The following is a 55,015-nucleotide window of genomic DNA, read 5'->3' as shown; positions in this document are numbered from 1 at the left end:
ATCGCGGCTACCGCCGCCGCCGTCCTCGCCACCCTCGGGCTGTCCACCGGCGCCCAGGCCGCCCCGCCCGAAGCCGACATCCTCACGGTGCCGGGCGCCGAAGTCGTGAAGGACAGCTACATCGTCGTCCTCAAGTCCGGCACGATCGCCCGTACCGTGGCCGCCGAGCACCAGACGACGCCGCTCCGGACGTACTCCAAGGTCTTCAACGGTTTCTCGGCGACGATGACGGCGCGCAAGGCGCGGCAGGTCGCCGCCGACCCGGACGTCGCGTTCGTGCAGCCCAACGTGATCCACCGGATCTCCGACACGCAGAACAACCCGCCGTCCTACGGCCTGGACCGCATCGACCAGCGCAACCGGCCGGTGAACGCCGCCTACACCTACAACACGACGGCGTCGAATGTGCGCGCCTACATCATCGACACCGGCGTCCGCACCTCCCACCAGGACTTCGGCGGCCGGGCGAGCAGCGGATTCGACGCGATCGACGGCGGTACGGCCGACGACTGCAACGGCCACGGCACGCACGTCGCCGGAACCGTCGGCGGCGGTGCCTACGGTGTCGCCAAGGGTGTGCAACTCGTCGGCGTGCGGGTGCTCAACTGCGAGGGCAGCGGCACCACCGCCCAGGTGGTGGCCGGCATCGAATGGGTGACCGCGAACGCCGTCAAACCGGCGGTGGCCAACATGAGCCTCGGCGGGGGAGCCGACACCGCCCTGGACAACGCGGTCAGCGCGTCGATCACCTCCGGCGTCAGCTACTCGATCGCCGCCGGCAACGGGTTCCTCGGCCTGTTCGCCCTGGACGCCTGCACCCAGTCACCGGCCCGCGTCCCGGCCGCGATCACCGTGTCGGCGACCAACAGCAGCGACGCGAAGCCGTCCTGGGCCAATCGCGGCACCTGCGTGGACGTGTTCGCACCCGGCATCAGCATCCCGTCGACCTGGAACACCAACGACACCGCCACCAACACGATCAGCGGTACGTCGATGGCCACGCCGCACGTCGCCGGGGCGGCCGCCCTCTACCTGGCCACCCATCCGGCGGACACCCCCGCGCAGGTGCATGCGGCGATCGTCGGCAACGCCACCACCGGGGTGGTGACCAGTCCCGGCTCCGGCTCACCGAACCGGCTGCTCTACACGGCGGCCTTCTGACCGGCCCGCCGCACGACGGGCCCGGCGGCAGACTCCATCGCCGCCGGGCACCGCCGCGGGAATGTGCCCTCAGGACCGGTGCGCGGTGCCGTCCGGCTCTCCGGGGAAACTGATGCGATGATCAGATTCCGGTTCGAACTACGGGCGCTGGACGAGGTGGAGCCGTGGGGCGACCCGCCGAGTCTGCACTGGTTCGGACTCACCGACGGCTGGTACTGGATCGAGGGCGGCGGGCACGAGCTGCTGCGCCGGACCCGTTGCGACGATCCCCGGCCCTATGTCGACTACCAGGTGGTGCGGCTCTGGGAGGACGTCAACCTCCTCACGCCGTCGGTGCTGGAGCCGGTGCCCGACGATCTGGTCGCCTTCGTCGCGTCGGATGAAGATCAGTGGAAGGTCAACTGGTTGTCGTACGTGGGCGTACGGGAAGAAGGCGACGATCCGAACGCCCCGGACCATCCGGTGGTCGCGGCCGTTCTATGGCACGCGGAGCGCTCCCTGGACCTCGGCTACCTGCTGAACCCGCCTTACTTGCGGTTCTGGCGGACGATCCGTGGTGATCAGGACGAGGTGACCGTCGACTGGCGCCACGAGGACGACGGCCGGATCGGGTTCACCGCCGGCCCGGCGGTGCGATTCAGCGTTCCGACGGCCGAGTATCGCGACGCCGTGCAGACGCTCGACCGGCAGCTCATCACGGCCATGCGAGAGCGGGTCGAGGAGTTGGAGCGCCGCGGCGGGTTGCCCGGAGTCGACCTCGACCTCGCCGGGTTGCGGAAGGAGCAGCAGAACCGCGCGGGTTGGCTCCGCCATCACCTCGACCGGACCCCCGACACCGACTGGGCCGCCATCCGTCAGGGCGTCGCGACGTTGCTCGGTGGGTCGCGTTCGGGGCGGTGAGCGGCACCCCGAGGTGGCGTTCAGCGTTCGAGACCCCGGCCGGCGGGGTGGCCGCCGGCCGGGGCTGTCGGTGCCGGGTCAGTCGGCGGCCAGCGCGGCCACCGGGCTGACCCGGGCCGCGCGGCGGGCCGGCAGCAGGCCTGCCAGGACCGTGATCGTGGCCGTCACCAGCGCGATCGCGGCCAATCGCCCGGCCGGGAGGGTCATCGGCAGGTCCAGGCGCAGCGACTCCAGGGCCAGCCACGCCATCGGCACGCCCAGCAGGATGCCGAGCACCGCGCCGATCAGGCCGTACAGCCCTGCCTCCATGCCGATCATCAACCGCAGCCGGGCCCGGGTCAGGCCCAACGCACGGGCCAGGCCGAACTCCTGGGTGCGTTCCAGCACCGACAGGCCGGTCGTGGTGCCGACACCGACCGCCGCGATCAGCACGGTCAGGCCGAGCAGGCCGACCGCCGCCGCGAACAGTGACGACACCTCGCCGTCGGCCTTGTCGCGTGCGTCGGCCAGCACCGCCACCTCGGTCCCGGCCGGAGCGCCGGCACCGCGGAAGGCGGCCAGCGCCTCGTCCCGGCCGCCGGTGGCGATGTCGGCGAGCACCCCGGGCGACGCGCCACCGAGCGCATCCAGGTCGGCGGGTGTCAGGACCGCGCCCATCCGCAGCGGCCCGTCCCCGGTCAGGATCGCCACCACCTCGGCCCGCACCGTGCCGTCGGAGCGCAGCGTCACCACCTCACCAACACCGGCGCCCAGGTCGCTCGCCGCGGTCGCCGACAGGACGACCTTGCCCGGACCGAGCGCCGTGACCTGCCCGGCGGACGCCTCCAGGGTGCGCAGCATCGGCATCGCGGTCAGGTCGACCGCGATCGCGCCGTGCGAGAACCCGCCGTCGGTGGAGCTGAAGTCGGCCATCCGGAACGGTGTGACGTCCCGGAACCGCGAGTCGGCACGTAATCTCGCCACCACGTCGTCGAGCCCGCCCCGGCCCTCGGCGAACATGGCCAGGTCGGCGGGGGTACGGGAGGCCATCGTCCGGTCGGTCCACAGTTGCAGGCTGGAGATGCCCACGACCGTTCCGGCCAGCATCGTCACGCCGAGCGCGACCACCACCGACACCGCCGCCGCCCGCCGGGGCGTGCCGCCGATGCCGCTGACCGCGAGCCGCCCGGCGGGACCGAACCGCCGCAGCGGCCACCCGGCCACCGCGAGGATCGGGCGGATCAGCACCGGGCCGAGCAGGATGAGCGCACCGAACCCGAACGCGCCGGTCCCGACGAGGTAGAGCAGCGCCTCGGAGGAACCCATGCTGCGCACGGTCAGCCAGGCGATGCCGCCGGTCACCGCCACCAGCAGCAGGCCGCCCACCAGCCGCGGCACGGTGATGCCGCGTTCGGCGGCCAGGGTGCTCGCGCTGCGCAGCGCCTGCAACGGCGACACCCCGGCCGCCGCGAAGGCGGGGGCGAGCACGGCCCCGGCGGTCAGCAGCCCGGCGCCGAGCACCACGGCCACCGCGGCGCCCACCGGCACACCGGGCGCGGACACGGTGCGCCCGAACATCGCGGCCAGGGCCGGCGCGGCGAACCCGGCGGCCTGGGCGAGCAGCACCCCGACGGTGCCGGTGACCAGGCCGACCACCGCACCCTCGACGGCCAGGGCGACCACCAGCTGGTTGCGCTGGGCACCGATCGCGCGCAGCAGCGCCAGCTGCCGCATCCGCTGCGCGAACACGATCCGGAACGTGGAGGTGGCCACCAGCGCGGCGGCCACGACGGCGATCGCGACGAACATCGCCACCAGGGCGAACAGCTGATCGAACTGCTGCACCGCGGCGCGTGCCTCGCGGACCCGCATGCTGTCGCCGGTCGTGACGCTGACGTAGGCGGTCGGATCGCGCAGCAGCCGCTCGGACATCCCGTTGATCATCGCCGGGATGTCGGCGCCGGGCCCGGCCAGCACGTCGACCCGGGGGAAGCCGGGCTCGCCGCTGAGCGCGGCGACCATCTGATCCGGTGCCCAGGCGCGTTCGGCCGAGTCCCGCGGCCCGTCGACGATCCCGGTCACGGTGACCGTCACCGGCTTGCCGGCGCGGTTGGGGGTGTTGAGCCGCAGCGTGCCGCCGACGGTCACGCCGAGCCGTCCGGCGGCCCGCCGGTCCACCGCGATCTGCCGGGCCGCCGCCGGGTAGGCGCCGGAGACCAGGGTGATCCGGGACAGGGGACCGGTGCCCGGGTCGGCGAGCAGGTCGAGGTCGCTGCCGGCAGACGCGTCGCCGACCGTGAACGTCGCGGTCACCCGGCCCGCCACCTCGGCCACCCCGGCGGTGGTACGGATCGCGGCGACCTGCTCCGGGTCGAGCGGTGCACCGCCGGTGGTGTACGCGACGACGCTGACCGCCTCGGGTGTCGCACTGAACGTGTCCAGGGTGGTCCGGCTGACGATCGCGTACGCCAGCACCGTCCCGAACACCACGAACGCCGCCACCAGCACCGACAACCCGGTCATCAGCAGCCGCCCCGGCCGGCGCAGCACCCCGCTGAGCTGGGTGCGCAACACGATCGCGGTCATCGGGTGGTGTCCTCGACGATGCGGCCGTCGGCGAGCACGAGCACGCGGTCGGCGTACCCGGCGGCGTTCGGGTCGTGGGTGACCATGACGACGGTCTGGCCGAGCCGGTGCACCGAGTCGCGCAGGAAACCGAGGACCTCGGTCCCGGACCGGGAGTCGAGGTTGCCGGTCGGCTCGTCGGCGAAGATCACGTCGGGGCGGGTGCTCAGTGCCCGGGCCAGGGCGACGCGCTGCTGCTGGCCGCCGGACAGCTCGGACGGGCGATGCCCGAGCCGGTCGCCGATGCCGAGGACGTCGATGACGTGGTCGAACAGGTCCTGATCGACGGCCCGGCCGGCCAGTTCGGCGGGCAGGGTGATGTTCTGCCGGGCGGTCAGGGCCGGGAGCAGGTTGAACGCCTGGAACACGAAGCCGATCCGGTCGCGGCGTACCCCGGTCAGTGCCCGGTCGGTCAGGCCGGTCAGCTCGGTGTCGCCGATCGTGACGGTGCCGCTGGTGACGGTGTCCAGCCCGGCCAGACAGTGCATGAAGGTGGACTTGCCGGAGCCGGACGCGCCCATGATCGCGGTGAACCGGCCGCGGTCGAACGTGGCCGACACCCCGTCGAGTGCGCGGACCGCGCCGGGGCCGGTCCCGTAGATCTTGACCAGGTCGGTGGCGGTGACGGCGGACATCAGAAGACGATCTTCGGTACGCGCAGGTCGACGCCGCTGTCCTCGCAGTGCCCGATGGCCAGCTCGGTGATCTCGTCGAGCGTACCCGGGTCCGGTCGCGACGGGTCGCCGGTGGCCCGGATCCGGGACCAGTACACGTACCGGGCGACCTCGGTGCTGATCCCGTCGTTCTCCATCTGGGTGTAGCGGACCTGCCGGATCTGCTGCTCCCACTGTTCGGCCTGGGCGGCGTCGGTGGGCGGGGTCTGCGCCTTGTCGATCAGCTGCTGGGCCAGGGCGCAGTCGGCGGCCGACGCGGCGGTGGGCCCGAACCGTTTGTCCCACAGGTAGTTCACGCCGAACGCGACACCGGCCAGGATGATCGCGGTCAGGATTCCGAAGGTGATGTGCTTGCTGTTCACGACACTGATTCTTCGGTGTGGGGCGGGTCCGGCGCATTGCCGCCAGGGCAGATCACGGGCGCCGCCGTGTACGACTCAGGTCTTACACACCCGGTTTGACCAGGCCGATCTCGTAGGCGAACACGACGGCCTGGACCCGGTCACGGAGTCCCAGTTTAGTCAGGATCCGCCCGAAATGCGTCTTGACGGTGCCTTCGGCGACGAACAGCCGGGCGGCGATCTCGGTGTTCGACAGCCCGGCCGCGACCAGCTCCAGGACCTCACGCTCCCGGTCGGTGAGTGCGGCCAGCCGTTCGTCGGCCCGGCCGGGCAGGGTGAGCTGGCCGGCGAACCGGTCCAGCAGCGCCCGGGTGATCCGTGGTGCGACCACCGACTCGCCCGCCGCGACCACCCGGATCGCCGCGAGCAGCTGCTCCGGCGGTGCGTTCTTGAGCAGGAAGCCACTCGCGCCGGCCTGGAGTGCGGCGAACGCGTCCTCGTCGGTGTCGAAGGTGGTCAGCACCAGCACGCGCGGGCCGTCCGGGCCGGCACAGATCCGCCGGGTCGCCTCCACGCCGTCCATCACCGGCATCCGGATGTCCATCACCACCACGTCCGCCGGCGTGCGGGCCAGCAGTGCGACAGCCTCGGCACCGTCGCCGGCCTCACCGACCACCTCCATGTCGGGCTGCGCCGACAGCACCATGACGAACCCGGCCCGGACCAGTGCCTGATCGTCGACCAGCAGGACCCGAATGCTCACCGTGCCTCCTTCAGCGGGATGGTGGCCCGCACCCGCCAGCCGCCGTCCGGACCGGGACCGGCCGTGATGTCGCCGCCGTGCACCGCCACCCGCTCGCGCATCCCGAGCAGGCCGTTGCCGCCTCCGGTGCCGGCCGTCGCCGGCCGCTGCCCGCCGCCGTCGTCGGCGACCTCCAGCACCGCCCGCCCCCGCTCGACAGCGAGCGTGACCAGGACCTTCGCTCCGGTCCCGGCGTGCCGCAGCGTGTTGGTCAGCGACTCCTGCACGATCCGGAACACGGTCAGTTCATCGGCCGCCGCCAGCCGCCCGATCTCGCCGTCGATGCGCACGTCGACGCCGAGGCCGGCGGTCCGGGCCCGTTCCACGAGCGCGTCGAAGCGGGCGAGCCCGTGGCGCCGCCGGTCCTGCGGGTCGTCGTCGCCGGCGTCGCGCAGCACGGCGACGATCCGGTGCATGTCGTCCAGCGCCTCGCGGCCGGTGGCGGCGACCGTGCGCATCGCCTCTCTGGCCTGGCCGGTGTCGGTGTCGACCACGTACGTCGCGCCGTCGGCCTGGGCGATCATCACGGCCAGGCTGTGTGCCACCACGTCGTGCAGCTCGCGGGCGATGAAGGCGCGCTCGTCGGCGGCCGCGAGCCGGGCGAGATGATCCCGCTCCCGTTCGGCGGTCGCCGTCCGCTCCCGGTTGGTCCGGAACACGTAGCCGAACAGCCACAACGCGCCGCAGGCGGCGAGCGCGGCGGTCTGCTCGGCCAGGTACGGGTAGTGCAGCAGCGACCCGGACCACTCCTGCCGGGCCTGGAGCAGCGCGGACACCGCCACACCGAGCACGATAATAGCCCCGGATCCGAAGACTGCCGCCCGGGACCGGGAGTGGACCACCACCGCGGTCATCGCCACGGGCAGCGCCACGTCGTACGCCGCCGGAACCGCCGCCGCGACCGCCGTCTGCACCAGCGCGAGAACCGTGACCACCGCGAACACCCGGACCGGTGCGAAGCGCCGGGCGATCAGCGCGACCGCCATGGCGACACCGATCAGCACGTCCCACCAGGAGGCGTCGCGGTACTGCACGGCGATGGTGGCGACCGTCGTCGCGATGATCAGATCCCACAGCACGCGCAGCTGAGGGATCCACTGACCGGGCATCGGACCACCATAGACTCACACGTGCGTCCAGTGGTCCAGGGTGGCCCGCAGCTTGTCCGGGTCGATCGGTTTGGCCAGGAAGTCGTCCATGCCGGCCTGGAGCGCCCGCCGCCGGTCCTCGGCCAGGACGCCGGCGGTCATCGCGATGATCGGGGTGTGCCGGCCGGGGTCCTCGTTGGCGCGTAGCTGTTCGGTGGCCTGGTAACCGTCGAGGCGCGGCATCTGGCAGTCCATCAGGATGGCCACGTAGTCGCCGGTGGCGGCCAGTTCGACGGCCTCGGCGCCGTTGGCGGCGATGTCGGTGTCGTAGCCGAGCCCGGCCAGGGTGTCGACCGCGACCAGCTGGTTGATCTCGTTGTCCTCGGCGAGCAGGATCCGCCCGCGCCCGCCCGCCGGCGCGGGTGCCGGCCGGTCCGGGTCCTCGTGGGCGGTGGCGACCGGCCCGAACCGGGACATCAGATAGTCGAAGAGCACCGACGGGCCGATCGGCTTGGCCAGCACGTCGACGCCGGTGTGATCGGTGAGCCGGTGTTCGGCGGACGGGTCACGGCTCAGCAGCACACAGTACGGGCGCGGCTCGATCTCCGGCTGAGCGCCCATCACGGTGATCAGCTCGACGCCGTCCAGCCGGGTCAGGTGGTGATCGATGACGGCGATGTCGTGCGGCTCGCCGCGGCGGCACGCCAGGCCCAGCTGGTCGAGCGCGACGGGGGCGCTGTCGGCGACGGTGACCCGCATGCCCCAGGCCTGGACGTGCTCGCTCAGGAAGCTGCGGCTCGTCGGGTTGGAGTCGGCGATCAGCAACCGGCGACCGGCCAGACTCCGGTGCCGCCGGTGCGGATCCGCTGCCGTCGGCACGGTCCCGAGCGTCAGCGTGAAGTGGAACCGGCTGCCGTGGCCGGGCCGGCTGTCGACCTGGAGGGTGCCGCCCATCAGCTCGACGAGTTGCCGGCTGATGGTCAGGCCCAGGCCGGTGCCGCCGAACTCGCGGCTGTTGGTGTCGTCGGCCTGGGTGAACGGCTCGAACATCCGGGAGATCTGGCCGGCGTCGATGCCGATGCCGGTGTCGGACACGCTGAAGTCGTAGCTGCGCCGGCCGTCGTCGTCCGGGCCGCCCGGGTCGACCCGGATCACGACCTCGCCCCGGTGGGTGAACTTGACCGCGTTGCCGATCAGGTTCAGGAGCACCTGCCGCAGCCGGCCCTCGTCGCCGTGGACCGTGGCCGGCAGGTCGGGCGGGTAGTAGCCGACGATCTCGATGGCCTTGTCCCGGGCCGCGGCGGCCCCCGCGTGGGCGACCTGTTCGAGCAGGTCACCGAGGTCGAAGTCCTGCTCGATGAGGGTGACCTTGCCGGCCTCGATCTTGGAGAAGTCCAGGATGTCGTTGATGATCGCCAACAGCGCCTGTGCCGAGGCGCGGATCGACTCGCCGTACCGGCGCTGCACCGGCTGCAACGGGGTGTCCAGCAGCAGTTTGGTCAGCCCGATCACCCCGTTCATCGGGGTCCGGATCTCGTGACTGACCATGGCCACGAACTGCGACTTGGCCGCCGCCGCGGCCAGCGCCTCGTCCCGTGCGGCGGCCAGCGCCTGCTCGGTGCGCTGCCGTTCGGAGACGTCGCGGATCGCCGCCGACACCAGCAGCCCCTCCTCGGTGTCGAGCGGGGCGATGGTGATCTCGACCGGGAACTCGCTGCCGTCCCGGCGCAGCGCGCTGAGCTCCCGGCCGATCCCCATCCGGCGCGCGACCGGTTCCTCGAGGTAGTGGCTCATGTCCTCCGTGTGGCGAGCATGCAGCCGCGCCGGGATGAGGGTGTGCACCGGCCGGCCCACCAGGTCCGTGTCGGACCAGCCGAACAGCCGTTCGGTCTGGTCGTTGACCAGCCGGATGATCCCGTCGGCGCCGACGATCACCATGGCGTCCGGAGCGCTGAAGATCAGCTGCCGGAACCGCTGCTCGGCACGCTTGGCCTCGGTGACGTCCCGGGCCACGGCGTAGATGCAGGCGCCGTCCTCGGCGGGGGTGGCGTTCCAGGCCAGCCAGCGGTAGCCGCCGTCGCGGGTGCGGTAGCGGTTCTCGAACGAGACCGTCGGCATCAGCCCGTCGGTCAGGGTGATGTTCTGGGCCACGGTGCGATCGACGTCGTCGGGGTGGATGAACTCCAGATATGGCCGGCTGGTCAGCTCCTCGGTGGTCCAGCCGAGCACCTCGGTCCAGGTCGGGTTGATCCGGGTGAACACCCCGTCGCGGGACGCCATGCACATCAGGTCGCGCGACAGGGTGAAGAAGTGGTCGAGCTCCTCGGCCATCTGCCGGCGCTGGGCCTGTTCCCGGTCCCGTTCGGTGAGATCGCGGTAGGTGACGATGAGGATGCTGACGTGTCCTTCGGAGGCGATCGGGTGGATGCTCGCCAGCACCGGCAGGTCGGTGCCGTCCCGATGCCGCAGGTTCGCGCCGAAGTCCGTGCTGCGGCCCGATTCCAGTACGTGCTTCAGTTGCCGGGCGCAGTTGTCCGAGCCCTCGGGCGGCCACCACGGGTACGGCGGCCGCGAGCCGACGGCCTCGTCGGCGGAGAAGCCGGTGATCCGCGTCCAGCGCTCGTTGACCCGTACCACCGTCCCGTCCGGGGTGACGGCCATCACCCCCTCGATCAGTGCGGTCAGCACGGTGTCGCTGAAGTCGTGCTGTTCGCGCAGCTCGGCGATGAGCCGCAGTCGTCCGGCGTCGGCGTCGTTGAGCATGTGCCCGGCCCGGAGCAGCACCAGGTAGAGGGTCAGCAGCAGCACGCTGACGACGATGTTCGCGACCACCCCCTCCAGGTCGATGTTGTTGCGTTTCATCACCGCCAGCGACAGGCCGAGCAGGATCACGACCGCGGCCACCGCCGGCGCGAGCCGCCGTACGGTCCGGCTGCCGAGGCGTCTGCTGCCGAAGATCTGCACCGCCAGCGTGCCGGGACGGCTGATGGTCACGGCCAGGGCCAGCAGCAGCAGCGCCGCCTGGGTGCCCGGCGGAGTGATCCGCGCGGGGGTGTCCCAGTAGAGGGCGGCCAGCCCGAGCAGGGCGGCGAGCGCGGCGACCCCCATGACCAGTGCCGCGGCGGCGGCCAGCAGTTGCGCCAGGAGGTGACCGCGGCGCCGGCCGTGGTCCAGCAGCAGCAGCGCCAGGCCGATCAGCAGGAACGCGACCGGCGACCGCATCGGTGGCCGGCCCGTCCCGGCCGCGGCGAGATTGTCCACCAGCGTGTAGGTGGCCCTGCCCACCACGAACACCGCGAGCAGGCGGACGGCCCACTGCTGCCGGGCTCCGGCGCGCACCGGTCCGGCGAGCAGCAGGGCGATGCCCGCGGCGCACGTCATCTCCGCGCTGGCCCGCGACATCAGCGGGTCGCCCGGCAGCAGCTGGGACAGCTCCGGGCTCAGCAGGTTGTCGACCAGGCCCAGCACACCGAGCAGCAGCGCGGACGTCGTCGCGGCGCGCCACAGTCGAGCGCGGCGCGTCAGCCTGCTCAAAGAAACCGTCACGCCACCAGCGTCACCAATAAAATGCGAGGACAAGACGTGTTCACGGAACTATGCGCAGGGAAGCCAGCATGGGTGAGGTATCCGTCGTGATAGCCGATCCCGGCGATCCGTTCGCCGGCGACGCCCTGTCACGGCTGGGGCACGAGTTGCGTGGCCCGCTCGCCGGCATCGTCGGCCTCACCCGGATCATGGGGCGCAAGGTGGCCGAGGGGTCCACCGACGCGGCCCAGCAGGCCCGGCAGCTCGACATGATCCACAGCAGTGCCGCCGAGCTGCTCACCACCGTCGAACGGATCGTCACCCTGGCCCGGACCGGCGGCACCGGCCGGAGCCCGGAGCCGGTGGACTGCCGCGAGGTCTGCCGGCAGGCCATCACCGCGACGGCTGCCGCCGCCGGTCACCACCACCGGGAGGTACGGCTGGAGGCCCCGCCGGCACCGGTGACCGGGCTGGCGAACCGCGACGACATCCGCGACGCGGTGACCGAGCTGCTCGACAACGCCATCAAGTACACCGACGGCCCGTGCGTGCGTGTCACCGTCCGCGCCGACGGGCCGGCCATCGAGATCAGCGACGACGGCCCCGGCCTGGCCGCCGGTGAGCGTGAGCAGGTGTTCCTGCCGTTCGAGCGCGGTCAGGCCGCCCGTGAGCGGGACGTCAGCGGAGCCGGGCTCGGCCTGCCCCTCGCCGTCCGGCACGCCCGCCGGTGCGGGGCCGGGCTCGACGTCCGTACCGGCAGTGGCGGCACGACCTGCACGCTCACCCTGGCCGCGCTGACCCCCGGCCTGAAGGAGACCTGATGGCCACCGTCCTGATCGTCGACGACCGCGCCACCAACCGCGAGGTCGCGCGGATCACCCTCGACGACGGCGGCCACCACGTCATCGAGGCGACCGCCGGTGCGGAGGCTCTCGCCCTGGCCCGCAGCGAGCATCCGGACATCGTGCTCGCCGACGTGGTGATGCCCGGGATGGACGGCTACGAGTTCGTCCACCGGCTGCGTGCCGACGTGGACACCGCCGACATCCCGGTGCTGCTCTACACCGCCAGCTTCCGGCCCGACGAGGCCGCGCCGCTCGCCGCCGCGTACGGCGTCACCCAGGTCATCTCCAAGTCCGCCGACCCCGGCGACCTGCTCGTCGCGATCGATCAGGCCCTGCACAGCGAGCCGGGCACCGCCACCGCCACCACCGCCACCGCCGCCGGCTCCGGTTCCGGCGATCACCTGCGGGCCGTCAACGCGAAACTCGTCGAGAAGGCGCTGGCCCTGGACGAGAGCGAGGCCCGGTTCGCCGCCCTCGCCGACGTGTCACCGGTCGGCATCGTCTCCGGCCCGTACGGGCTGCACGCCACCTACACCAATCCGCGGCTCAGTGACATCACCGGCCTGTCCCACGCCGACCTGCACGGCGACGGCTGGCTGCGCTGCCTCACCGACAGCGACCGCGACGAACTGACCGGCATCGGGCTGCCCGGTGGCCAGGCCGGTTACTACGGCGAGATCCGGCTGGGCCCCGATCATCACCGCTGGCTGCACACCACCGTACGCCGCATCGACGACGGCGAGACCGATCCGGCCGGTTTCGTCGCCACCGTCGACGACGTCACCTCGGTCGTCGAGGCCGAGCAGCGCCGCCACGCCGAGGAGCGGCGCCGCATCGCCGAGCGTTTCGACAGCCTCGCCCGGCTGTCCGGGGCGGTCGCCCACGACTTCAACAACATGCTCAACATCGTCCTGTCGTTCACCGAGTTCACCGCCGACGCCGTGCGCGACGCCACCGGCGGGCCACTGACCGGCGACGACGCCGCGGCGATGCTCGCCGACCTGGAGCGGATCAGCACCGCCGGCCGCCGCGCCGCCTACCTGGCCCATCAACTGCTCACCTTCGGCGGGCGCGAGGTCGTCACCCTGACCGTGCTGGACCCCAACGCCGTCGTCACCGGGGTGGCCGGCATGCTCGGCTCGCTCGGGCCGCAGATCACCGTGGTCACCGACCTCCAGCCGGGTGCCCGCAACGTGACGGCCGACGGCGCCCGGCTCACCCAGGTGCTGCTCAACCTGGCCACCAACGCCCGCGACGCGATGCCCGACGGGGGAGTCCTCACTCTGACCAGCCGCGACACCGGCCGGGACGGATACGTGCACCTGACCCTCTCCGACACCGGCCACGGGATGACCGCCGATGTGCTCGACCGTGCGGTGGAGCCGTTCTTCAGCACCAAACCCAAGGCGCAGGGCACCGGCCTGGGGCTGGCCACCGCCTACGGCATCGTCCGGCAGTCCGGCGGCGACCTGATCCTCGAGTCCGAACCCGGGCGCGGCACCACCGTCCACCTCTATCTGCCGGCCACCGACGAGCCGGTCGCCCCCGTCGCGGCCCCGACCGCCGGGCCGGCCGGTACCGGCCACACCGTCCTGATCGCCGACGACGAGGACGGCGTCCGCGAGGCCGCCCGCCGCATCCTGGCCAGAGCGGGCTACACGGTGCTGACCGCCGCCGACGGCCGGCAGGCTCTCGAGATCGCCCGCCGGCACCCGGAGCGGATCGACGCGGTGCTGTCCGACGTGGTGATGCCGCACCTGAACGGGCCGGAACTCGCCGCCGTGCTGCGCGCCGAGTTCCCGGCCGTCCCGGTGCTCTACATGTCCGGCTACGCCGATCCGCTCATGTCCGAGCAGGGCCTGCTCGACCCGTCGGTCACCGTGGTCGGCAAACCGTTCACCGCCGAGCAGCTGCTGACCGCCCTGCACACGGTCCTGACCGTCGCCGTCAGGCGGTGAGGGCGGCCGCCGCCTCCCGGTAGATGACGCTCGGGTCCTCCGACAGCCACACCTTGACCTGCTTGCTCCACGCGTCGGCGAGCATCTCGGTACGGTCGGCCTCGATGCCGTCGAGCGCCGCCCCCACGATGACCTCGGGCGCGGTCTTGTCGCCGGTGTACCAGGCCATCATGTCGGTGTCGGCGGCGCCCAGATGCAGCCCCGTCACCAGGGTCTTCTGGGCGGCCAGCTCCAGGCGGGCACTGTTGGTCAGCGCCCACTCGGCCGCCTTCGCCGCGTGATAGGCACCGGCCCCGTCGACGGCGAGCCACGAGATCGCCGACAGCACGTTGAGGATCGCCCCACCGGCCAGCTGCGGCGCGAACGCCCGGATCACGCCGAGCGTGCCGTAGAAGTGGGTGTCCATCTCGCTGCGGATGGTGGCCAGGTCACCGGTGATCAGGTTGGCGCCGGTCGAGATGCCGGCGTTGTTGACGAGGATGTCGACGTCCGGGGCGGCCTCGGCGGCGGCCGCGATCGACGCGCTGTCGGTGATGTCGAGCCGGACCGGGATCACCCCCGGCACGTCGATGAGCTCGGGCCGGCGGGCGGTGGCGTACACCTTGGCGGCGCCACGGTCGGCGAGCGAGCGTACGAACTGTCGGCCGAGGCCCCGGTTTGCGCCGGTGACCAGGACGTTTGCTCCGTTGATCTGCATGCCGACTACGCTAGGACCTGACGTTGACGTCAGAGGCAAGTTCTATGGTGGGGGTCACGATGCCGCAAAGCACGATGCCGGAAACCACGATGCGGATCGGTGAGCTGGCGACGAGGTCCGGGGTGAGTGTCCGGGCTCTGCGCTACTACGAGGAGCAGGGCCTGCTCACCGCGGAGCGCAGCGACTCGGGTCAGCGGCACTATCCGGAGCGGGCCGTCGACCGGGTGCAGCTCATCCAGATGCTCTACGGCGCCGGCCTGTCCAGCCGGACCATCCTCGAGTTGCTGCCCTGTGTCGACGCCGGGGTCAACACACCGGAGTCGCGGGCCCGGCTCGCCGCCGAGCGCAAGCGTATCGACGAGCAGATCGCCGGCCTGATCAGGACCCGCGATCGGCTCGACGCGGTGATCGCGGTGTCGGAGAACCCGGCGAACGGTTGCACCCTGATCCACGACTGAGAAACGGTCAACCCCGCGCCGAACCGGCCGATAGGAGTCGAGGAGCAGCGGTCGGACGGCCGTGCCGTGGGACCGGGGGCGATCATGGCGAACGACAACGACCGGCGCAGGGTCGGTCAGGGCAGCAGTACCGCCGCCGACGCGGTGGCCGCGGCCCGGGAGTGCGTGAGCGCCGCGCTCGCCGGCCGGACACCCGAGCCGGCCGACCTGCTGATCGTGCACGTGACGGTCGAATACGAGCCACTGCGGTTCTTCGAGGCGGTCGCCGAGAGCGCGGCGCCCGCCCAGGTCGTCGGCTGCACGGCCTTCGCCGGGTTCACCGGGGCCGCGAACGTGACCGCCGGGGCCGTCGCGCTCTACGTGCCCGCCGCTGAACTGACCTTCGGCATCGCCACCGCCGACTCGGTCAGCGCCGACCTGCGCGGCGCCGCCCGGCGCGTCACCGAGCTGGCCCGCGAGCGTGCCGGAGGCGACGGCGAGAACTCGGTGCTGATGATGCTCTCCGACGGGCTGGCCGGCGATCAGCGGGAAGTGGTCCGGGGCAGCTATGCGGTCACCGGGTCGACCGTCCCGCTGGTCGGCGGAGCGGCGTCCGAGGACCTCTCGATGGGGGCCACCTACCAGTTCGCCGACGGCAAACTGATGTCCAACAGCCTCATCGCGATCTGGATCAATTCGCCGCACCCGCTCGGCATCGGCGTCGCGCACGGCTGGCATCCGATGGGTGATCCGGTGACGGTGACCCGCGCGGAGGCCAACATCATCCACGAGCTGGACGGGCGCCCGGCCGTGGACGTCTACCTCGAACAGCGCGGCGGGGACGTGCAGGCCGGCGAACCCGGCGACGCCACCGGCCCCACCTTCGCGCGGCTCACATTCGACCATCCGCTCGGTCTCGCCAACGCGGCCGGCGCCTTCGACGGACGGCACATCCTGGGCCGTACCCCGGAGGGCGCCCTGGTCATGTTCGGCCATGTCAGCGAGCAGTCCGTGGTGCAGGTGCTCTCCGGCAACCAGCGTGACCTGCTGGACGCCGCCGGATCGGCCGCCGCCACCGCCGTCCAGCGGCTCGGCGCCGAGCCCCGTGGGGCGCTCGTGTTCAGCTGCGCCGGGCGGGTCCCGCCTCTCGGTGACGCCCTGCCCGAGGAGGCCGTCGCCATCCGTGGACCTCTGGGCGAGGCGCCGTTCGCCGGGTTCTTCACCTACGGCGAGTTCGCGCGGGTCACCGGGTCGACCGGCTTCCACAACGCCACCGTCGTCGTCCTCACCTTCTGATCATGGGGGAGGCGACGACCACCACCGCGGAGGACGAGATCCGCCGGCTGCGTGCCGAGCTGGCCCAGTCCCGTGCGATCTCGGCCCGCGCCCTGGCCCGGGCCACCCGGCTGGCGCAGCTCGTCACCGCGCTCGGCAAGGTCACCGAGGTCGACGACGTGCTCGAGTGCGCGGTGTGTGACGTCGCGGAACTGTTCGACGCCGACATCGCGATCGTCCTCACCCCGGCCGGCGACGGCTCCGACGGGCTCCGGCTGGCCGCGCAGTGGGGCCTGGCCGCCCGGCACCTGCCGCCGGGCACGGTCGAACCACCCGCCGCCGCACGCCCGCTCACCGCGACCCGGCCGGTGACCGCCGCCCCGGTCGGCGAGGTGCCCGCGCCGGAGTGGCTGGCCGCCTCGGGACTCTCGCACCTCGCGTACGGGCTGCTGACCGTCCGCGGCGAGCACCTCGGGCACCTGCTGCTGGCCCGTACCGACGATCTGCCCTTCGACGACGCCGACATCCAGGAGCTGATCGCCGTCGTCAGCCGGATCTCCCTCGCCATCGACAACGGGCGGCTGTACCGGCGTACCCAGGATCAGCTGCACCGGCTCCAGCGCCTGAACACGGTGACCGCGGGACTGGCCGGCATGGTCGACGTGATCACCGCGGCCCGCAACATCGTCGACACGATGATCGAGCACGTGCCGGTGACCGGAGCGGCCGTCTATCTCACCGACACGTACGGCGAGGAACTGGCGGCGGGCGGCGGCGCCGACTGGCCCCGGATCCTCGGCGACGACCTGCCGGGCCTCCCGGCGGGCGCCCTCTCGCAGCCGCTGGGCACCCAGGAGCCGCGAGCCGGGCGCCTGCTGCTCACCGGTGTGCCCGCCGAGGGGACCGACGCGCGGTCGTTCCTCGACCATCTCGTCGACGTGGGCGGCCTGGTCCTGGAGAAGGCGCTGCTGTTCCAGCGGATCCGGATGCAGGCCGAGACCGACGTGCTCACCGGGATGCCCAACCGCGCCTATTTCATGGAGACCCTGGCGGCCTCACTGAGCCGGTGCCGGCAGGACGGCAGTGACGTGGCGGTCCTGTTCATCGACATGGACGGTTTCAAGGCGGTCAACGACACGTACGGCCACGACGCCGGCGACCAGCTGCTGATCATCGCGGCCCAGCGGTTGTCGGAGACGGCCGGCCTGCACGGGATAGCGGCCCGCCTCGGCGGCGACGAGTTCGTGATCGCCTGCACCGACACCACCGCGGCGGAGGCCGAAATGCTGGCCGCACACATCCAGGAGGCCGTCGACGCGCCGTACCGGCTGCGGCTGCCGACCGGCGAGGTGGAGGTCATCGCCGGGTGCAGCATCGGCCTGGGCCTGGCCGCGGACTACGGTTACGACGCGTCGGTGCTGCTGAGCACCGCCGACGCGTCCATGTACACGGCCAAGCAGCGGCGTCGCGCGGCCCGCCGGGCGTCAGCCGTCGGCGGCCTCGTCCGGGCAGTCCCACCACGGGCCGGCCTCGGTCACGACGATGACCTGGGTTGATCTGTCCGCCCCGCCGGGTGCCGTCACCGGCAGCGGAAGGTTCACGATGACGAACGACGCCGCGATCGAGAGCGCGGCGGCCACCATGGCGATCGAGTCCCTCGTCCGCATTGACGTCTCCCCTCACCAGGCAGCAACCATACACGCCATAGGCAAGCGCCTATGGGCTAATTTGTTCGGGTGAGTCTCCTTGAGGATGTGGGCGAGCGCGACGGCTGGCGCTGCTGGGTGTGCGACGAGCCGGTCGACCGTGGCATGTCGGTGAACGACCCGCGCGGCCCGTCGGTCGACAGCCGCACCGCCGACCGGAAGGCGAAGGTCGCCGAGCGGATCGCCCACCGCGCCTGCAACACCCGCAAGGGCGCGGTCAAGGTGGTCATCGCCTGGCCGGACCGGCTCAACGTGGTGGAGCCGGCGCCGCTGATCACCGTGGCCGAGCGCCTGGAGCGCAAGGGCGGCCGCGAGCTGGTGGGGCGCAGCCCGAGCCGGCGCGACGCGCAGGAGGCGGCGGACTGGCTGGTCGACCGTTTCTCCCGCCTGGTCCCCGGTCTCCCGGTGACCGCGACCGTCGACACCGGCGGAGGTCAGTTCCTGATCGCCCTGGCCACCGGCCGCCGCTGAGCCGGTCCGGCCCGACGGCGAAATGGGATCACTCTTGACCGGGTGCCCGGTGGACGGCATACGGTCAGGTAGTGGACCAACACCGGGCCGGCGGTTTCGTACAGCTTCTGAACCCTGAGGGTGACCACGTCGACAGCGTCACGGGTCCCGACGGGGTGACGTATGCGGTCGACTTCACCGACGACGAGTATCGCGGCCTGTATCAGGACATGGTGACCGTCCGCCGCCTCGACGCCGAGGGCGTGGCCCTGCAACGGCAGGGTGAGCTGGGCCTGTGGGCGAGCCTGCTGGGTCAGGAGGCGGCGCAGGTCGGGTCCGGGCGGGCGTTGCTGCCGCAGGACATGGCGTTCCCGACCTACCGCGAGCACGGGGTGCTCTACTGCCGCGGGATCGACCCGATCATGCCGTTCGGCCTGTTCCGCGGGGTGGACCAGGGCGGCTGGGATCCGAACGAGTTCAAGTTCAACCAGTACACGATCGTCATCGGTTCGCAGACGCTGCATGCCACCGGCTACGCCATGGGCGTGAACATGGAGGGCAGGACCGGTTCGGCGGACGGGGAGGCGGTGATCGCCTACTTCGGTGACGGCGCCTCCAGCCAGGGCGAGGTCAACGAGTCCTTCGTCTGGTCCGGGGTCTTCAACGCCCCGATCGTCTTCTTCTGCCAGAACAACCAGTACGCCATCTCGGCGTCGTCCGAGCGGCAGACCCGGGTGCCGCTCTACCGCCGCGCCGCCGGCTACGGCTTCCCCGGCATCCGCGTCGACGGCAACGACGTGCTGGCCAGTTACGCCGTCACCCGCGCCGCTCTGGACCACGCCCGGCACGGGCAGGGCCCGATGCTCATCGAGGCCTACACCTACCGGATGGGTGCACACACCAGCTCCGACGACCCGACCCGCTACCGGATCGCCAGCGAGGTCGAGGCGTGGCGGGCCAAGGACCCGATCAGCCGCCTCAGGGCCTTCCTCACCAAGCAGCGGATCGCCGGCGACGACTTCTTCGCGCAGGTCGAGGAGGACGCCAAGAAGGCCGCCCTCGACCTGCGCGAACGCGTACTGGCCATGCCCGATCCGCAGCCGGTCGAGCTGTTCGACCACGTCTACCCGACCGGCTCGCCGGATCTGGACGTCCAGCGGCAGCGGTTCAGTGACTACCGCGCGTCCTTCGACGACCAGCCGGACTGAGGTCGCAGGCGTCAGAGTTCTCAGGGCGGGGCGGTCGGCGCCGACATCAGTAGCCGATCAGGAAGACCGTCCCGCGGGCCGGCGAGAACGAAGACGTGCCGATCGAGGAGTTGCGCCGTGTCACTGCTGTCCGTTCCGCCCATGCCGGCATCGGCGAACGCCCTCGGCCCGGCCGGTCCCGATCACGACTCCCGGGCCGTCGAACGGCTCCTGTGGCTGGTCCGTTCGCACCTGGACGCCGAGGTGGCGTGGGTGTCGGCCTTCGCCGACGGGCAGCAGATCATCCACGCCGCGAGTGGCGAGGTCGCGGCGATGAACATCCCGGTCGGTGAAGGCACCGACCTGCAGGGGTCCTACTGCACCCGGGTCGTGGCGGGAACGCTGCCGCCGATCATCGCCGACGCACGCCGCCACCCGGTCACCCGGGATCTGCCGGTCACCCGTGAGCTGAGGATCGGGTCCTACATCGGTGTGCCGTGGCACGGACCGGGCGGTGCCGAGGCCGGCATGCTGTGCTGCGTCAGCCGCAACCCCGACCCGTCGTTGGACGGCGAGGCCGTACGGTTCATGACGCTCATCGCCGAGCTGATCAGCGACCATATGGGCTCACCCCTCGCCCAGCAGCGCCAGGCGGTCCACCACGCCACGCAGACGGTCAGGACCGTACTCGATCAGCGCGCGATCCAGATGGTCTTCCAGCCGGTCGTCAAGCTCGCCGACGGCGTCACCGTCGCCTACGAAGCCCTGGCCCGCTTCAACCCCGACATCTTCGCGAGCCCGGACCGGGCGTTCGCCGCTGCCACCCAGAGCGGTCTCGGCACCGATCTCGAACTGCTGGCGGTCCAGCGCGCACTCGAACGCCTGCCCGACCTGCCCGACGAGACGTGGCTCTGCGTGAACCTGTCCGCCGACGCCCTTCTCACCGCGGCGGCCTCCGACATCCTCCTCGCGCACGCCGGGAACCACCTCGTCATCGAGGTCACCGAACACACCCAGATCGACGACTACGCGAAGCTGCGTCACGCATTGAAAGACCTGCGCAGCGCCGGACTGAAGCTGAGCATCGACGATGCCGGGGCCGGATTCGCCAGCCTGAACCACATCCTGCAACTGCGACCCGACATCATCAAGCTGGACATCTCCCTGGTCCGCGACATCGACACCGACCCGGCGCGTGCCGCCCTGGCCAGGTCGCTGGTCAGCTTCGCGGCCGACACCGACGCCGAACTCATCGCCGAAGGCATCGAGACCGCCGCCGAACGGTCCCGGCTCGCCGAACTCGGCCTCGGTTACGGCCAGGGCTTCCACCTCGCCCGCCCGGCCGACCTACCCGGCCGATCCACTGCGGATCGGCCGGGGGTAGGGCCGGGTCGTCGACCGGGGCGACAGCGACGTCAGCGTGGGGACGTCCGTGGTCAGAACACCTAGACCGCCGCGACCGCGTCGGTGGTCACCGCCTCCAGCGCACTGTCGAGGATCTCCCGGACATCGGAGACGAGGTGTACGGTCAGCGCCTCGCGCACGTCGGCCGGGACCTCGTCGAGATCCGGCTCGTTGCGCCGCGGGATGTACACCTCGGTGAGCCCGGCCCGCTGGGCGGCGAGCAGCTTCTGCTTCACACCGCCGATCGGCAGCACCCGCCCGGTCAGCGACACCTCGCCGGTCATCCCGATCTCGGCCCGCACGTTGCGGCCCAGCAGCAGCGACACCAGCGCGGTCGTCATCGTGACGCCCGCCGACGGCCCGTCCTTGGGCACCGCCCCGGCCGGGACGTGCAGGTGGATCGGGTGGTCCAGCTGTTCCGGCGAGATGCCCAGCTCACCGGCGTGCGCCCGGACGTACGACAGGGCGATCTGCGCGGACTCCTTCATCACGTCGCCGAGCTGGCCGGTGACCGACAGGCCGCCGGTGTTGCCGGGCAGCAGCGACGCCTCGATGTAGAGCACGTCACCGCCCATGCCGGTGACGGCCAGTCCGGTGGCGACACCGGGCACCGCGGTCCGCTCACCGGACTCCGGCGTGAACCGGGGCCGTCCGATCAGGTCCTTCAGGTCGGCGGCGTCGACGGTGGCCGGCAGCGACTTCAGCGACACCTTGCGGAACGCCTTGGCCAGCAGGCGCTCGAATGAGCGTACGCCCGCCTCCCGGGTGTAGTTGGCGGCGATCTCGCGCAGGGCGTCCTCGGTGACGGTGACCTCGCCGGGTGCCAGGGCGGCACGTTCCAGCTGCCGCGGGATGAGGAAGTCCCGGGCGATGGCCACCTTGTCGTTCTCGGTGTAGCCGTCGATCGCGATCAGTTCCATCCGGTCGAACAGCGCCTGCGGGATGGTCTCCAGGACGTTGGCGGTCGCGATGAACAGCACGTCCGACAGGTCCAGGTCGAGGTCCAGGTAGTGGTCGCGGAACGTGTGGTTCTGCGCCGGGTCGAGCACTTCCAGCAGCGCGGCCGCCGGGTCGCCCCGGTAGTCGCTGCCCACCTTGTCGACCTCGTCGAGCAGCACCACCGGGTTCATCGAACCGGACTCGCGGATCGCCCGCACGATGCGTCCCGGCAGGGCGCCCACATAGGTGCGCCGGTGCCCGCGGATCTCCGCCTCGTCGCGGACGCCGCCGAGCGCGACCCGCACGAACTTTCGGCCCAGGGTCCGGGCGACCGACTCGCCGAGCGAGGTCTTGCCGACTCCGGGCGGGCCGGCCAGCAGGATCACCGCGCCGGAGCCGCGGCCGCCGACCGTCTCCAGGCCGCGTGACTCGCGGCGGGCACGGACGCCCAGGTATTCGACGATGCGTTCCTTGACCTCGTCCAGGCCGTGGTGGTCGGCGTCGAGGACGGCGCGGGCCGCCTCCGGGTCGGTGTTGTCGGTGGTGCGCACGCTCCACGGCAGGTCGAGGACGGTGTCCAGCCAGGTGCGGATCCAGCCGGCCTCCGGGTTCTGGTCGCCGGCCCGCTCCAGTTTGTCGGCCTCGCGCAGCGCGGCCTCGCGTACCGCCTCCGGCAGCTCGGCGGCCTCGATCCGCGCACGGTAGTCGTCCTTGTCGTCCGACTCGCCCTCGCCGAGTTCCTTGCGGATCGCCTTCAGCTGCTCGCGCAGCAGGTATTCGCGGTTGCGCTTCTCGACGTTCTCGCGGACGTCCTTCTCGATCGTCTCGTTGACCTCGGACTCGGCCAGGAAGTCGCGGGTCCACTCGATCAGCAGCCGCAGCCGGGCCTCGACGTCGGGGGTCTCGAGCAGTTCGCGCTTGCGGTCACCGGACAGGTACGGCGCCCAGCCGGCGGTGTCGGCCAGGTCGCCAGGGTCGTCGATGGCGCTGACCGAGTCGATGACCTGCCACGCCTCGCGCCGCTGGAGCACCGAGACGACCAGCTTCTTGTACTCGGCGGCCAGCTCACGGGCCTGGTCGGACACCGGTCCGGCGAGGACCGGTTCGGCCTCCACCCACAGTGCCGCGCCGGGCCCGGTCACGCCGCTGCCGATCTTGGCGCGCGGCCCGGTGCGCAGCACGGCGGCGGGGGAGCCGCCCCGGATCTTGCCGACCTGCTCGACGCTCGCCACCACACCGTAGGACGCGTAGCGCCCCTCGATCCGTGGGGCGATCAGCAGCTCGGAGGCCGCCGAGGTGACGGCGGCGTCGACGGCGGCCTGCGCGGCCTCGTCGAGCTGCACCGGCACGACCATGCCCGGAAGCAGGACGATGTCGTCGAGGAAGAGCACGGGGAGTCGCTTGCTCACGGTTACCTCCGGGAAGTTGAGTACGGCAGGCTCAACCGTGGCGGGATTCCGCTTCTTCCGGCGTTCACTGTCGGCGAACAGCGCGGGCCTTCAGCGGGATTGGGCAATCTGACCAGTCAAAACGGTCGCGATTGCGCAGATCGAATGATCTTGGGACGCTCACCGCATGATCAAGGCCGGCAGTGCGCCCACCGTCACGCAATCCGTACGGCACTCGCTCACCGAGGACGCCGCCGGCATCGTGACCGGCGCGTTCGTCGCGTCGCTGGGGTTGTTCCTGCTGGCCGCGGGTGGCATCGCGACCGGTGGCACCGCCGGGCTGGGCCTGCTCATCGAACGCACCTCCGGCTGGCCGTTGTCGGCCGTGTTCGCGCTGGTCAATCTGCCCTTCGTGGTGCTGGCGATCACCCGGCGGGGCTGGGCCTTCACCGTCCGTACCGCGGTCGGTGTCGCCCTGGTGTCGGCGTTCTCGCTGCTGCACCCGGCGATGATGTCGCTGCCGCAGCTGACCCCGCTGTACGCCACGATCGCCGGCAACCTGGCCGCCGGTATCGGCATCCTGATCATCTTCCGCCACAACGCCAGCCTCGGTGGTTTCGGCGTGGTCGCCCTGACCTGCCAGGACCGCTGGGGCTGGCGGGCCGGGTACGTCCAGATGGCCCTCGACGCCGTCGTCATCCTGATCTCCGCGTTCGTCCTGCCGCCCGCCGCCGCCCTGCTCTCCGCCGTCGGTGCGGTCGTGCTCAACCTGGTCGTCGCCATGAATCACCGCCCCGGCCGCTACGCCGGCTACTGACGGTCCGGGCGGTTGAAAAAGTGATATCACATTGATAGTGTGGCGCCATCACCGCTTGAGGGAGGCCCCACATGACCGAACACCTCGACCTTCCCGCCCCGCAGGTCCGTGAGCGCGCCGCCCGCGACGCCTCCGGCTGGCCCGTCGTCGCCGGCAGCGGCGTGGTGATCCTGCTGGCCGTGGCGGTGTTCGTGGTCGCCGTGCAGCAGGCCAGCGCCGCCGTCGTGCTCAGCCTGCTCGGCGTCAGCGTCCTGCTCGTGCTCGCCGCCGCGTTCGCCCTGCTCGGCCTCACCCCGGTCGCCCCGGGCGAGGCCCGCGTGCTCCAGCTCCTGGGCCGCTACACCGGCACCGTCCGCACCGACGGGCTGCGCTGGGTCAACCCGCTGACCGCCCGGCGCCGCGTCTCCACCCGGATCCGTAACCACGAGACCGACGTCCTCAAGGTCAACGACGCCGACGGCAACCCGATCGAGATCGCCGCCGTGGTCGTCTGGCAGGTCAAGGACACCGCCCGTGCGGTCTTCGAGGTCGACGACTTCATCGAGTTCGTCGCCATCCAGACCGAGACCGCCGTGCGGCACATCGCCAACAGCTACTCCTACGACTCCCACGACACCACCCTGATGTCGCTGCGGGACAACGCCGACGAGATCACCGCCCGGCTGTCCGAGGAGATCGGTGTGCGGGTCGCCGCCGCCGGGGTGAAGATCATTGAGTCGCGGCTGACCCGCCTGGCCTACTCACCCGAGATCGCCCACGCCATGCTGCGCCGTCAGCAGGCCAACGCGATCGTCGCCGCCCGGACCCGTATCGTCGAGGGTGCCGTCGGCATGGTCGAGCTGGCCCTGGCCCGGCTCACCGAGCACGACGTCGTCGAGCTGGACGAGGAGCGCAAGGCCGCCATGGTCAGCAACCTGCTGGTGGTCCTCTGCGGCGACCGGGACGCCCAGCCCGTCGTCAACACGGGCACCCTCTACTCCTGATCACATGGCCACCGAGCGCAAGAAGCTCCTGCTCCGCCTGGATCCCGCCGTGCACGACGCCCTCGCACGGTGGGCCGGGGACGAGCTGCGCAGCACGAACGCGCAGATCGAGTATCTGCTGCGCAAGGCACTGAGCGACGCCGGCCGGCTCCCCGGGGGAGTCGGCCGGATGCGGGGGCCGGGCCGGCCACCCAGCACTTCCGAACCGGACGAAGAGGACGAATAAGATGACCGTCCCCGGTAGCCTCCCCCAGCGGATCCTCCTGCTGGCACACGACCCCGCCAAGGGCCGGGTCCGCCTCGGCACCAACCTCGGCGCCATGGTCCGCGCGGCGGCCCTCGCCGACCTCTACCTCAGCGGCCACCTCACCGACACCAACGGCCGTGCCACCGCCGGCACCCGCCGGCCGGATGCCGACCCGGTCCTGGCCACCCTCCTCGACGACATCGCCGGCTCCCGGCCCCGCAAGTGGCAGTCCTGGGTGGACCGCCGGCAGCACGCCACCGTCGTCGCGGTGCGCCGGCAGCTCGCCGACGACGGCTGGGTGCGCCTGGAGCCGTACCGGATGCTCGGGATCATCCCCCGGACCCGGGTCACCCTCCGCGACCCCCGGGTCCGCAAGGAGCTGCTGGGCCGGGTCCGGTCGGCTCTGAAGGATCCGATCAGCCGGGTCGAGCCCGCCGACGCCGCCCTGGTGACCGTGGTCGTCGCCGGCGGTCTCGGCCTGGTCCTCGACCGCCGCGCCCGCCGGGACGCCCGGCGGCGCCTCCAGGAACTGGCCGACATCAGCGGGCCGATCGGGCCGGCCCTGCGCAAGTCCATCGAGGCCTCCGCCGCCGCGGCCGGGTAGGACCCGGGCCCGACTCTCCGGCGATCGCTCCCGCGCCGGTGGCGTCTGCTCGGCTAGCGTCCACGTAGTCGAAACGGGGAGGCGCGGCGTGGGAACGAGTTACCAGACGATGCTGGTGGCGGCGGAGTTCGCGGCGACGGTGCAGGCGGTCCGGGGGACCGGAGCCCGGGCGATCGTGGTGCCGGTCGCCGCCGAACGGGTGGCGGTGATTCCCGAGGAGGGCGACTGGGACGTCGCCGACCTCGGTCCCCTCGCTGAAGGCCTCAGCGCGGCGCTGAGCGGCCCGGTGCTGGCGACGTACGTCGTCGACTCCGACTTCGTCGACTGTCACGTCTACCGGGGCGGGGCCCGGGTCCACCGGTACGTCTCCGATCAGTCGATGCTGGTCGAATGGTTCGAGGGCGACGACGGCGTGATCCGGCCCGGGATCGGCGGCGTCGCGTTCCCGTCCGGCCACGTCCTGCCGGAGGGCGCGCTGGGAGCCGACGCCGGCGCCTTCGCCCCGTTCGCCACAGCCGAGCCCGACCTCGCCCGGATCGGCGCCGCTCTGCGCGGGCAGGTCGCGCCGGACCCGGACCGGATCCGGCGCCAGTTCGCCGAGGCCCAGTACACGGCGATCATCGCGGCGCTGGGCCTGCCACCGCAGGCGCTGACGGTGGCCTACCGGCACACCGACCCGGCGTACTTTCCCGGAGCCGTGCTGGTCTGAACCGCCCGGGGCGCCTGCCCCGGCCCCGGCGTCACGCCCGGGGCGGGCGCAACCCCATGACCGGGAACGGTGTGGCCGGTGCCCGTAGTGCGGCCGGCGCGGTGACGCCGAATGCCAGCAGGGCCAGGTCGACGACCGCCTGCCCGGCGTCACCGATCCACGGGTTGATCGAGATGCTCAGCTGGGTGGCGGCGTCCGGTGTGGAGAACGAGTAGCTGATGAAGCCGAAGATGCCGCCGCTGTGCCCCCAGAGCGTCGGGCCGCCGGGCAGCTCCTGCTGGTAGATGCCGAGGCCGTAGCTCAGCTCGCCGACCGGGGTCAGCATCTCGGCCAGCTGGGCCCGCCGCAGCAGCCGGCCGCTGAGCAGGGTGCGGTAGAAGCGGTTGAGGTCCGCCGTGGTGGAGACGATCTCACCGGCGGCGTGGGCCATCGACGGGTTCAGGTCGGTGAAGTCCAGCGGCACCGGCCCGCCGTCCCGCTCGACCGGCTCGTAACCGTGGGCGTGCGGCCCGTCGATCGTGGTGTCGGTACCGGGTACCTCGGTGCCGTGCAGGCGCAGCGGCCGCAGGATGCGCCGGTCGACCTCCCTGCCGTACGCCCGCCCGGTCACCTTCCGCACGATCAGCCCGAGCAGGACGTAGTTGGTGTTGGAGTAGGCCCACGAGGTGCCCGGCTCGAACACCGGCGGCTGCGCGGCGGCGAGCGCGACCAGTTCCTCGGGCCGGAACGTCCGGTACCGGGCGCGCAGCACCTCCTCGAAGGACGCGAACAGCAGGTCGGTGTAGTCGAAGATCCCGCTGGTGTGCTGGAGCAGGTTGCGGATCGTGATCCGCGAGCCGTTGGCGATCGCGCCCGGCAGCCAGCGCTCCAGCGTGTCGTCGAGAGCGAGCCGCCGCTCCCCGGCCAGCTGGAGGATCACGGTGGCCACGAAGGTCTTGGTGATGCTGCCGACCCGGTACAGGCCACCGGGCGCGGGCCGGGCCGGGCGGCCCAGCTCCACCACCCCGCTGGATCCGCGCCAGCTGCCGGACGGGCCGTCCAGCCGGGCCAGCGCGGCGGTGGCGCCGGTGGCGACGATCCGGTCCAGCGCCGCCTGTAACGCGGCCCGGTCCGGCCCGCCGGGCGAGGCCGCGGCCGGTGATGCGATCCCGACCCCGGCCCCGGCCGCGATCGCCGCGGCGGCGGATCCGGTCAGAACCGTTCGACGACTAGGCATGGTTGGTCTCCCCCCGAGTGACATCCACCCCGCCGACGCTGTCATCTCAAGTGATGCCCGTCAATGTCGCGCGACCCTGGTCGCACCCCTACGGGTGCTCCCGCGGTGAACCCGGCGCTGGTCCGGCCTTGACCGGGGGAGGTGCCGTCACCCCCGGCCGGGCCACTGCTCGGCGCCCCGGCCACCGACGACCGCCACCGCGGTTCCGTAAGATCGTCCGGGTGACGTTCGTCGAGGTGGACCGGCCCGGCGACCCGGCGCACGACATGGCGCTCGGGCCGCGGTTGCTACGCGACGGCCTCGGCGACGCCCGGGACATCCTGCGGATCTACTCACCACAACCGACCGCCGCGTTCAGCCGCCGCGACACGCTGCGCCCCGGCTACCCGCGGGCGGCCGCCGCCGTCGAGCGGTTCGGGTTCCTGCCGGTCGTGCGTCCCCAGGGCGGCAGCCTGGCCGCCTACCACCCCGGCAGTGTGGTCGTCGACCACGTGCACCGGGCCGCCGGCGAACCCCTCGAACCGGTCGAGCGGTTCCAGCGGTTCGCCGCCCTGCACGCCGAGGTGCTCGCCGGTCTCGGCGCGGACGCCCGGATCGGCCCGGTACCCGGCGAGTACTGCCCCGGCGACTACAGCATCAACGCCGGCGGCGCCAAGATCGTCGGCTCGGCCCAGCGGGTCACCCGGGACGGCTGGCTGTTCAGCACGGTCATCCAGGTCAGTGGTGCGGCCCGCCTCCGCGAGGTGCTGACCCCGGCCTACGCCGAGCTCGGCTACGACTTCGAGCCGTCCACCGTCGGCGCGCTGGAGGACACCGTGCCCGGCGTGACCACGGCGACGGTCGCCGCCGCGGTCCGCGCCGCCTACGCCGCGACGCTGTGACCGTGCTCAGAGGCCGTAACCGCCCGAGACGTCGATGTCCTGCGCGGTGATCCACGCGAGATCGGTGCCGAGCAGCGCGGCGATGACCGCTCCGACGTCGTCCGGTTCGCCCAGCCGTCCGAGGGCGGTCCGGGCCGCCAGCTCCGGAATCACCTCCGGATGGCGTTCGAAGGCGTTGTCGCCCAGCCGGGTCCGGGTGGGGCCGGGGGCCAGGGAGTTGACCCGGATGCCGCGGCCGCTGAGTTCCTTGGCCAGGTAGCGGGTCAGTACCACCAGGCCACCCTTCATCGCGCCGTAGACCGAGTAGCCGGGCTCGGTGACGGTGCTCGCCGCACCGCTGGTGACGTTGACGATCGCGCCGCCGTCGGCCAGCAGCGGCAGCAGCGTCTGGGTGAGGAAGTACGGCCCCTTCAGCAGCACCCGCATCAGGTCGTCGAAGGTGTCCTCGGTGGTCTCCTCGAACAGTGCGACCCGGCTGGCGCCGGCGTTGTTGACCAGGTGGTCGAAGGTGTCACGCTGCCAGACGTCGCGCAGGGCCGCGGCCACCGCGTCACGGAAGGCCGGGAACGTCTCGGAGCGGCCGAGGTCCAGTGGCAGGGCGACCGCGGTGCCACCGTCCTTCTCGATGGCGGCGACGGTGTCCAGCGCGCCGGACCGGTTGCCCTGATAGGTGAGGACGACCCCGGTGCCGCGCCGGGCGATCTGGATGGCGGCGCTGCGGCCGATGCCGGAACCGGCGCCGGTGACGATGGCGATCGGCATGATCAACGCACCTCTTCGAGGAGTCGGGCGAGCCAGTCGGTACGGGCCCGTCGGGCGGCGGAGGAGATCGGAGCCTGCGGGAACAGCGCGTCGAAGCCGTGGCAGCCGCCGGCCCAGATGTGCAGGTCGGCCCGGCCGCCGGCCGCCCAGATCCGGGCGGCGTACTCGACGCTCTCGTCGCGGAACACCTCGGCCGAGCCGGCGTCGAGGTAGGTGGCGGGCAGGCCGGCGAGGTCGGTGGCGAGCGCGGGGGAGACGTACGGGGAGACCGGGCCGAGGCCGCCGAGCACCGACCGCCAGCCGAAGTCGTTCATCTCCCGGGTCCACACGCCGGGCCCGCCGGAGAACTGCCGGCTCGACGCGCTGTCGTTGCGGTGGTCGAGCATCGGGCCGATCAGGATCTGGCCGGCGATCGCCGGGGTGGCGCGATCGCGGGCCATCAGGGTCACTCCGGCGGCGAGGCCACCGCCGGCGCTGGCACCCGCCACGATGATGCGGGCCGGGTCGATGCCCAGGTCGGCGGCGTGCGCGGCGACCCATGCCAGGCCGTGGTAGCAGTCGTCGACCAGGGTGGTGCCGTCGGCCTCCGGTGCCAGCCGGTAGTCGACCGAGACCACCACGGCGCCGAACCGGTCGAGCCACTCCCGTGGAATGTCGATCTGGGAGTACCGGTCGCCCATCACCATGCCGCCGCCGTGGATCCAGTAGACGCACGGCGCCGCGGTGACGCCACCGGGGCTCAGGATCGTCAGCGGGATCGGGGTGCCGTCCGGCGCGGGGAAGGTCACCTCCCGCCGCTCGACGGAGCCGTCGTCCGGACGGGGGCCGGCGGCGTACGGGCGGATCTGGGCCAGGGTCTGCGCGTCGAGCGGCGGCATCGGTGGCATGGCGGCCAGCAGGGTGGACAGTTCCGGGTCGTAGGCGGGCCTCATCGGTGTGCTCCCCACGCCTTGCCGCCGACCGGGATCTCGTCGGTGTAGCGGGACTCGCCGGTCAGCAGCGGTTGGAGGGCGGCGACCAGGGCCTGGGCCGGCGCGGTGGTGAAGAACGCCTGGTGAGCCTGCTCGCTGGTCCAGCCCTCGGTCACGTGGACGGTGTCCGGGTCGGCGGCGGACCGGCCGACCAGGAAGACGACGCAGTCGGGGTGCGGCAGGGACGGCGCGTCGAGCAGCAGCCGCACGACCTCGTCTCCGCTGCCCGGACGGGCGGTCATCGTGGCGTGGAACCCGTGCCTCGCGATCATCGGATGTTCCTCTCATCGGGTGGAATCTCGATGTCTCCATAAAAGCAGGCTGAGCTGCAAAGACGGTAGAACGATGCTCGTCGGTCCTTGCCTGATCCTGCCGTGGGAGAGAGAATCGGCGCATGAGCCTGGCTGCGCTGAGAGACCTGGTCACCCGTCACGCACGCCCGGATCACCGCACCCCCGTCGAGGACGTGCTGCTCTCGCGGATCGTGCAGCCGGAGTCACCGGAGCCGTCGATGACCGGCACGGTGCTGGCCGTCATCGCCCAGGGCACGAAGCGGCTGGCACTGGGCAGCCGGGTGTACGAATATTCCGCCGGCCAGTACCTGGTCGCGTCCGTCGACATGCCCGTCACCGGCAACTTCATCGGCGCCACCGCGGACCGTCCCGCGCTGGGCTTCGGGCTGGTCCTGCGGCCCGCCGTCGTCGCCGAGCTGCTGCTCCAGGCCGCCCCCGGCGACCTCCCGCCGGTCGCCGGGGTCCCGTCCGGCATGGCGGTCAGCGACGCGCCCGCCGAGCTGCTCGACGCGGTGCTCCGGCTGGTCCGGCTGCTCGATCACCCGCGTGACGCGGCAGTGCTGGCGCCGCTGATCAAGCGGGAGATCCTGTGGCGGGTCATCACCGGCGAGCAGGGCGCCGTGGTCCGCCAGCTGGGCCTCGCCGACAGCAACCTCACGCACGTCGCGCGGGCGGTCCGGTGGATCCGCGACCACTACCCGACGGCGTTCCGGGTCGAGGAGCTGGCGCAGCTGTCCGGGATGACGTCTCCGCCTTCTACCGCAACTTCCAGGCGGTGACCGCGATGAGCCCGATCCAGTTCCAGAAGCAGATCCGGCTCCAGCAGGCCCGGCTCCTGCTGGCCACCCGTCCCGGCGACGTCACCGGGGTCAGCCGGCACGTCGGCTACGAGAGCCCGTCACAGTTCAGTAGGGAGTACCGCCGCCAGTTCGGTACCCCGCCGAGCCGGGATGCCGCCCTGGCGCGGTGACGACGGCCGCGCGGTCACCCGAGGCGCGGGTGGCCGGCGAAGAAGTCCCACAGCAGGTCGGTCGCGACGATCGGCGCGCCCGGCAGCGCCATCTCCCCGGACTTCGCGCCCGGCCACGCATGCCCCATGTCGGCGACCACGTACACCTCGACGTCCGAGCCGTCGGCACAGCGCGCGCTGGACCGGCTGACCCCGTCCGTGCCGCCCGCCGGTGCCGGCCGCGGTTGGCAGTCGAGCCGCTCGCGCCACTTCTTCAGCCCGGCGTCGAAGATGTCGAAGTACCGGTCCTGTGCACCGATGATGCTCAGGACCGAGACCGGTTCCGCCGGGACGAAGCCGGGAGCCTCGGCCGGTGGTCCGCCGTACCCGCCGCTCACCGCACCGATGGCGGCGAACACGCCGGTCGCCTCCACCGCGGCGCGGAAGCTCATGTCGCCGCCGTTGGAGATGCCGGTGGCGTAGACCCGGCGGGGGTCCACCCGCCAGTCGGTGATCAGCCGGCCGGTCAGCGCCTTCAGGAAGGCGACGTCGCCTCGGCGCCGCAGCACACGAGCGCGTTGAACCCGCCGGCCACGCCGTCCGGGTAGGCGACCAGGAAGCCGTGCTCGTCGGCCTTGGCGTCCATCCCGATCATGTCGCGCAGGCGCTCACCGGAACCCGGATAGAAGTGCAGGGCCACCACCAGCGGCACCGGGTTCGTGCCGGTGTAACCGGGCGGGACGTGCAACAGCACCGAGCGTTGCTTACCGCCGACGTCCAGGGTCAGCCGGTGGTCACCCGCGGCGGGCCGCGGCGAGGCCGGCGTCACCGGCGGCCCGCTCCCGCAGGCGGCGAGCACCAGACCGCAGACCAGGACCGAGATTCTTACCGTACGCCGCAAAGGTCATCCCTCGTCTCCACCGACCGCAACGGGTGCAGCGTCGGCCGGGGCGTTCCCCCCGGTCAACCGTTTCGGCCGGTACCGAAACCCATGGCACGCTGTGCGGATGTTGCGTCTCCGACTGGACCACGCGGACCTGGCGCGGGTCCGGTTCACCGACCGGCTGCATCCGGCCAGCACCGTGCTGCTGGCCAGCCAGGCCCTGCGCCGGCCGCCGGTGGCCGCCGCCCTGCCGGAACTGGCACGCCGGGTGGCGTCGTCCGGGGCGGCGCTGCGACCGTTGCACCATCTGATCCCGGCGCAGGGCCCCGCGCCGGACTTCATGACCCCGTGGGACGGCGTGACGTCGATCGACGACGGGCTGGCGGTGATCCGCTCGACGCCGGTCCGGCAGGTGCGGGCGGAGGTGTCCGCGGCCTACGCCGGCACCCCGGTGACCATCGCGCGGCGCCGGTTCGCCGATGCCGACCCGTCGGTGCTGGACACCCTGGTCACCGCCATGCGGGCGTACTTCGATCAGGTGCTGGCGCCGGACTGGGCGGCGTTGACCCGTACCCATCGGCAGGTGGTCGGTGAGGCCGCCGCCCGCTATGCCCGCACCGGTGCGGAAGGCCTGCTGAACAGCCTGCATCCGGCGATCCGGTGGCGCAGCCCGGTGCTGGAGGTGGACACCTGGCAGGACGGCGACGTACGGCAGGCCGGACACGGCCTGGTGCTGCTGCCGTCCCCGTTCACCGGTCCGCGGCCCCGGGTGCTGCTCCGGCCGGGCCGCCCGGCGCTGGTGGTCTACCCGGTCGAGGCACCGGCCGGACTCGACGGCCGGCCGGCTGCCGATCCGCTGGCCGGGCTGTTCGGCCGGACCCGCAGCGCGGTGCTGGTGCAGGTCACCCGGCCCGGGCGGCACACCACCTCGTCGATCGCCCGGCTCACCGGCATCAGTGTGTCGTCGTCGTCCGAGCACCTGTCGGCTCTGCGGGCCGCCGGGCTGGTGTCCAGCCGCCGCGACGGCGGCGCGATCGTGCACCGCGCCACGGCCCTCGGCGAGAGCCTGGCGGCGTCCGGCTGATCCGTCACCTTCGGGTCGGGGCCGGATGCTACTCAGGTCTGAAGGTGGCGGCGTTCGGACCAGACTTCAGGCGCTCCCGCGCACGAACGGGCGCCCCTAGCGTCGACTGCATGATTGAAGTGCGGGAATTGACCAAGCGCTTCGGCGCCACGATCGCGGTCGACGGCCTGTCGTTCACCGTCCGGCCCGGGCGGGTGACCGGTTTCCTCGGGCCGAACGGTGCGGGCAAGTCGACCACCATGCGGATGATCGTCGGGCTGGACCGGCCGGACGCCGGGGACGCGACCGTCGGCGGCCGGCCCTACCGGACCCATCCGGCTCCGCTCTGCGCGGTGGGTGCCCTGCTGGAGGGCCGTGCCGTACACCGCGGCCGCACCGCCCGGCAGCACCTGCTCGGGCTGGCCCGTACCCATGGGATCCCCGCCCGCCGGGTGGCCGCGGTCCTCGCGCTGGCCGGCCTCACCGAGGTGGCCGACCGGCGCGCCGGCGGGTTCTCCCTGGGGATGAGCCAGCGTCTGGGCGTGGCGTCCGCGCTGCTCGGTGACCCGGCCGTGGTGATCCTCGACGAGCCCGTCAACGGTCTCGACCCCGACGGCGTGCTGTGGATCCGGACCCTGCTGAAGGACCTGGCGGCGCAGGGCCGAACCGTCCTGGTGTCCAGCCACCTGATGAGCGAGACCGCGGTGACCGCCGACCATCTGCTGATCGTCGGCGCCGGGCGGCTGCTCGCCGACGTCGGTGTCGAGGAGCTGATCGCGCGGGCCGGTGCGAACCGGTGCGTGGTCCGCTCACCGGACGCCGACCGCCTGCACCCCGCCCTGATCGCCGCGGGGGCGACGGTCACCCGGCCGGAGCCGGATTCGCTGGTCGTGGAGGGACTGGCCGCCGAGGAGATCGGCACCGCCGCGGCGGCGAACCACGCCGTCCTGTACGAACTCACACCGCACCGTGCCTCGCTGGAACAGGCCTACATGGACCTCACCCGCGGCTGGGTGCGGTTCGGCGAGAAGAAGGTCGCCGCATGAACGCCTACCGCGTCTCCTTCCCGAGGGTGGCCCGCGCCGAGGGCGGCAAGCTCATCACCCTGCGCTCCACCTGGGCCGTGCTGTCCGTCACCGCGGTGATCACCGTCGGCCTGGCCGTCGCGATCAACGCCAACGTCTATCGCCGGCCCGGGGCCGAGGTGTCGTCCGGCGCTCTGACCGCTCAGACGTTCCTCGGCGTCGACGTCGTCTGCCTGATCCTCGGTGTGTTCGGCATCCTCATGATCACCGGCGAGTTCGGCTCGGGCCTGATCCGGGCCACGTTCGCGGCGGTGCCCCGGCGCGTGCCGGTGCTGCTGGCCAAGGCGGTCGCCCTCGTCCTGGTGGCGTTCCCGGCGACCCTGGCCGCGTGCATCGTCGCCATGATCGCCGGCGAGGCGCTGCTGCCCGCCGGGCCACCGGCCGACATCCCGGTGCGTGCCCTGTTCGGTGCGGCCGCCGCCCCGGTCGCGCTGGCGCTGATCGGCCTCGGGATCGGTGCGCTGGTACGCCACACCGCCGCCGCGATCACCGTCTACGTCCTGACCATGCTGGTACTGCCGGCGATCCTGCAGCCCGCGCTACCGGAGGACCTGGCCGACGACGTGGTGCGCTACGTCCCGATCGCGGCCGCGCAGGCGATGTACGCCGTGGACACGGGCAACCCGTTCCCGATGCTCGCCCCCGGCACGGCCGTGCTGACCGTCGCGGCGTGGACGGTGCTGACCCTCGCCGCCGGCGCGGTGATGCTCCGGCACCGTGATCCGTGACCCCGCACCGGGCGCCGTCCGGACACAATGGTGCGGTGAGCCCCCATGCCCTGCGCGTTGCCGCCCGTCGCCATCCGCGGGCGGTCGACGCCGGGATCGCCGCGCTGGTGGCGCTGGCCTGCGCGCTGGTGCTCTCCGGGCGTACCGGTGCGACGGTCGACGCCGCCGGCGTGCTGGACTGGACTTCGGTGGTCCTGCTGCCGGTGCCCCTGATCTGGCGCCGCCGGGCGCCCGTCGCGGTCTTCGCCGCCGCAACCGTCCTGTTGATCGGCTCGCAGGCACTGGGCGCCCAGTCACCGGCCGCCCTGGGGGTCACCCTGACCGCCCTGCACGCGGTCGCCCGGTACCGGCCCGCCCGGTTCGCGTGGCCGGCCGCCGCCGTCACCGTGCTGCCGGGCTTCGACAACCGGATCGAGGACGGGCCGGCGTGGGGCGCGTTCGCGGCGGTCTCGGCGGTCACGGTCGCCGTCGTCCTGATCGGCGTCAACCAGCGCACGCGCAGCGCGTACCTGCAGGCCCTGGAGGATCGCGCCCAGCGACTGGAACAGGACCGCGATCAGCGCGCCCGGCTCGCCGTCGCCGACGAACGGGCGCGCGTCGCCCGCGAGATGCACGACGTCGTCGCCCACCACCTCGCCGTCATCGTCGCGCTCTCCGACGGTGCGGCGGCGACCGCGGCGCTGGCGCCGCAACGCGCCGCCGACGTGATGGGACAGGTCTCGGCGACCGGCCGGCAGGCGCTGGGGGAGATGCGCCGGCTGGTCGGCCTGCTGCGCGGCACCTCCCGGCCGGAACCGGGTACCCGCGCGCCGCAGCCCGGCCTCGACGACATCACCGCGCTGGTGGACCGGGTCCGCGACGCCGGGGTACGGGTCAGCGTGCGGCAGGACGGCACCCCCGGCGCGTGGGGGCCGGGCGCAGGACTGGCCGTCTACCGGATCGTGCAGGAGGCTCTCACCAACGTCCTCAAACACGCCGGTCCGCAGGCCGGCGCCGAGGTCTCGCTGCGCTACCGGAGGGACGCCGCCGAGGTGTCGATCGTCGACGACGGCGCCGGACGGATCGCCCGGCGACCCGGGATCGGCGACCGGCACGGGCTCGCGGGCATGGCCGAACGCGCCACGGCGTACGGTGGGCGGCTCGACGCCGGACCCCGTGCCGGTCCGGGCTGGCGGGTGCACGTGTGCCTCACCTTCGACCGGTCGGAGGTCCTGTCGTGACCGTCTCGGTGCTGCTCGCCGACGACCAGCCGCTGCTCTCCCTCGGCCTGCGCCTGGTGCTGGAGGCCCAGCCGGACCTGGTCGTCGTCGGCGAGGCCGGCAACGGCGCCCAGGCGGTCGCCATGGCGCGGGCGCTGCGGCCCGACGTGGTGCTGATGGACGTACGGATGCCTGTCCTCGACGGCATCGAGGCGACCCGGGAGATCGTCGGCTCCGGAAACCCGGCCCGCATCCTGATGCTGACCACCTTCGACCTCGACGAGTACGTGTATGCCGCCCTCCGCGCCGGGGCCAGCGGCTTCCTGCTCAAGGACGTGCCGCCGGCCGACCTGATCAGTGCCGTCCACGCGGTCGTCGGCGGGCATGCCGTCGTCGCACCGGCCGTCACCCGGCGGCTGCTCGACATCGCGCTGCCCCACCTGCCCGACACCGTCACCGACGAACGGCTGGAACGGCTGACCGACCGCGAGCGGGAGGTCCTCACCTGGGTGTGCCGCGGCCTGTCCAACAGCGAGATCGCCGCCGGGCTGCACCTGTCCGAGGCGACGGTGAAGGCGCACGTCGGCCGGCTGCTGAGCAAACTCGAGCTGCGCGACCGGGTGCAGATCGTCGTCTATGCGTACGAGAACGGGCTCGCACCCCGCTCACCGTGACACGGCGGACCCCGCTACCGGGTGCCGCCCTGCGGGGGCGTGCCGTACCGGCCGGAGAGCCTCGGGGCCGGCAGCACCACGGTCGGCGGGTCGGCCAGACCCGTTCCGACCGGTGGCATCAGCTGGGTCGCCGCGGCCGGCACCGGCTCGGCCGAGGCCTTGCGGCGGCGGAGCACCATCAGCAGCAGCGCACCCACACCGACGGCGACCAGCAGGCCGCCCAGCCCGGTGAACAGCAGCGTCCCGTTGCCCTCGTCGCTGACGGTCCGGAGGCCGGGGTCGGCCGGCGCGGCCGCGATCGTCGGCGACCCGGGAGTCTCGTCCGCCGCGGCGAGCGGGCTCGCCTCCGCGCGAGGTGACGGCGAGGTGGCCGACGGCGTGACGGCGGCGGCCAGTTTCAGCTGCACACTCGCGGTGTCACCGGCGACGCCCCGCACGGTCTTACGGCCGGTGCGGTATCCGTCCCCGGCCACGACGACCGTGATCGAGCCCTCGGCGATCGGTTTGCCGGCGGTGGACCTGACCACGAACCGGCCGTTGCGGTCACTCGTCGTCCGGTATTCGTGGCCGGCACTGTCCCGGACGGTCACGCTCGCGCCGCTGATCGCCTCGCCGTCGGCGCCGCGGACCCGGCCGGAGACCCGGTCGACCGACGACGGTTCCTCCGCCCCGGGTACCTCCGTGCCCGGCCCGTGGACGTACACCATCTTGTAGTCGAAGCTGTTCTGCCCGCCGAGCCGCACGGCGACCGAGATGTTGAGGCCGGTCGTCTCACCCTGACCCGCCTCGGGCGCGACGACCGTGGCCTCGAAGTCCCGGCTTCTACCGGGTCCGAGGCTGGGCTCGGCCCGGCATCCGGTGGCGCACCGCAGGCCGCCGCCGACCACCACGATGGCCGTCTCGGCCGCCCTGCCGGTGTTCGTGACACGGAACCGCACGCGCACCTTGTCGCCGGGCCGCACGTTCTCCGCCGACACGCTCAGGATGCCGATGGGTGCCGGTGCCGCCGCAACGGGTGCCGGGGACACCAGGAGCGTCGCCCCGGTCAGCCCGATCACCGCGACGGCCGCGGCCCACCGGGCCCGCAAGCGCATCGTCACTTCCCACCACCTTCGCCGGCACAGGCACCATCGGTCGATGACGCCGCGGGCCACTATGCCCTGTCACCGTGGATCGCGCGACCCGCGGGGGCCGTGCGCCCGGGTCAGCCGGTGGAGATCTCGGCCGTGCAGTTCTCCCGGTTCGGGGTGTTCCGCCAGAGGCAGACCTGGATGGTCACCGCCCGCCCGTCGATCGTGGTCGGTACGGCGGGGGAGTGCACGTAGCCGCGTTCGGTCACCGGCAACGCCGTCGCGCAGCTGTGCCACGGGCCGTCCGCGACCTTCCAGCGCACGCGGGTGCCGCCGGAGTGCGGGGTGGCGTCCTCGGAACCCGCGCGGCCCCAGTAGTAGATGCGGCCCTGGTGGCCGGCATAGCGGGCGGACCCGTTCATCGCGTCGAAGTCGAGGGTCGGGCTGAGCCGGGTGGCCCGCTCGTCGTCGAACACCGTCGCCGCGTCGGTGATGATCTCGTCGCCGTCCACACCGTCCCGGCAGTCGACGTCACCGCCCGCGGGCGCTCGTGCGGTGTCACGTTGCAGGTACACGATCCCCGCCGCCGCGCCGGCGATGACGACCGCGACCACACCGAGGACCGGTGCGAGCCGGCGCCGGCGGATCCGGGGCTCCTCGGGCCGGGGAACCGGTCTGGCCTCCACGACCAGTGCCGCCGGCGCACGGGGTACGGGCAGCAGGTCCGGGGCACGGCGGTCGGCTTCCCGCGCCTCGTCGACCAGGGCGGTCAGGTGTTCGACCGCGACGGCGAGGCGCCGCACGTCCTCGTCACCGAACGGGATCCCGGCGATCCGGTGCGACGCCCGGGCGACCGCGACCACCGCCACCGGATTGGTCAGGTGCGACAGCTCACCGGCCAGGATCGCGCCGACGACATCTTTGTCGACGGCCACGCCGGGGGCCATCCGATGGGTCCGGATCACCTCGGCCAGGTGCCGCAGCGATGCCGGTCGGCGCCGGCGGCGTGGTTCCGGCGTGCCGGGCGGTGGCGTGTAGACACCGTGCCGGCCCGCCTGCGCGGCGGCCGCGTTCACCGTGGAGGTGATCAGCTGTGCCGCCTCGTCGACCCGCTGCCACCACGGATCCGTCCTGTCCACCACACCGAACCCCCGATCACATAGACCGGTATCATTTTAAAAGGAGGGGTACGCCGCCGGCGGCGCGTGGGTGCCCGATTGGCATGCCGGCCACCTTGTCCCCGGTCGGGCGGCGGTGTTGGCTGAGGTGAACCCGTGACCCTGGACCCGGTCGCCGCTGCGATGACGAGGAAATCGATGAGACGCTTCCCGGGTAGGACCACGACATCGATCGCGGTCGCCGGATCACTGGTCATGGCCACGGTCTCCCCGGTCGCCGCCGCGCCCGCTCCCGGTGGTCCCACCAGCCGGGTCAGCGTGTCCACTGCCGGCGCCGAGTCCGACGGCGAGAGCTTCGCCCCCGCGGTCAGTGGCGACGGCCGGTATGTGGCGTTCTGGTCGACGGGGTCGTCCCTGGTCGCCGGGGACACCAATACCACCGCCGACGTGTTCGTCCGGGACCTGCGGACCCGGACCACCACCCGGGTCAGCGTGGCCACCGACGGCGCGCAGGCCGACCAGGAGGCGTCCGAGCCGTCGATCAGCGGAACTGGGCGGTACGTCGCCTTCTCGTCCCACGCCACCAACCTGGTGCCCGGCGACACCAACGACCGCGGCGACATCTTCGTACGGGACCGGACGGCGGCCACCACCACCCGGGTGAGCGTCACCGGTGCGGGCGCCGAGGCCGACAACACCAGCCACAGCCCGGCCATCAGCGCGGACGGCCGGTTCGTGGTGTTCGTGTCGTACGCCACCAACCTGGTGTCCGGCGACACCAACGGCTTCGAGGACGTCTTCGTCCACGATCGGCGCAGCGGCACCACCCGGCGGGTCAGCGTCTCCACCGCCGGCGCCGAAGCCGACGAGCGCAGCATCAACCCGGCCGTCACCGCGGACGGCCGGTACGTGGTGTTCGGTTCCTTCGCGTCCAACCTCGAACCGGGCGGTGCCGCCGGGATCTTCGTCCGCGACCTGCGGCGCAACCGCACCGACCTGGTGAGCCGCACCGACGCCGACCAGCCGGCCGGCGGCAACCTCGGGCTGGACGCGGCGATCAGCGCCCAGGGCCGGTACGTGGCCTTCTACACCGACGCCGCCGACGTCGTACCGGGCGACACCAACAACGTGCAGGACATCTTCGTGCGCGACCTGCGCACCGGATCCACCAGTCGTGCCGGCCTGTCCGGCACGGGGCTACAGGGCGACGACAACAGCCTCGCTCCGGCGATCAGCGGGGACGGCCGGTTCGTGGCGTTCGAGTCGTACGCCACCAACCTGGTACCCGGTGACACCAACGGCTTCGAGGACGTCTTCGTCCAGGACCGGTGGACAGGTTCCCTCCGGCGGGTCAGCGTCTCCGGCTCCGGTGCCGAAGGTGACAGCGTCAGCAATGCGGCCGCCCTCAGCGCCGACGGGAGCCGGGTCGCGTTCGTGTCGTACGCCACGAATCTGGTACCGGACGACGGCAACCACCTCGTCGACGTCTTCGCGGCTCCCCGCCGTTGACGGTGGGGCCGGTCAGCGGCGCACCCGGTAGCGCACGTGCAGCACCCGGTTACCCGGAAGCACCGCGTCGGGATCCTCCAGCAGGTGCTGCCCGCCGACCGACCCGAAGAAGCGCTTACCGGACCCGAACACGACGGGTATGACGTCCATGCGCACCTCGTCGACCAGGCCCGCGGCGAGGGCCTGGCCACCGACGTCACCGGCGGCGACCTCGACCACGCGGTCGCCCGCGAGCTCCCGCGCCCTGGCCACGGCCGCCTGCACCCCGTCGACGAAGTGGAACGGCGCCGCCGGGTCCCAGCCCTCAGGTGCCGGGCGGTGTGTCACGACGACCACGTGGTCCACCCCGCTCGGAGGCTTCCCGTCCCAGCCGTCGGTCAGGTCGAACACGTGGCGGCCGCAGATCGTCGCCCCGATCTGGTCCCAGTACGGCCGGGTGTAGTCGTAGGACACCTGCGACACCCTCACCTCGCCGCTGTCGTCCAACGCGACGTCACCGCCGACCAGCCAGTCGAACAGCGGTCCGGGCTGATCGTTCTCGTCGGCGATGAACCCGTCCACCGACACCGAGCCGTACATGACCACTCTGCCCACGCCGCGCTCCTCTTCTGGGGAATGTCCTCAGGTTAGAGTTCTCCGGGCTGCGGTTCTTGTAAGAAATCAATCGGCCGGCAGCGGCCAGCCGTCCAGCACGTGACCGGGATGTTCGCGCTGGAAACGCCGCCGGACCTCGGCGTACCGGGTCGGGGTGAGCCCGGTGAAGGCCCGGAACTCGTGACCGAAATGGGCCTGGTCGAAGTAGCCCGCACCGGCGGCGAGGCCGGCCCAGTCGATCGGTTCGGCCGGGTTGATCGCCAGCATGGTGGTGGTGAAACGGTAGGTGCGGGCCAGCCGCTTCGGTGTGACGCCGACGAGCTGTTTGAACCGCTGTGCCAGATGGGTGCTGCTGACACCGGCCGAGGCGCGCAGGTCGTCGATCACCACCGCCCCGCCGGTCGCCGCGATGATCCCGCTCGTATGACGGACCAGACCCAGGCCGGCGGTCTCACGCAGCCGTCGGGTCAGCTCCTGCTCGAGCAGCGTCAGCATCGCGTGCGGCCCGTCCGCCGAGGCCAGCCGGTCTCGCAGCTCGGCGGTGGCGGGCCGGCCCCAGACCTGCTCCAGCGTCACCGGCCGGTCGCACAGTTCGGCCGCGGGCATCGCCAGGAACGGCGCCGGCCCCCACGGTTTGAAATGCACACCGACGGACCGGGTCCGGGGCGGATAGCCGAAGTCCAGCGCGCGGGTGGGCATGGTGACCACGCAGCCGTCGGCGTACTCGGCCGCCGCGATGTCGGTGCCGGCACGGATGCGCAACGGCGCACCGAGGTTGACGATGAGGAACGCCGCCGGACTCGCCGGCAGCATCAGCCGGGCGTACGGCGGCGCACCCTCCAGGTAGTAGAGGTCGTCGATCAGCCCGTCCAGCGGCGGTCGCGGCACTCGGGACACGTACTCCACGCCCCCAGCATCGCCGACGGCCCGCCCGCGTCGCGCGCCGGACCTCGGCTGCTCAGGTGATGTCGACCAGAACCTTGCCGACGGTGCCGTCCTGCACCGCCTGATGGGCGTCGGCGGTGCGTTCGAGCGGGTAGCGGACCAGTGGCAGGCCGTGCTCCGCGCCGACCGGCAGCGCACCGGCCCCGACCGCGGCGGCCACGTCCTCGGCGGCGGCGGTGAGCGCCTGCCGGCCGACGGTGTACAGCACCAGGAACTGGAACCGGGTGTTCAGCATCATGTTCTGCCGCACGTCCAGTTCGACCGGCTTACCGCCGTCGTTGGCGTACGTCGAGATCGTGCCCCGGGTCCGGAGCACGGCGAGGTCGAGGGCGAGGTTCGCGCCGAGGGCGACCTCGGCGACGAGGTCGACGCCGTCCGGGGCGATCGCGCGGATCGCCGCGGCGGGATCGCCGTCCCGGTAGTTGACCGTGTGGTGGGCGCCCGCGGCCGCGGCCAGGCGGGCCTTCTCCGGCCCGCTGATGGTGCTGATCACCGTGGCGCCGGCCCACCGTGCGAGCTGGATCGCGGCGTGCCCGACGGCTCCGGCGCCGCCCGCGACGAGGACGACCTTGCCGTCCAGCGCACCGGGCCGCAGCCGCTGGGGGCCGTCCTCGGCGACGGTCAGCGCCCGGTGCGCGGTGAGGGCGGGCACCCCGAGCGAGGCGCCCAGGTCGAAGCTCGCCGCGTCGGGCAGTGGTACGGCCTGCTCGGCCGGTACGACGGTGAACTCGGCGGCCGTCCCCGTCGGTCGGCCGGCCGTCGCCATGAACACCCAGACGCGCTGGCCGACCCGCCCCGGATCGACGCCGTCGCCGACCGCGTCGATCGTGCCCGCGCCGTCGAGATGGGGGACGACCTCGTCGAACTGCTTCGGGTTGGTCGCACCGGACCGGGTCTTCCAGTCCGTCGGGTTGACGCCCGACACGACGATGCGCACACGCACCTCGCCCGGACCGGGCGCCGGTACCGGGCGGTCGAGGAGTTGAAGTACGTCGGTACCGCCGTTGTCGCGGTAGATGATGGCCTTCATCCTCCGGACCTTAACCGCTGTGACGGCGGGTATGCCGCGCCGTCACCGGCGCGCCGCCGGGCGCCGGAGTCCACCAGGCCGGCCAGCCCGGCGAGGCGCCGCGCGGACGGATCGTTGCTGAAGATCGTGACGTTGCGGTGCCCGGGCACCGGCCGCCGGTGGCCAGGTGCGGTACGGCGACGTGCAACCGTGCTGCTGCCGATCGGCACCGGTTGGGGGAACCGTGCGCGAATAGCGTCGGAGGTCCTCGAATTGGAAGGTCTGATGGTGACTTCGCCCTGTTACGACACCCCGATTGATGCGCTCGTCCGTCCCGAGCGACTGGCCGCGGTGGACCAGCTGCTGCCGGGCACCGAGGGCACCTCACCGGCGTTGCAACGGTTCGTCGACGACGTCGCCGACCTGCTGCGCGCTCCCTGCGCGGGGGTCTCACTGATCCTCACCGACGCCGGCGTGCTGCTCGCGACGCATGGGGTGGGTGGCTGGCTCGCCGAAGCCGGCGGCATGCCCGCGCAGTGGGCGCCGTGCGCGACCGTGGTCCGCCATGACACTCCTCTGCTGATCACCGACACCCATGACGATCCTGCGCACACCACCAACCCGCTGGTGATGGTCACAGGAGTGCGCAGCTACGCCGGGGTGCCGCTGCATCTGGACGGGCAGGCCGTGGGTTCGTTGTGCGTGCTGGCCGGCGAACCCGGCGTGTTCACCCAGGCCGACCTGGACACGCTGGTCAGCTTGGCGCCCCGCGCGGTCACGCTGCTGCACGAGACCGTCGCCGGCTGACCTGCCGCAGCCGTGCCCATGCCACCGACGTCCCCGCTGACTGCGTACCGGAAAGGCTCGTCACCCTCGATGACTACCGACATTGCCACTGACCTCACGTACGGGCTGGCCTGCCCCACCGTGGCCGACCTGCGAGCCTGCATCCTGCAGAGCACAGGCGGCGACCCGCAACTGTGGTCACAGCTCTGCACGGCCGTCGCCGTCCCCGCCGACACCGACGATCCCGCTGTCCTGGCCGCACTTGTCGCCGCCGCGCGGAAGGCGACCACCGGGACCGTACGGATCGCCGTCGTCTCCTTGGGCGTTCGCCTTCGCGCTCACGCCGCTCTGACCGCCCGGTAAGCCACGCCGGAGTTCCAGCCGGCCACCGCCGGATCTGTTGTCGCGTGTTCAGCGGTGCAGGTCGGCGGCCGGGCCGTCTCGGCGCAGAGTTGACGTTCCGCGATCGATCACCGAGTTGATCAGCTTGCGTGCCCGCTCCCCATAGACCGCCTCGGCACGTAATCGCTCGAACATGGCCGCGTACCGGGCTATCTCCTGTGGGCGCGTCACCTTGATGGCGGCGGTCGGCGTCTCGAGAGCGACCGCGTTCTGATCGAAGATCCAGAAACCCACGGTCGCGATGGCGAACCGTTGAACGTCTGCAGGGATGATCCCGACCGACACGAATGGAAGCCGCATCACTTCCAACAGATGCTGCAACTGCTCGGCGTGCTCGCTGGGCGTGCCCCGCCGTGTATGGAGCGCCTGCTCACCGAGGACCGCCACAATGCGCTTCGCCGGCGTCAGCGCGATGGCCGTGCGCTCTGCCTTCATCGCCACCGTGGCGTCGGCGTCGTCGGGTGCCTCGAGGAACTCGTACCAGAAGGTCAGCATCTGCCTGATGTAGGCCTCGGTCTGGAAAACGCCTGGCATGACGAGCGGTTCGTGGATCCGGAACGTTGTCGTGGCCTGGTAGGTGGCGATGGAATGGAGGTCGCCAAGCCGTCGCATGCCGGCCCGTGCCTGCCGTGACCATTCCAAGTAGGCGGACTCGATGGACTGGGCGGTGGCCAGCAGGTCGGGGAGTCGATCCTCGGCGCCGCAGGTGATGCACCACGCGCGGATGTTGGATTCGGTCGGGGGTTGGCCGCCGTTCTCGATGCGGCTGATACGGGTGAAGTGCTGTCCCGTGGCTGCGGCCAGCTCCTTGCCGGTGAGGCCGGCTGCCTTCCGCAGGTTGCGTAGGCGCGCGCCTAGTTCCTTGCGTGCCTGCTGGACGGAGCTACTCGGATCGGTTTTCATCAGGTTTCGTCAGGTCCCAGACGTTCTCGAATGCGGTGACGCAAGTCTGAACGATCCGGGGATCTTCGGTGATCTCGAACGAGGCATTCGTGCCGGAGCCCGCATAGTGCAGGAACAGGGCCGTTTCGCCGTCGAACACGTAGAAGTCGCCGCTTCCGGGCAGTAGGACATCGACGAGCCGCGGGCGACTGATGTACCGGATGTCCTCGCCGGCCTCGATGAAGAGCTCGGCGTGGGATCGGGTCCACTGCTGGTAGGTGCTCAGCGGCTCGGACACGACCCGGGCACGACGGCAGGTTCGGCCGGCTGCCCGGTGGTTGCGCAACATGTCGAGCCACCAGCCGAGCCAGGCGTAGTCGTCTCGCTCGCCGCGCGCCCACTTCGCCATGTGCGGCAGTTCCACCTCGGTGCCGTAGGCGTCGCGCGTCTCCAGATGAACGAAGGAGTTCCGTATGCCCCGGCAGAGGTCGTTGAGGTCCTCGTAGGTGGCGGGCTGCATCACGGCTGGGGCTGGAAGAACGGAACCAGGCGATCGGGGATCTCGACGCAGGCCTCGCCGTCCGGGACGTCCATGGCGGCGAGGGCGTCCGGGTCGGTCACCACCCATCCCTGGACCACCCAGGTGCCACGGTCGGTGCGGTAGAGCGTAGGTGACCCGGACGGTTCTGAACCGGGGTCCTTGGCGATGAACTGCAGTTTCATCCTGCCTCCTGTGACTTGTCCGCTTCTCTCGTGACCTATGGTTGCCGACTGGCTCCGCGAGGTCAATCTGCAAATTTCTGCAAACTCCTAGAAGAAGATCTTGGATGCTCCGTAGGTTCCGATGGCCGGGACGGGTCTCGGCAGGGTGGCCGGCCCACGGTGATTCGGCGCACGGAGGCGACGATGAGACTGCGAATGAGAGTGCACAAAGCTCGGCGATGGTGGTGGATGGCGCGGCGCTGTGCCCTGTGTCGCAACCCGTGGCCGTGCCCTCTGGCCAGAGAAGCCGAGTTGACCGCGCGCATCATCGCTGTCGTCGCACGCGAGGGTCAGCTCGATGCCGAAGTGCGCCCGGTCAGCGCATACCTTGCCGCTCCAGTGCTCGGGGGCCAGGCGTGACCGATCGTCGCCACTATCCGCCGATCGCCGTCTTCCATATCCCGGAGTGTCCGACTCTCGGCGGCAACGGCACCGCCAGGTCACACGAAGTGGCGCGCGCCGATTGGCCTCACCACAGAGATTGCGCCTGCTTCCGGTTGGCTATGACGGCGGTGGTGCCTTACGTGATCGTGGAAGAGGGCGACGACGGCGACCATATGTACGAGCCGTCCGGGGACAGACCCGATGACGCTGCCCGGTCGCTGTGCCGGACGTGCAAGGGCACCCACGGGAACGTCGACCAGGAGCGGGAGCGCATCGAGGTCACGTTGGTGCCGGTGACGCCGAAAGTTGCGCCGCGATGAGCCGGTTGCCGTTGCGAAAGCCGACGGTTAAGTCAGATCAGGGGCCGATCGTGACGGCGATCTGGTTGGCGACCGGCGACCCGGCCGAGGCCGGGTGACGGCGGCGGGTACGCCGGCCCGTCACGGACGGGCCGGTGACACCTCGATGACGTGTTTGCCGTGCACCCCGCCGGCCTCCATGCCGCGGTGGGCGTCGGCGGCGCGGTCCATCGGGAACACGGTGTCGACGACGGGCCGCAGGGCACCGGAGTCCACCAGCCTGGTCAGTTCGGCGAGGCGCTCCGCGGACGGATTGTTGCTGAAGGTCGTGACGTTGCGGTGCGCGGCGATGAAGACGAACGTCCTCAGCAGGGCGTCCGGGTCGAGCGCGAGGGCCACCATGCGGCCGCGGGGCGCCAGCAGCCGACGGTAGGCGGGCAGTTCGGTCCCCACCAGGTCGAGGACGACATCGAAGGTGCCCAGCTCGGCGGGCTCGGCGGTGCGGTAGTCGACGACGGTGTCGGCCCCCAGGTCCCGGACCCGGTCGAGGCTGCGTGCGCCGGCCAGGGCGGTGACGTGCGCGCCGATCGACCTGCCGAACTGGACGGCGACGCTGCCGACGCCGCCGGCCGCGCCCCGTACCAGAAGCCGTTGTCCTTGCCGGAGGTTCACGGTCTCGGTGAGGGCGGTCAGCACGGTGGTGCCGGCCGACGGCAGGGCGGCGGCGCCGACCAGGTCGACGGAGGCCGGAGCGGGGGCCAGGAGCTTCTCGGGTACGGCCACGAACTCGGCGGTGCTGCCGAAGGTGAGGTGCGGCATGAGTCCCCAGACCGTGTCACCGGCCCGGAACCGCTGCACGCCGTCGCCGACGGCCTCGACGTGACCGGTGAACTCGTTGCCGATTCCGGCGGGTGGCCGATGCCGCATGACCCGCCGCAGCCGTCCGGCCCGGATCGGCATCTCGCCGCCGCCGACGCCGGCGGCCCGGACCCGGACCAGGACCTCGTTGCGCCCGGCCGGTGGTTTCGGCAGCTCAGCGACGTGCAGGACGTCGGCGGGCCCGAATCTGTCGTATCGGACTGCGCGCATGGTTCTCTCCGATCAAAGTGGGGTGCCACCCCGTTTACTCGGCGCTACGCTATCCGGAGGACCACCCCATTTGACTGTGGAAGGGAGCGCGGGTGACGAGAACCACTCCGGGACGGCCACTGCGCGCCGATGCCCGCCGCAACTACGAGCGGATCCTCGCCGCCGCCGGGACCGTCTTCGCCGAGCAGGGCGCCGACGGTTCGCTGGAGGAGATCGCCCGCCGCGCCGACGTCGGATCGGCGACGCTGCACCGGCACTTCCCCTCCCGCCGGGCCCTGCTGCTGGCGGTCTTCGAGGACGGCATCGCCGGACTGTGCGAACAGGCCCGGTCGCTGGCCCGCGACGCCGCACCCGGCCCGGCGCTGACCACCTGGCTGCGGGCGCTGGCCACCTACACCGTCACCCACCGTGGTCTGTCACTGTCGCTGCTGCCGCCGGGCCCCGGCGCCGCGGTCGGCGACGACCCGTGCCACGTGATGCTCCACGACGCCGGCGCACCCTTGCTGCACAGTGCACAGCGGGCCGGCGCGGTGCGCTCCGACGTCGTGTTCGCCGACCTGCTCACCCTGGTCACGGCCATCTCGCTGGCCATCGAGGCGACCGGGGACCCGGCCGAGGCCGAGCGCCTGCTGACCCTCGCCCTCAACGGCATCCACGTTACCGCCTGAGGGTCACCCGGAGATTGTGCAGTTCACCCCGTCCAGGCGGAGGTCGGTGGGCCGCGCGTTGACGCCGCTGTAGGTGGCCTGGAGGCCGAATGTCACGGTGGCACCGGTCGCCAGAGCGCCGTTCCAACTGGTGTTGCGTGCGGTCACCGCGGCGCCCGACTGGCTCACCGTGGTGTTCCACGCGTTGGTGACCTGCTGGTTGCCGGGGAAGGTGAAGGCGAGCGCCCACGAGGTGCGGGCCGTGCCGAGGTTGGTCACGGCGACGCTCGCGGTGAAGCCACTGCCCCATTGGTCGGCCGTCCAGCGCACCGAGCAGGCCGCGGCCGGCGGGGACGCCGACGTGGAGGCGGGCGGCGTGGTGGGGGAGCCGAGCGGCGGGAAGCGCAGGATCCGGTCGTCGTCCGTGGCCGGCGTGCCGCGGCCGTCGCGGTTGCTGGTGGTCACCCACAGTGCCCCGTCGGGTGCGCGTTCCACGGTGCGCAGCCGCCCGTACCGGCCCTGGAGCAGCGCGACCGGGGTGCCCGCGCCGCCGGCACCGTCGAGCGGGACCGACCACAGGCGCTGGCCGCGCAGCGCCGCCACGTACAGCGTCTGGTTGTCGATGGTGGCGCCGCTGGGTGACGCCTCGGCGGTGCTCCACACCACGATCGGGTCGCGGAAGCGGGGGTCGTTGCCGCGCCCTTCGACCGTCGGCCAGCCGTAGTTGGCGCCGGCGACGATCTGGTTCACCTCGTCCCAGGTGTTCTGGCCGAACTCGGAGGCGTACAGCCGGCCCTGCGCGTCCCAGGCCAGGCCCTGCGGGTTGCGGTGGCCGAGGCTGTAGACCAGCGACCCAGGGAACGGGTTGCCCGTGGCGGGCACCCCGCCGTCGGGGCGCATCCGCAGGATCTTGCCGTTGAGACTCTGCTGGTTCTGGGCGTTCGACGTCACGGCCGCGTCGCCGACGGCGGCGTACAGCATGCCGTCCGGGCCGAACGCGATGCGCCCGCCGTCGTGGATGCTCGCCTTGGCCAGCCCGCTGAGGACCACCTGCTGGGTCTGCGGGGTGTCCAGCCGGAACCGGGTGATCCGGTTGTCGCCGGCGGCGGTGAAGTAGACGTACACCAGGTTGTCCTGCGTGAACGTGGGGGAGACCGCCAGGCCGAGCAGGCCGGCCTCGCCGGTGGCGGCGACGCCGGGGATCGTGGTGACGGTGGCCGGTGCGGCGCCGGGACGCACGCGCAGCACACGGCCGCTGTTGCGTTCGGCGACCAGCGCGCTGCCGTCGGGCAGGAAGCCGAGGCCCCAGGGGACGGTCAGGCCGGTCGCCACCGTCTGTGGATTGGCCAGGTCGGGTTCCAGGGCGGCTGCCGGCGGGCTGGTCGCAACGAGTGCGGCACCCACGGTGAGCGCGGCAAGCGTGCTGCAGGCGGCGATCGTACGGCGCATGGGGCACCCCCAAAGTGATAGACCGCCCTCAATGTACGCGCGGGTCGGGAGTGTGTCCAAACGAGGCACTCGCCCTGATGTGCCCTCGTGCGGACGTTCAGCCGGAATGCGGGCCCAGCTTGAGGTGACTGGTGATCCGGTAGCGGTCGCCGCGGTAGATCGACCGCGTGAACTCGATGATCCGTCCGCCGTCGTCCCGGGTGGTGCGCTCGAAGAGCAGGGCCGGTGAATGGAGTGGCACCGCCAGCAACAGCGACTCGTCGGCGTCGGTGACGGTCGGTTCGACGGTCTGCACCGCCTCGGCCGGGTTCACCCGGTAGCGCTCCCGCAGCAGGTGGTACAGCGATCCGGAGACGAAGTCCCCGGCGGTGATGCCGGGGACCAGCTCGGCCGGCAGCCGGATCTCCTCGACGGCCATCGGCTCGCCGTCGACGATCCGCCGGCGTTCGACGTGCAGCACCTCGGTGCCCGGGGAGATCTGCAACCGCCGGCCGAGCCGGGCCCCGGCCGGTCCGGTCCGGAACCGCAGCACCTCGCTGGTCCAGTCGCCGTCGGCGGGCGGGACGGCCTGACCGAAGGCGGCGGGTACCTCCTGGGAGATCTTGTGCGGGCTGGTGAAGGTGCCCCGGCCGTGCTGGCGGACGAGCAGACCGGTGCGGGCCAGGTCGTCGATGGCCGCCCGCACCGTCGGGCGGGAGGCACTGAGCAACTCGGACAGCGAGCGCTCCGACGGCATGGGATCGCCGGGCGCCCGTGCGTCGATCAGCTCGCGCAACCGCTCGCGGACCTCAGCGCGCCGCATCGCATCCCCCATCGCCTCACGTCCACCGAAGGTGCCGGTGGTCCAGTCTTCCGGTCGGGAGGGGTCGCTGTCGACGTCGGACGGTGGGCGCCGGCCCGGCGAAACGCCACTGTAAAGAAACCTTCCCGGATTCTATTGACGCATACCACTGGTCCGGAGCACAGTGTCCGTGCGGCTGAATTCCATACCAGTGGTCAGTCAGGCCCGGCCCTCCAAAGGAGCCCACCCCCATGGGACCAATCCCCATCCGCAAGATCGCCATGGGTACGACCATGGCCGCCACCCTCGCGGCTCTCACCGCCGCCGGGATCGCCGCAGCCCCCAGCGGCAGCGCCGCCGTCGGCTGTGGCGTGCTCTTCGACGACTTCGACTACTCCTCACGTACCGACGCGGCGCTCGGCCAGCGGGGCTGGAGCGTACGCGCCACCGCCGGCGGTCCCGGCGTCAGCGGCGCCCGCTGGCTGCCCGACAACGTGTCCTTCCCGACCGTCGACGGGCAGAAGGTCGCCCAGCTCAAGGCGGTCACCGACGGCACCGCGGCCGGCACGTCGCACGCCGAGTTCTCGCAGTCCGCCCGCCGCTTCTTCGAAGGCACCTACCTGGCCCGGATCAAGTTCTCCGACGCCCCGGTCAGCGGCCCCGACGGCGACCACGTGAACCAGACCTTCTACACCATCTCCCCGCTCGCGGCGCCGCGCGACCCGCTCTACTCCGAGATGGACTTCTCCGAATACCTGCCCAACGGCGGCTGGGGCGAACCGGGCCCGATCAACTACCAGACCACCTGGTACACCTACGTCGCCGATCCCTGGTACGCCGACAACCAGCACAGCCAGCAGGCCCGCAGCATCAACGGCTGGCACGACGTGATGGCGACGGTCTCCGGCGGCCACGTTAAGTACTACATCGACGGCGCGCTCGTCGGCGACCACTCCGGCAAGGTCTACCCCCGCCAGAACATGTCGATCGACTTCAACCAGTGGTTCATCGACCTGGCCGGGCACAGCGGCGGCACCAGCACCTACCTGCAATCGGTCGACTACCTCTACCACGCCAAGAAGCAGGTGCTCAGCCCGGCACAGGCGGCGGCCGCGGTCAACGGCTACCGCGCCGGCGGAACCACCCACACCGACAACGTCGTCACCGCCAACGACTGCGACCCCGGCGTCCCGCCCACCGGTCCCACCACACCACCGGCCACCGGCGCGACCATGCTCCAGTCCAACTTCAGCGGCCGCTGCATCGACATCCCCGGCGGCGTGCCCACCGCGGGCACCGCCCTGCAGACCTGGGACTGCAACGGCAGCGCCGCCCAGAAATGGACCTTCGAAGCCGACGGCACGGTACGGGCGATGGGCAGATGCATGGACCCGGCCGGGGGAGCCCTCACCAACGCCACCCCGATCCAGCTGGCCGACTGCAACGCCAACCCCGTGCAGCGATTCACCCTGACCGGCGCACGCACCCTGCAGAACGTCTCCTCGGGCCGCTGCGTCGACATCAAGGACTGGAACGGCGCCAACGGGGCCAAGCTGCAACTCTGGGACTGCGCCGGCACCACCAATCAGATCTGGGGCAGGCTCTGACCGCCTGACCGGCCCGGCGGGGTCCGCGGACCGCTTCCGGCCACCCCGGGTGTGCGACGGTCGCACCGCCGCACACCCGGCCCCCGATCAGTAGACGTGCACCCCCCGCGAAGTTCATCGGTATGCCTCGACCCTAGGAAGGCGGCCACGCCGGTCGCGGTGCTCTGGCCGGAAGCTGCCACGGCTCATCCCGGCGGTGCCGGCGGCCCGTTGCCGGCCGCCCGCAGACCGGCCTGGAACCGGCTGCGCGCGCCCAGCCGTGCCATCAGCGCCGACATCATCCGGCGGACCGTGCGTACCGAGACGCCGAGCCGGGCCGCCGCCGACTCGTCGGTGTGGCCGTCCGACATCAGCGCGAGCAACTCCCGCTCCCGGCGGTCGGCGACGTCGTCGCCGGACAGCGGGGCGGCACCGTCCCAGAGCCGTTCGAAGAGGGCCACCGCGGCGGCGACCACACTGGTGAGGGGAACCAGCGCGACCCCGCCGGCGGGCCGGGCCAGCGGGAACAGCGCCACCGCCGCGTCGATCACCGCCGATCCGGCCGGCACCACCGGCACGGTCCGGACCCGCACGTCACCGACCAGCGAGCCGAGGCGGCGTACGCCCGGATCGTCGCGGGCGCTGTCCGGCAGCAGCACCCGGTAGCGCACACCCCGGCGCAGGTTGTCCCGGTCGGCGCGGCCCAGCGTGCCGTCCACGCCGCGCGCACCGGCGATCAGCACCTCACGGGTGGCCGTCGCCAGCGCGGCGTCGACGGACGCGGGAGTGGTCAACAGGGTTGCGGCATCGCTCCGGGCTGCGCTTTGACCCGGCGCTGACCGGTTCGTCACCGGCGTCACCAGCATGGGTGTCATGGCTTTCCTCCTTCGTTACGCCGCGCCGGAACCGGCCGGTGGCGCGCTTGCGATCCGGGTCGTGGTGTGGCAGCTGACCCCGGTGGTGACCGACGGTGTACGCGGCTGGCTGCGCTGCGACCCCCGCCTGCTGCCGGTCGGGCCGGAGGACCGGGCCGACGTGGTGGTGCTGGACCCGCACGGCGGGCCGCCCGGCGTGGTGGCCGAGGCGCACCGCCGCGGCAGCCGGGTGGTCGCGTTCGGTCCGGCCGGGCTCCCGTGCCGGGCCGGTGCCGGCGCGGGCATCCCCTGTGACACCGGTGCCCACGCCTGTGTCGGTCAGGACGAGGGGCGGCTGGCCCTGATCGCGGCGATCCTGGCGGTGGCCGGCGGCGGCACGGCGACCGCCCACGCCGCGCCGCAGCTCTCCGAGCGGGAACGCACCGCCCTGGTCTGGTGGCTGCGATCGATGACCAAGGCCGCGGTCGCCCGCCGGATGGGCATCTCACCGCACACCGTCGACATGTACATCAAGCGGGTCCGGGCCAAGTACGCCGCGGCCGGCTGGCTGTTGCCGACCAAGGCCGACCTGCTGGCCCGCGCCGTCGAGGACGGCCTGGTCGGGCCGGAGGACCTCCTCGAGATCCGCCGGCCCGGCCCGGTCAGCCCGTGACGGCGTAGACGCGGGCGAAGTCCACCTCGAAGACGGCCGGCTGCATGGAACCGCCGAAGAAGTTGTCGAGCTGGATGGTCTGGAACATCGGCCCCGGCGCGCACTGCACACAGTCCCGGCTGAACGAGAACCACTCGACCCCGTCGATGTAGCCCTTCAGGTGCTGCCGGGTCCATTCGAAGCCGAAGTTGTGCCACTGGGTCAGGTCGACCCCGCACTTCTCCGCATGCTCCTGGGTGCGCGGCTGATGGTTGGGGTAGTGCAGGAACGCCCCCGCGCACTGCTCGCCGGGCGCGCTGTTCTCCAGGTAGTCGTACTCCGCCCCCTCCGGCCACTCGTTCGACTCCGGCCAGGTGATCAGCACCGGGTGGTACTGTCGGCCGTTGTTCGCGCCGGTCGCCTGGGACCGGGCGCGCACCTCCCACCGGCCGTACTTCTGTGACAGCGTGCTGCCCAGCCAGCCGGTGTCACCGTCGGCTCCGCCGGTCATCCGCAGGAACCCGCCGAGGACCCGGCTGTTCGCGTCGCAGCGGCGGCCGTTGCCGTTGTGCCCGCTCATGCACTGCCCCACTCCGTCGCCGGCCAGCTCCCACTTGGTCCGGTCCGGGACGGCCGGGGAGGCCACGCTGCCGTAGTCGAAGTCGTCCGAGGCCGGCAACGGCGTACCCCAGTTGAACCGGGCCGCCGCGGTGTCGCCGACCGGCGTGGTCGGCGGTGGCGTGGTGGGCGGA

Annotated in this window: 58 protein-coding genes and 1 pseudogene (2 of these 59 running past the window's edge); 30 read left to right on the top strand and 29 right to left on the bottom strand. The window is 72.1% G+C overall.

What is annotated here, in order from left to right; all coding sequences use genetic code 11:
- Both BC793_RS35895 and BC793_RS35890 read left to right on the top strand, forming a co-directional pair.
- Positions 1-1,161, top strand: the 3' portion of a protein-coding gene (locus BC793_RS35895; protein ID WP_239170452.1) for a S8 family peptidase. Its footprint begins 24 nt before the window's first position; the window shows 1,161 of its 1,185 coding nt (coding positions 25-1,185); its start codon lies beyond the left edge, outside the window; it ends in the stop codon at positions 1,159-1,161.
- A gap of 117 nt (positions 1,162-1,278) precedes the next feature.
- Entirely contained in the window at positions 1,279-2,061 is a 783-nt protein-coding gene (locus tag BC793_RS35890) for a DUF5984 family protein (protein ID WP_109600738.1), read from the top strand.
- Positions 2,062-2,139: 78 nt separating this feature from the next.
- On the opposite strand, the gene BC793_RS35885 is transcribed toward BC793_RS35890, so the two are convergent.
- The 6 genes from BC793_RS35885 to BC793_RS35860 all read right to left on the bottom strand — a co-directional run bounded on the left by BC793_RS35885 (position 2,140) and on the right by BC793_RS35860 (position 11,116).
- Positions 2,140-4,626: an FtsX-like permease family protein gene (locus BC793_RS35885; RefSeq protein ID WP_109600736.1), complete on the bottom strand. Its 2,487-nt coding sequence runs from the start codon at positions 4,624-4,626 to the stop codon at positions 2,140-2,142.
- Positions 4,623-5,300, bottom strand: coding sequence for an ABC transporter ATP-binding protein (locus BC793_RS35880; RefSeq protein ID WP_109600734.1), 678 nt, complete (start codon positions 5,298-5,300; stop codon positions 4,623-4,625). Before BC793_RS35880 ends, BC793_RS35885 begins: the two co-directional genes overlap by 4 nt.
- Positions 5,300-5,701 carry a hypothetical protein gene (locus BC793_RS35875; protein ID WP_109600732.1) on the bottom strand — a complete coding sequence of 134 codons (402 nt, stop codon included), beginning with the start codon at positions 5,699-5,701 and terminating at the stop codon, positions 5,300-5,302. The genes BC793_RS35880 and BC793_RS35875 overlap by 1 nt, the downstream gene beginning before the upstream one ends.
- Before the next feature lie 82 nt (positions 5,702-5,783).
- Positions 5,784-6,443, bottom strand: coding sequence for a response regulator (locus tag BC793_RS35870; RefSeq protein ID WP_109600730.1), 660 nt, complete (start codon positions 6,441-6,443; stop codon positions 5,784-5,786).
- On the bottom strand, positions 6,440-7,591 hold the full coding sequence (locus tag BC793_RS35865) for a sensor histidine kinase (RefSeq protein ID WP_109600728.1): 1,152 nt from the start codon (positions 7,589-7,591) through the stop codon (positions 6,440-6,442). Before BC793_RS35865 ends, BC793_RS35870 begins: the two co-directional genes overlap by 4 nt.
- A 15-nt stretch (positions 7,592-7,606) precedes the next feature.
- Positions 7,607-11,116 (bottom strand): PAS domain-containing hybrid sensor histidine kinase/response regulator, encoded by a 3,510-nt coding sequence (locus tag BC793_RS35860; RefSeq protein WP_146246604.1) that lies wholly within the window; start codon positions 11,114-11,116, stop codon positions 7,607-7,609.
- Positions 11,117-11,184: 68 nt separating this feature from the next.
- On the opposite strand from BC793_RS35860, the gene BC793_RS35855 reads away from it, so the two are divergent.
- Together BC793_RS35855 and BC793_RS35850 are read left to right on the top strand one after the other, a co-directional pair.
- A complete protein-coding gene (locus tag BC793_RS35855; protein WP_158319479.1) occupies positions 11,185-11,916 on the top strand; it encodes a sensor histidine kinase in 732 nt (243 codons plus the stop codon).
- Positions 11,916-13,898, top strand: coding sequence for a hybrid sensor histidine kinase/response regulator (locus BC793_RS35850; protein WP_109600722.1), 1,983 nt, complete (start codon positions 11,916-11,918; stop codon positions 13,896-13,898). The genes BC793_RS35855 and BC793_RS35850 overlap by 1 nt, the downstream gene beginning before the upstream one ends.
- Here the strand turns inward: BC793_RS35850 and BC793_RS35845 are convergent.
- A complete protein-coding gene (locus tag BC793_RS35845) occupies positions 13,888-14,595 on the bottom strand; it encodes an SDR family oxidoreductase (protein ID WP_109600720.1) in 708 nt (235 codons plus the stop codon). The genes BC793_RS35850 and BC793_RS35845 overlap by 11 nt on opposite strands.
- An 89-nt stretch (positions 14,596-14,684) precedes the next feature.
- Between BC793_RS35845 and BC793_RS35840 the strand changes: the two genes are divergently transcribed.
- The 3 genes from BC793_RS35840 to BC793_RS35830 all read left to right on the top strand — a co-directional run bounded on the left by BC793_RS35840 (position 14,685) and on the right by BC793_RS35830 (position 17,863).
- On the top strand, positions 14,685-15,053 hold the full coding sequence (locus tag BC793_RS35840; protein ID WP_109600824.1) for a MerR family transcriptional regulator: 369 nt from the start codon (positions 14,685-14,687) through the stop codon (positions 15,051-15,053).
- 84 nt (positions 15,054-15,137) lie between these two features.
- A complete protein-coding gene (locus BC793_RS35835; protein WP_146246603.1) occupies positions 15,138-16,328 on the top strand; it encodes an FIST signal transduction protein in 1,191 nt (396 codons plus the stop codon).
- 2 nt (positions 16,329-16,330) lie between these two features.
- The gene (locus BC793_RS35830; protein WP_109600716.1) at positions 16,331-17,863 is read left to right on the top strand and encodes a GGDEF domain-containing protein; all 1,533 of its coding nucleotides are present in this window, start codon (positions 16,331-16,333) and stop codon (positions 17,861-17,863) included.
- Here BC793_RS35830 and BC793_RS49150 read toward each other — a convergent pair.
- Complete coding sequence (locus BC793_RS49150; protein WP_146246602.1) at positions 17,792-17,974, bottom strand: hypothetical protein; 183 nt, start codon at positions 17,972-17,974, stop codon at positions 17,792-17,794. The genes BC793_RS35830 and BC793_RS49150 overlap by 72 nt on opposite strands.
- Before the next feature lie 69 nt (positions 17,975-18,043).
- Between BC793_RS49150 and BC793_RS35825 the strand changes: the two genes are divergently transcribed.
- The 3 genes from BC793_RS35825 (at position 18,044) to BC793_RS35815 (ending at position 21,099) form a co-directional block, all read left to right on the top strand.
- Positions 18,044-18,484 (top strand): hypothetical protein, encoded by a 441-nt coding sequence (locus BC793_RS35825; RefSeq protein ID WP_109600714.1) that lies wholly within the window; start codon positions 18,044-18,046, stop codon positions 18,482-18,484.
- A 71-nt stretch (positions 18,485-18,555) separates the two neighbouring features.
- Positions 18,556-19,671 carry a pyruvate dehydrogenase (acetyl-transferring) E1 component subunit alpha gene (gene pdhA, locus BC793_RS35820; RefSeq protein ID WP_109600712.1) on the top strand — a complete coding sequence of 372 codons (1,116 nt, stop codon included), beginning with the start codon at positions 18,556-18,558 and terminating at the stop codon, positions 19,669-19,671.
- Positions 19,672-19,788: 117 nt separating this feature from the next.
- A complete protein-coding gene (locus BC793_RS35815; protein ID WP_239170453.1) occupies positions 19,789-21,099 on the top strand; it encodes a sensor domain-containing phosphodiesterase in 1,311 nt (436 codons plus the stop codon).
- On the opposite strand, the gene lon is transcribed toward BC793_RS35815, so the two are convergent.
- A complete protein-coding gene (lon, locus tag BC793_RS35810; protein ID WP_109600710.1) occupies positions 21,096-23,402 on the bottom strand; it encodes an endopeptidase La in 2,307 nt (768 codons plus the stop codon). The two genes, BC793_RS35815 and lon, sit on opposite strands and share 4 nt — an antisense overlap.
- A 166-nt stretch (positions 23,403-23,568) precedes the next feature.
- On the opposite strand from lon, the gene BC793_RS35805 reads away from it, so the two are divergent.
- The 5 genes from BC793_RS35805 to BC793_RS49900 all read left to right on the top strand — a co-directional run bounded on the left by BC793_RS35805 (position 23,569) and on the right by BC793_RS49900 (position 26,741).
- Complete coding sequence (locus BC793_RS35805; protein ID WP_109600708.1) at positions 23,569-24,198, top strand: YitT family protein; 630 nt, start codon at positions 23,569-23,571, stop codon at positions 24,196-24,198.
- Positions 24,199-24,269: 71 nt separating this feature from the next.
- Entirely contained in the window at positions 24,270-25,181 is a 912-nt protein-coding gene (locus tag BC793_RS35800; protein ID WP_109600706.1) for an SPFH domain-containing protein, read from the top strand.
- 4 nt (positions 25,182-25,185) lie between these two features.
- A complete protein-coding gene (locus tag BC793_RS35795; RefSeq protein WP_109600704.1) occupies positions 25,186-25,407 on the top strand; it encodes a type II toxin-antitoxin system antitoxin in 222 nt (73 codons plus the stop codon).
- Between the two features lies 1 nt (position 25,408).
- Positions 25,409-26,032, top strand: a complete 624-nt coding sequence (locus BC793_RS35790) for a GOLPH3/VPS74 family protein (RefSeq protein ID WP_109600702.1) — start codon at positions 25,409-25,411, stop codon at positions 26,030-26,032.
- Between the two features lie 88 nt (positions 26,033-26,120).
- Positions 26,121-26,741 carry a hypothetical protein gene (locus BC793_RS49900; RefSeq protein ID WP_158319478.1) on the top strand — a complete coding sequence of 207 codons (621 nt, stop codon included), beginning with the start codon at positions 26,121-26,123 and terminating at the stop codon, positions 26,739-26,741.
- Positions 26,742-26,772: 31 nt separating this feature from the next.
- Here BC793_RS49900 and BC793_RS35780 read toward each other — a convergent pair whose 3' ends face one another.
- Positions 26,773-27,957 carry a serine hydrolase domain-containing protein gene (locus BC793_RS35780; RefSeq protein ID WP_158319477.1) on the bottom strand — a complete coding sequence of 395 codons (1,185 nt, stop codon included), beginning with the start codon at positions 27,955-27,957 and terminating at the stop codon, positions 26,773-26,775.
- Positions 27,958-28,178: 221 nt separating this feature from the next.
- Here BC793_RS35780 and BC793_RS35775 point away from each other — a divergent pair, with 221 nt between their 5' ends.
- Positions 28,179-28,838 carry a lipoate--protein ligase family protein gene (locus BC793_RS35775; RefSeq protein WP_109600699.1) on the top strand — a complete coding sequence of 220 codons (660 nt, stop codon included), beginning with the start codon at positions 28,179-28,181 and terminating at the stop codon, positions 28,836-28,838.
- A gap of 6 nt (positions 28,839-28,844) precedes the next feature.
- Here the strand turns inward: BC793_RS35775 and BC793_RS35770 are convergent, their stop codons facing one another.
- Genes BC793_RS35770 through BC793_RS35760 form a run of 3 tightly spaced genes read right to left on the bottom strand, consistent with a single transcriptional unit; the run spans position 28,845 to position 30,843 of the window.
- The gene (locus BC793_RS35770; protein WP_109600697.1) at positions 28,845-29,600 is read right to left on the bottom strand and encodes an SDR family NAD(P)-dependent oxidoreductase; all 756 of its coding nucleotides are present in this window, start codon (positions 29,598-29,600) and stop codon (positions 28,845-28,847) included.
- A 2-nt stretch (positions 29,601-29,602) separates the two neighbouring features.
- Complete coding sequence (locus BC793_RS35765) at positions 29,603-30,532, bottom strand: alpha/beta hydrolase (RefSeq protein WP_203896469.1); 930 nt, start codon at positions 30,530-30,532, stop codon at positions 29,603-29,605.
- Positions 30,529-30,843: a putative quinol monooxygenase gene (locus tag BC793_RS35760; protein WP_109600695.1), complete on the bottom strand. Its 315-nt coding sequence runs from the start codon at positions 30,841-30,843 to the stop codon at positions 30,529-30,531. The genes BC793_RS35765 and BC793_RS35760 overlap by 4 nt, the downstream gene beginning before the upstream one ends.
- A 122-nt stretch (positions 30,844-30,965) precedes the next feature.
- Between BC793_RS35760 and BC793_RS35755 the strand changes: the two genes are divergently transcribed.
- Together BC793_RS35755 and BC793_RS51845 are read left to right on the top strand one after the other, a co-directional pair.
- Positions 30,966-31,643, top strand: coding sequence for an AraC family transcriptional regulator (locus BC793_RS35755; protein ID WP_239170454.1), 678 nt, complete (start codon positions 30,966-30,968; stop codon positions 31,641-31,643).
- A gap of 5 nt (positions 31,644-31,648) precedes the next feature.
- Positions 31,649-31,834, top strand: a complete 186-nt coding sequence (locus BC793_RS51845; protein ID WP_239170455.1) for a helix-turn-helix domain-containing protein — start codon at positions 31,649-31,651, stop codon at positions 31,832-31,834.
- Positions 31,835-31,848: 14 nt separating this feature from the next.
- On the opposite strand, the gene BC793_RS35750 is transcribed toward BC793_RS51845, so the two are convergent.
- Entirely contained in the window at positions 31,849-32,382 is a 534-nt protein-coding gene (locus tag BC793_RS35750; protein WP_203896470.1) for a CE1 family esterase, read from the bottom strand.
- Positions 32,349-32,714, bottom strand: coding sequence for a CE1 family esterase (locus BC793_RS50775; protein ID WP_203896471.1), 366 nt, complete (start codon positions 32,712-32,714; stop codon positions 32,349-32,351). The genes BC793_RS35750 and BC793_RS50775 overlap by 34 nt, the downstream gene beginning before the upstream one ends.
- 106 nt (positions 32,715-32,820) lie before the next feature.
- On the opposite strand from BC793_RS50775, the gene BC793_RS35745 reads away from it, so the two are divergent.
- From BC793_RS35745 to BC793_RS35725, 5 genes are all read left to right on the top strand, one after another.
- Positions 32,821-33,780: a helix-turn-helix domain-containing protein gene (locus BC793_RS35745; RefSeq protein WP_109600693.1), complete on the top strand. Its 960-nt coding sequence runs from the start codon at positions 32,821-32,823 to the stop codon at positions 33,778-33,780.
- Positions 33,781-33,890: 110 nt separating this feature from the next.
- Entirely contained in the window at positions 33,891-34,805 is a 915-nt protein-coding gene (locus tag BC793_RS35740) for an ABC transporter ATP-binding protein (RefSeq protein WP_109600691.1), read from the top strand.
- Complete coding sequence (locus BC793_RS35735; RefSeq protein ID WP_109600689.1) at positions 34,802-35,572, top strand: ABC-2 transporter permease; 771 nt, start codon at positions 34,802-34,804, stop codon at positions 35,570-35,572. The genes BC793_RS35740 and BC793_RS35735 overlap by 4 nt, the downstream gene beginning before the upstream one ends.
- A gap of 35 nt (positions 35,573-35,607) precedes the next feature.
- On the top strand, positions 35,608-36,792 hold the full coding sequence (locus BC793_RS35730; protein ID WP_109600687.1) for a sensor histidine kinase: 1,185 nt from the start codon (positions 35,608-35,610) through the stop codon (positions 36,790-36,792).
- Positions 36,789-37,445 carry a response regulator gene (locus BC793_RS35725; RefSeq protein ID WP_109600685.1) on the top strand — a complete coding sequence of 219 codons (657 nt, stop codon included), beginning with the start codon at positions 36,789-36,791 and terminating at the stop codon, positions 37,443-37,445. Before BC793_RS35730 ends, BC793_RS35725 begins: the two co-directional genes overlap by 4 nt.
- Positions 37,446-37,459: 14 nt before the next feature.
- Here BC793_RS35725 and BC793_RS35720 read toward each other — a convergent pair whose 3' ends face one another.
- Positions 37,460-38,539, bottom strand: a complete 1,080-nt coding sequence (locus BC793_RS35720) for a carboxypeptidase-like regulatory domain-containing protein (protein WP_239170461.1) — start codon at positions 38,537-38,539, stop codon at positions 37,460-37,462.
- A 110-nt stretch (positions 38,540-38,649) separates the two neighbouring features.
- The gene (locus BC793_RS35715; RefSeq protein WP_146246601.1) at positions 38,650-39,654 is read right to left on the bottom strand and encodes a hypothetical protein; all 1,005 of its coding nucleotides are present in this window, start codon (positions 39,652-39,654) and stop codon (positions 38,650-38,652) included.
- 177 nt (positions 39,655-39,831) lie between these two features.
- Here BC793_RS35715 and BC793_RS35710 point away from each other — a divergent pair, with 177 nt between their 5' ends.
- Positions 39,832-41,142, top strand: a complete 1,311-nt coding sequence (locus tag BC793_RS35710; RefSeq protein ID WP_158319476.1) for a TolB family protein — start codon at positions 39,832-39,834, stop codon at positions 41,140-41,142.
- Positions 41,143-41,154: 12 nt separating this feature from the next.
- On the opposite strand, the gene BC793_RS35705 is transcribed toward BC793_RS35710, so the two are convergent.
- From BC793_RS35705 to BC793_RS35695, 3 genes are all read right to left on the bottom strand, one after another.
- Positions 41,155-41,736 carry a dihydrofolate reductase family protein gene (locus BC793_RS35705; RefSeq protein WP_109600677.1) on the bottom strand — a complete coding sequence of 194 codons (582 nt, stop codon included), beginning with the start codon at positions 41,734-41,736 and terminating at the stop codon, positions 41,155-41,157.
- Positions 41,737-41,802: 66 nt separating this feature from the next.
- Complete coding sequence (locus BC793_RS35700) at positions 41,803-42,642, bottom strand: helix-turn-helix domain-containing protein (RefSeq protein WP_239170456.1); 840 nt, start codon at positions 42,640-42,642, stop codon at positions 41,803-41,805.
- A gap of 52 nt (positions 42,643-42,694) precedes the next feature.
- Complete coding sequence (locus BC793_RS35695) at positions 42,695-43,711, bottom strand: NADPH:quinone reductase (RefSeq protein WP_109600673.1); 1,017 nt, start codon at positions 43,709-43,711, stop codon at positions 42,695-42,697.
- Between the two features lie 189 nt (positions 43,712-43,900).
- Between BC793_RS35695 and BC793_RS35690 the strand changes: the two genes are divergently transcribed.
- Together BC793_RS35690 and BC793_RS35685 are read left to right on the top strand one after the other, a co-directional pair.
- Positions 43,901-44,497 (top strand): GAF domain-containing protein, encoded by a 597-nt coding sequence (locus tag BC793_RS35690; protein ID WP_109600672.1) that lies wholly within the window; start codon positions 43,901-43,903, stop codon positions 44,495-44,497.
- Between the two features lie 69 nt (positions 44,498-44,566).
- A complete protein-coding gene (locus BC793_RS35685) occupies positions 44,567-44,839 on the top strand; it encodes a hypothetical protein (RefSeq protein ID WP_109600670.1) in 273 nt (90 codons plus the stop codon).
- A gap of 48 nt (positions 44,840-44,887) precedes the next feature.
- On the opposite strand, the gene BC793_RS35680 is transcribed toward BC793_RS35685, so the two are convergent.
- From BC793_RS35680 to BC793_RS35670, 3 genes are read right to left on the bottom strand one after another with little or no spacing between them, the layout of a single operon-like run.
- Positions 44,888-45,781, bottom strand: coding sequence for a helix-turn-helix domain-containing protein (locus BC793_RS35680; RefSeq protein WP_109600668.1), 894 nt, complete (start codon positions 45,779-45,781; stop codon positions 44,888-44,890).
- Positions 45,762-46,280 carry a DUF6879 family protein gene (locus BC793_RS35675; RefSeq protein ID WP_109600666.1) on the bottom strand — a complete coding sequence of 173 codons (519 nt, stop codon included), beginning with the start codon at positions 46,278-46,280 and terminating at the stop codon, positions 45,762-45,764. The genes BC793_RS35680 and BC793_RS35675 overlap by 20 nt, the downstream gene beginning before the upstream one ends.
- The gene (locus BC793_RS35670) at positions 46,280-46,483 is read right to left on the bottom strand and encodes a hypothetical protein (RefSeq protein WP_109600664.1); all 204 of its coding nucleotides are present in this window, start codon (positions 46,481-46,483) and stop codon (positions 46,280-46,282) included. Before BC793_RS35670 ends, BC793_RS35675 begins: the two co-directional genes overlap by 1 nt.
- A gap of 395 nt (positions 46,484-46,878) precedes the next feature.
- Here BC793_RS35670 and BC793_RS49145 point away from each other — a divergent pair, with 395 nt between their 5' ends.
- Positions 46,879-47,226 (top strand): hypothetical protein, encoded by a 348-nt coding sequence (locus BC793_RS49145; protein WP_146246600.1) that lies wholly within the window; start codon positions 46,879-46,881, stop codon positions 47,224-47,226.
- Positions 47,227-47,346: 120 nt separating this feature from the next.
- Here BC793_RS49145 and BC793_RS35660 read toward each other — a convergent pair whose 3' ends face one another.
- Positions 47,347-48,294, bottom strand: a complete 948-nt coding sequence (locus tag BC793_RS35660) for an NADP-dependent oxidoreductase (protein WP_109600660.1) — start codon at positions 48,292-48,294, stop codon at positions 47,347-47,349.
- A gap of 92 nt (positions 48,295-48,386) precedes the next feature.
- On the opposite strand from BC793_RS35660, the gene BC793_RS35655 reads away from it, so the two are divergent.
- Complete coding sequence (locus BC793_RS35655; RefSeq protein WP_109600658.1) at positions 48,387-48,962, top strand: TetR/AcrR family transcriptional regulator; 576 nt, start codon at positions 48,387-48,389, stop codon at positions 48,960-48,962.
- Between the two features lie 3 nt (positions 48,963-48,965).
- Here the strand turns inward: BC793_RS35655 and BC793_RS52935 are convergent, their stop codons facing one another.
- The 3 genes and pseudogenes from BC793_RS52935 to BC793_RS35645 form a co-directional block, all read right to left on the bottom strand.
- Positions 48,966-49,271: a cellulose binding domain-containing protein gene (locus BC793_RS52935; protein ID WP_373871277.1), complete on the bottom strand. Its 306-nt coding sequence runs from the start codon at positions 49,269-49,271 to the stop codon at positions 48,966-48,968.
- A 72-nt stretch (positions 49,272-49,343) separates the two neighbouring features.
- Positions 49,344-50,390, bottom strand: a pseudogene (locus BC793_RS35650) (PQQ-dependent sugar dehydrogenase); the annotation flags it as partial.
- Positions 50,391-50,487: 97 nt separating this feature from the next.
- Complete coding sequence (locus BC793_RS35645; protein ID WP_109600654.1) at positions 50,488-51,192, bottom strand: GntR family transcriptional regulator; 705 nt, start codon at positions 51,190-51,192, stop codon at positions 50,488-50,490.
- A 230-nt stretch (positions 51,193-51,422) separates the two neighbouring features.
- Here BC793_RS35645 and BC793_RS51840 point away from each other — a divergent pair, with 230 nt between their 5' ends.
- On the top strand, positions 51,423-52,778 hold the full coding sequence (locus BC793_RS51840) for an RICIN domain-containing protein (RefSeq protein WP_109600652.1): 1,356 nt from the start codon (positions 51,423-51,425) through the stop codon (positions 52,776-52,778).
- A 185-nt stretch (positions 52,779-52,963) separates the two neighbouring features.
- On the opposite strand, the gene BC793_RS35635 is transcribed toward BC793_RS51840, so the two are convergent.
- A complete protein-coding gene (locus BC793_RS35635) occupies positions 52,964-53,551 on the bottom strand; it encodes a helix-turn-helix transcriptional regulator (protein WP_203896472.1) in 588 nt (195 codons plus the stop codon).
- A 79-nt stretch (positions 53,552-53,630) separates the two neighbouring features.
- Here BC793_RS35635 and BC793_RS35630 point away from each other — a divergent pair, with 79 nt between their 5' ends.
- Positions 53,631-54,284 (top strand): helix-turn-helix transcriptional regulator, encoded by a 654-nt coding sequence (locus BC793_RS35630; protein WP_109600648.1) that lies wholly within the window; start codon positions 53,631-53,633, stop codon positions 54,282-54,284.
- Here BC793_RS35630 and BC793_RS35625 read toward each other — a convergent pair.
- Positions 54,274-55,015: the 3' portion of a glycoside hydrolase family 16 protein gene (locus BC793_RS35625; RefSeq protein WP_146246599.1), read on the bottom strand. The gene runs 596 nt beyond the window's last position; the window shows 742 of its 1,338 coding nt (coding positions 597-1,338); its start codon lies beyond the right edge, outside the window — the gene reads right to left on this strand; it ends in the stop codon at positions 54,274-54,276. The genes BC793_RS35630 and BC793_RS35625 overlap by 11 nt on opposite strands.

It is taken from the genome of Actinoplanes xinjiangensis, assembly GCF_003148685.1.
Lineage (GTDB): Bacteria > Actinomycetota > Actinomycetes > Mycobacteriales > Micromonosporaceae > Actinoplanes > Actinoplanes xinjiangensis.
The sequence above is the reverse complement of the archived record's forward strand: the minus strand, read 5'-3'. Positions and strand labels throughout refer to the sequence as shown.

What these genes read in the sequence shown, in the direction of transcription:
- BC793_RS35890 (WP_109600738.1), top strand. Translation starts at nt 1,279, where the DNA reads ATGATCAGATTCCGGTTCGAACTACGGGCGCTGGACGAGGTGGAGCCG.
- BC793_RS35885 (WP_109600736.1), bottom strand. Translation starts at nt 4,626, where the DNA reads ATGACCGCGATCGTGTTGCGCACCCAGCTCAGCGGGGTGCTGCGCCGG.
- BC793_RS35880 (WP_109600734.1), bottom strand. Translation starts at nt 5,300, where the DNA reads ATGTCCGCCGTCACCGCCACCGACCTGGTCAAGATCTACGGGACCGGC.
- BC793_RS35865 (WP_109600728.1), bottom strand. Translation starts at nt 7,591, where the DNA reads ATGCCCGGTCAGTGGATCCCTCAGCTGCGCGTGCTGTGGGATCTGATC.
- BC793_RS35855 (WP_158319479.1), top strand. Translation starts at nt 11,185, where the DNA reads ATGGGTGAGGTATCCGTCGTGATAGCCGATCCCGGCGATCCGTTCGCC.
- BC793_RS35850 (WP_109600722.1), top strand. Translation starts at nt 11,916, where the DNA reads ATGGCCACCGTCCTGATCGTCGACGACCGCGCCACCAACCGCGAGGTC.
- BC793_RS35845 (WP_109600720.1), bottom strand. Translation starts at nt 14,595, where the DNA reads ATGCAGATCAACGGAGCAAACGTCCTGGTCACCGGCGCAAACCGGGGC.
- BC793_RS35840 (WP_109600824.1), top strand. Translation starts at nt 14,685, where the DNA reads ATGCGGATCGGTGAGCTGGCGACGAGGTCCGGGGTGAGTGTCCGGGCT.
- BC793_RS35835 (WP_146246603.1), top strand. Translation starts at nt 15,138, where the DNA reads ATGGCGAACGACAACGACCGGCGCAGGGTCGGTCAGGGCAGCAGTACC.
- BC793_RS35830 (WP_109600716.1), top strand. Translation starts at nt 16,331, where the DNA reads ATGGGGGAGGCGACGACCACCACCGCGGAGGACGAGATCCGCCGGCTG.
- BC793_RS49150 (WP_146246602.1), bottom strand. Translation starts at nt 17,974, where the DNA reads ATGCGGACGAGGGACTCGATCGCCATGGTGGCCGCCGCGCTCTCGATC.
- BC793_RS35805 (WP_109600708.1), top strand. Translation starts at nt 23,569, where the DNA reads ATGATCAAGGCCGGCAGTGCGCCCACCGTCACGCAATCCGTACGGCAC.
- BC793_RS35800 (WP_109600706.1), top strand. Translation starts at nt 24,270, where the DNA reads ATGACCGAACACCTCGACCTTCCCGCCCCGCAGGTCCGTGAGCGCGCC.
- BC793_RS35795 (WP_109600704.1), top strand. Translation starts at nt 25,186, where the DNA reads ATGGCCACCGAGCGCAAGAAGCTCCTGCTCCGCCTGGATCCCGCCGTG.
- BC793_RS35790 (WP_109600702.1), top strand. Translation starts at nt 25,409, where the DNA reads ATGACCGTCCCCGGTAGCCTCCCCCAGCGGATCCTCCTGCTGGCACAC.
- BC793_RS35780 (WP_158319477.1), bottom strand. Translation starts at nt 27,957, where the DNA reads ATGCCTAGTCGTCGAACGGTTCTGACCGGATCCGCCGCCGCGGCGATC.
- BC793_RS35770 (WP_109600697.1), bottom strand. Translation starts at nt 29,600, where the DNA reads ATGCCGATCGCCATCGTCACCGGCGCCGGTTCCGGCATCGGCCGCAGC.
- BC793_RS35765 (WP_203896469.1), bottom strand. Translation starts at nt 30,532, where the DNA reads ATGAGGCCCGCCTACGACCCGGAACTGTCCACCCTGCTGGCCGCCATG.
- BC793_RS35760 (WP_109600695.1), bottom strand. Translation starts at nt 30,843, where the DNA reads ATGATCGCGAGGCACGGGTTCCACGCCACGATGACCGCCCGTCCGGGC.
- BC793_RS35755 (WP_239170454.1), top strand. Translation starts at nt 30,966, where the DNA reads ATGAGCCTGGCTGCGCTGAGAGACCTGGTCACCCGTCACGCACGCCCG.
- BC793_RS51845 (WP_239170455.1), top strand. Translation starts at nt 31,649, where the DNA reads ATGAGCCCGATCCAGTTCCAGAAGCAGATCCGGCTCCAGCAGGCCCGG.
- BC793_RS35745 (WP_109600693.1), top strand. Translation starts at nt 32,821, where the DNA reads ATGTTGCGTCTCCGACTGGACCACGCGGACCTGGCGCGGGTCCGGTTC.
- BC793_RS35740 (WP_109600691.1), top strand. Translation starts at nt 33,891, where the DNA reads ATGATTGAAGTGCGGGAATTGACCAAGCGCTTCGGCGCCACGATCGCG.
- BC793_RS35735 (WP_109600689.1), top strand. Translation starts at nt 34,802, where the DNA reads ATGAACGCCTACCGCGTCTCCTTCCCGAGGGTGGCCCGCGCCGAGGGC.
- BC793_RS35720 (WP_239170461.1), bottom strand. Translation starts at nt 38,539, where the DNA reads ATGCGCTTGCGGGCCCGGTGGGCCGCGGCCGTCGCGGTGATCGGGCTG.
- BC793_RS35710 (WP_158319476.1), top strand. Translation starts at nt 39,832, where the DNA reads ATGAGACGCTTCCCGGGTAGGACCACGACATCGATCGCGGTCGCCGGA.
- BC793_RS35695 (WP_109600673.1), bottom strand. Translation starts at nt 43,711, where the DNA reads ATGAAGGCCATCATCTACCGCGACAACGGCGGTACCGACGTACTTCAA.
- BC793_RS35685 (WP_109600670.1), top strand. Translation starts at nt 44,567, where the DNA reads ATGACTACCGACATTGCCACTGACCTCACGTACGGGCTGGCCTGCCCC.
- BC793_RS35680 (WP_109600668.1), bottom strand. Translation starts at nt 45,781, where the DNA reads ATGAAAACCGATCCGAGTAGCTCCGTCCAGCAGGCACGCAAGGAACTA.
- BC793_RS35675 (WP_109600666.1), bottom strand. Translation starts at nt 46,280, where the DNA reads ATGCAGCCCGCCACCTACGAGGACCTCAACGACCTCTGCCGGGGCATA.
- BC793_RS35670 (WP_109600664.1), bottom strand. Translation starts at nt 46,483, where the DNA reads ATGAAACTGCAGTTCATCGCCAAGGACCCCGGTTCAGAACCGTCCGGG.
- BC793_RS35660 (WP_109600660.1), bottom strand. Translation starts at nt 48,294, where the DNA reads ATGCGCGCAGTCCGATACGACAGATTCGGGCCCGCCGACGTCCTGCAC.
- BC793_RS35645 (WP_109600654.1), bottom strand. Translation starts at nt 51,192, where the DNA reads ATGCGGCGCGCTGAGGTCCGCGAGCGGTTGCGCGAGCTGATCGACGCA.
- BC793_RS51840 (WP_109600652.1), top strand. Translation starts at nt 51,423, where the DNA reads ATGGGACCAATCCCCATCCGCAAGATCGCCATGGGTACGACCATGGCC.
- BC793_RS35630 (WP_109600648.1), top strand. Translation starts at nt 53,631, where the DNA reads ATGGCTTTCCTCCTTCGTTACGCCGCGCCGGAACCGGCCGGTGGCGCG.